The sequence below is a fragment of the Achromobacter marplatensis genome, assembly GCF_049060505.1.
In the GTDB taxonomy this organism is placed as follows: domain Bacteria; phylum Pseudomonadota; class Gammaproteobacteria; order Burkholderiales; family Burkholderiaceae_B; genus Achromobacter; species Achromobacter marplatensis_A.
Window position 1 is genome coordinate 169,374 of record NZ_JBMGRB010000005.1, and the last position, 55,814, is coordinate 225,187.

Sequence of the window (55,814 nt, forward strand, 5' to 3'; positions counted from 1 at the left end):
TCTACTGCTATGAAAAATCGGCCCAAAGCGCTATCTCTGTTCTCTGGCTGTGGGGGGTTTTGCGAAGGCATCCACGTGGCTGGCTTTGAAGTCTCTGCTGCGGTTGAGTGGGATAAGTTCGCCTGCGAGACTTACCGCTATAACTTTCCTAGCGTCCCGCTCTTCGAGGGCGATGTGCATGACTTCCTTGGGAAGAAGGAAGAAGCTACCCGCTTTGAGGGCTTAGACCTGCTCTTTGGTGGCCCTCCATGTCAAGGATTCAGTCAGATTGGCACACGCCGGCTCGATGACGAACGGAATGAGCTGTATAAGCAATACACTCGAATCCTCAAACAGACTAAGCCCCGTGTCTTTTTGATGGAAAATGTCCCAAATTTGGCCATGATGAATAAAGGCCATTTTAAAGAGCTGATTCTTCAAGAATTCGCCTCTTTGGGTTATAGCAATACAGTCATGCTTCGTGTTTCGGCAGATGATTACGGCGTACCGCAGACGAGGCAGCGCATCATTTTCATTGGAACGAGAGACAAAGACCGGTTTCCTTTTGACTTGGCGGCGTTTTGCGAAAAGGTCTTAAGTGGTTTGCGGGTGAAGAAGCCCGTGACAGTTTCGGAAGCCATTGGCGATCTGCCCGAAAAGGTGGTGGATAGTGGCGAGGTTATGGCTTACGAGAAGGCGGCTAAACCGTCTCATTTCATGCGGGAAATGCGGCTTGATTACGATGGAGGTATTTATTCCAAAGTAATGAAGCGGGAGCGAGGGCTCGGCAAATCCAAACCAGTCCTTCATAACCAGCATACGAAAGAGATACAGGAGCGCAGAGCGCACCTAATATCCCTACTCCAACCGGGTATGAAAGCGGATAGCTTGCCGAAAGAGATTTGGAATGGGAAGCGCCCGGAAAAGTGGAGAAGGCTGCATCCCGATTTGCCCTCCTACACAATCCTGGCCCATATGCATCGTGACCTGAGTGAATGGGTTCATCCCAAGTTGAACCGGTGGATTACTGTGCGGGAAGCTGCCCGATTGCAGTCATTCCACGATGGGTTCATATTCAGGGGGAGTGAGTGGCAGCAGTTAAAACAGATTGGTAATGCTGTCCCTCCGCTGCTAGGGCGTGCTCTTGGTGTATTGGCTTCAGAAGTGTTAAATGTGCTGGATATGCCGCTTGCATCGCAGCCTGCACTAGCAGTGCCGAAAAGCCGCAAAGCTGAGCCCTTGCAGCGGCGCTTGACCCTTGTTGCTTAGGCAGCTAATTTGCTTTAGGCGGTTCTTATGGCAATTGGCCGCAGCGAAAACATGCGGCGTATCCGGAGCAAGAACACCCAACCGGAATTGCGTGTTCGAGCCGTGCTCCGGGAACTAGGCTTCACCGGATATCGACTCCATCGCAGGGAACTGCCCGGTAAGCCTGACATTGTGTTCATTCGCAGAAAGCGGGCTATTTTCGTGCATGGCTGTTTTTGGCACGGCCATGACTGCCTGGAAGGCCGCAGAATACCTAAGTCTAATGCAGACTATTGGGTTGGAAAAATCAGCCGTAATAAGGCTAGAGATATTGAGCATATCAAGAGCCTCCAATGTGCAGGCTGGAAAGTAATTGCCGTGTGGGACTGCGAACTTAAAGACGATTCAGCGTTGCGCGACAGACTCGTGCAATTTTTCCTAGAGATTGGAGATAAACTTTCTGATCCACGTTGACGCTCCGATATTTTCCGTCCGGTTGTTTTCAAAGTTGTATGGTTTGTATAAATGAGAATCGAATATGAAACCGATCGGGGCAGAATGGTTTTCTATCAGGACCTTCGCTCGAACAACTAGATCCATGGCATTGTGCTAGACGGCGTATCGGTCCTAGAGATGATGGATCGTGCTTTGCTGCCTTTAGAGGCAATTGGCGGAGCGACCGCATGCCCATATGTACTCGCCCTCTAACGGGCCATAAATCGTTGAGTGTTCATATCCAGTGCGCCAAGTCCACTAATGCCTGCGGGGTTGTTGCGTGATCCAGATTGCCATTCTGCCGAGTGGTGGTGACGAAGCCAATGCGGGATGCGTCGTTTTTTCCTATTCCGAGATGAGCTTCGATTGCTCCATTCGGCCAGATCCAGATATCCTGTGCTCGTAACGCGGCTACGATGCGGCCCAGTTCGAGTGCCATCGCTTGCGCCATCTGCGCGAACGCCTCGGCAGGTTTTAAGGCAGACGGGACTCCCTCAGGGCCCTGCTTAGTCGGCAGCCCGTCTTCGGCCAGAAATACGCCGAGACGCGCGGCATTAGCGGCAAACCATGCTTTGCAAGCCAAAATGTCCGGATCGGTTATGTTGATTAGCGCAGCGTAGGGTGCCACTTTAAAGGCGAAGTCTAGATCTGCTAGCGCTTTGGGTGTGTACCCTACGGCGCGTAGGATAGTCATCATTGGTAACAGCGCAGAACTGCTAGAGCCGGAGACAAGGCAACCTTTGTCATGCGCGTAGGAGTGACCGCGGATCACCTGATAAATTTCCGGCACCAACATAATCTCGGTTTTTCCCTCTACGAGCAGGACCTTCTCGGAGAACAGCAGGTGAGTTGCTGTTTGTAGAGCAAAAACTACCTCAGCCTGGGCCGGATGGGCAGCCAGTGCGGAAGCTGCTGACTGCAGCTTCTGACGCGCGGCTGTGCGATTATCAGCATCCTTGTAGATCATAAGCGTCTGCAAGGCGTGGGTACTTCCAATGAGCAGCGGCGAATGTGTAGAAAAGATGATCTGAAAGTTCTGTGCAGACAGCAGCAGCAGAGATTCTCGCAGCAGCTCCACCGCCTGCGGATGCAGACACAGCTCCGGCTCGTCAATCAGAAGCACGATAGTCCCGCCTGGGTTGCCACCGGCCGCACTACTCATATCAGCAAGTAGCTTGATTAGTGCCATGTGTGCGCTGCGCTGCGCGCCGTGACCGAACGACGAAATGGGGCGAGGGCTCCCTTGAACGTCTGATAAGGTCACTGTAGATGTTTTGAAAATTTCCTCGATTCCCGGCGTTGCAAAGTTCAGGTGCAAAGACATCCCCGGGAAGAAGGCCGCTATCGCATCACTGGCTTCGGTCTCGAACGTGGTGAGCTCGGCCATACGGTTCTGCCCTGTAAGAAGGGCAGATACTTGGGAAAAGGCGGACTGCATGGCAGTGACCGCCGGTACATTCCGTGTTTGAATCCTCCCCAACACTTGCTTGAGCAGAAGGCCGATGGTGTTTTTAGCGGAAAATTTGCCGATATCTTCGCTGGTGTCATCCATTGCCTCAATGTAGATTGGCTCCGGAAACAGTACTGCCAGCGCGTTGTCGAGCCCAGCGGGATTGTCGGACCACGTGTTGTTCGTATAGTCAAAAACTTCCACTTTGACTTGAGTTGCAGGGCAGCCGGGAGAGGGCTGGATCCGCCTTACCTTCAGTGCGCCTTCATGCAAAAACGGTGTAACTGCGCGCTGTTGATTCTGTGGCAGTAGTGCGAGGTTTACATTTTCGATGACGCCGGCCACCCAAATCGATTCGCCTTCATGATGAAACATGTGTACTGGCTGAACCGCCTTTTTGAGTAGCCAGTTTATTGCCCGAAGAATGTTGGACTTGCCCGAATTGTTATACCCAACGATCGGATTGAATCCAGCCAACGGAACCGTCAAGTCATGGCAGGAACAGAAATTCTTAATCGTAACTTCCGAAAGCCTCATTTTTTCCCCTGATAGTTATGCGAAGTGTTCGCCAATGTCTACCCAGTCTGTAGTTATGCCAAGGCGTGCAATACGAAAACCGGCGATAGCCTATCCTGCACTAGTCCCCAAATCCTAAATTTCTTCGTCATGACGAAGACTTTGGGAGTGCTAATGCGTCAGCGCGCGGCTGCACAAACTCTTGCAGGCTTATCTGGCCGTCGACGAAACGCTGAGCGTGGGCCTCATCTGCTTCACTGAGCGAGAAATCTTCTAGACCGACGGAGGCCCGCGCATAGTTAACTGCCGATTGCCGGCGGCTGCGTTCGGTATCCGATATGGTTTTGTGGGGCTGTTGCCTGCATCTACCCGTGCCTGCCATGGTGCCTCCTTGCCGTAGGTAACTCGATCTTACAAGAAGTATGGGTAATTTGGTTTAGGTACACGTAGCCACAGAGGTGGTGCGCTGAAATTGTCTTGTTTTACCTGCTATGGACGCCAATATCGGCTGCGTACTAGCCGTAGTTTCCAAAGAGGCTTTGCCTCTCTGGACTCTCCACCCTCGCCGGCGGGAGCCTCGGGAGCAGGGGTTGCGGGCCCTTGGCCCGGAACTCCTGCCCCCGGGCATAGCGTGGGGCGCTTCCGCCGCGTCAAGGGGCCGTGTCCTCGCCCTGTGGGCTGCGGGCCGCGCCAACCCCTTGACCCGTCATCCGCTTGATAGCACCGCTACTGACGCCGTTTGGCCGGAAGAGGTGTCAAGGGCGGGACCGGAAGCCGCAGCCCGAAGCGCAGCGCAGGGAACGGGTGAGGATCCCGGGCGAAGCCTTCACCCTTGATGCCTCTGGAAGCTATGCAGCCTATCGGCCGGGGGAGGAACAAGGCGAAGCCGCTGGGCCTGCCCCCGCGGCCAGTCCGGCAAGAACGGACGCGGGATGCAACCGAAGGGGTTGCCCAAGCGTAGCGCGGAGATATGTGCGCCCATGAATCAAAAGGCCTCGCTGATGACGAGGCCTATGCGGACGCAACATGCACATCACTTACCGTTGACGGAGCCGCCCGTTGCCGGTCCCCAGTTCTTGCCCATGTTCTGCAAGACGTGTTGCCGATAGGCTGGATTCCACATGGTGTTGCCTGCGATCATGTGGTTGGTTCGGCCAGCAGTAACCATCATGCCCGACTGCATATCGCGGCGAGTCGTCTTAGGATTCACCACGTTGCCAATACCCTGCGCCATGCTCCTGAATGTCACAGCGTCAAAGGCGATGCCGCCAGCCAGTCTCGCCCCAAGGCCACTCGTTTTTCTTTGCGCGAAGAAGATGATCAAGGCAAGAACGATGATCTGCACAAACGAATTGATGGGATTGTCCGTGGTCGTCCTTATTACCCTGTCGAACAGCGCCTTGAATAGCGCCACACCGATAGACACGACAACCATTGTGATGGCAATTTCAAGGATGTAGGCCAGCGCCTGCTCAAACCATTTGTCGAACCATTTCGCGGTGACTGGAAACATTAGCGCCGCGATAAATAGTGGTCCGAGACCAAGCATTATTCCGAGACCGAGCTTTGCCATGATGATGGTCGCGGCCGCAGGCAAATGAATAAGAAACACGGCAATGGCCATCATGAGTGCATTCAGGGCATCCCAGAACATATGACCTAGTTCGTAGAACTCGCGCTTTGCGACTTTGCCTAGCATGTCGTAAGCCACGTTAAGCCCTTTGTCCGCCGAGTTATCCAGCACCTGATAGATGCTTGTCGCTTGAGCGTTAGACGTGGACATGATGTCGGCGAGACCTGTCTCCAGGCCTTGAATGGCCGACACAACAGTGGCGGTGTAAGAATCAGCTGTCATGCAGAATGCCGTGATGATGAGGATCTTCATGCACTGCTTGATGAAGGTCTGAAACGGAGCTTCAACCGCGCCCGCGCTGATGGCGTAGCCAGTCAAGGTGATGTAAAGCGTGACGCCGGTCAGCATCAGCATTTGAAAGCCGAGGATGACGTTCGAAGCGGTTTCCGATACGAAGGTGTTCAGCATCGCATCGACGCTGCTGCCTATCCACTGGAATAAGGCGAATCCCATGTTATTGACCTCCCTTGAGCGGATTGATCGGTGTCAGGTCGACATAGCCTCGCTTGTCGACGGCCAGATGGTTTGCCGCTGTCTTGGCGTTGATGCAGTTGGCGGACGCGGCGAGCTCGCCAGGACTGGCTTCGCATTTCGCGATCATCGCGTTGCGTTCGTGGGCATGCGCCTTGTACCAATCGACGGTTTGAACGGCGGTGTTGTCGCCGCAAGCTGCGAGCGTGAGTGTGATGAAGAAAGGGAAGAGGATGCTTTTCATTTGTGTGCCTCGCGTGCGTTGATGATGTCGAGTGCGTGGGCCACTTCGGTGGCCTCAATGATCCGTAACGCTGCGAGGGTTCGCACGACACTTTCGCGCATGCCGCCCCATGTCGGCTGTGTGAAGCGATTCGGCGCATTTGTCCAAACGATGCCGATGCACGCAATGGATGTGACGGCAGACAGGATGATGTTCATCCAAGGCGGCAACGGTTCTTCATCAATGAACGGCAGTGTGAATCCAAACCAGCCCATGGCCGCGTAGTAGGCCGTGAAAGCAGCCATACCGATAGCCACGACATCCAGGCTTCTCATCAGCGGCGCACGCCGCAAAAGCTCTCGGTAATACTCAGGACTCAGGCGGCGAGCGCAAGCCCAGAAGCGATAGATGGCAAGGCATAGCGTTACCACTGGAACCAGTGTGATTGCGTAGAACGGAGCCATGATGTTCTCCTTAGCGTGCAAGCGGGTTGAAGACTTGAAGAGTGGGGTAGCCCCGTTGATCAACAATCTTTGCGTTGATCTCCTTCCGCCGTTGCTGCTGTAGGCGGTCTTCGGCTGCCGCGACCATCTGGTACATCTGTAGCTTGGTCTGCTCGTTCTGAATCATGGCCTGCTCGGCTGCGATGCGGCCTTGAAGTTCAGCAATGGCTTTCGGGTCCTGCGTCTGGTTGATCTGCTGCATCAACTGGTCGATTTGACTGAGGCGGTTTTTCGCCGCGTCGTAGGCATCGAGCGCAAAGGCTTTGTCTTGCGCGCCTTTGACGGCTTGCGCTTCGCAGTTGGTGCGCTGCTCTGTCGAGGCAAAGCCGGTGCATGCGTCATAAACCTTGTTGTTGTCGTAGATGGCTTCAGCGCGCCCGCTCAGGCCGGCATAGCCGCCTGATTTCACGCTGTCATAGACGTCTTGCCAGTCTTGCGGCAGGTAGTCACGCAGCTGCGGGTTGTTGAACAGTTCGCCCATGCCGCGCGCGCCAGTGACCGCAGCGTATTGCTGTTTCATCTGGTCGATCTGGCTGACCATCTGGTCGTACTGCATCTTCCACTTCGCCATCGTTTCGATCTGGTTTTCCACGCTCTTGGCGATGGAAGCGCCATCTGTCACGGGGATTTGTGCGAAGGCGGCCGAGGACGCGGCAATGCCGACGGCCAGAATGCAAGAGGCTGATAGTTTCTTCATGTTCGCCACTCCTGAGAGATTGAGGGCGAACGTAGGACCGTGCTGTCCGGTCTGTCGGTCTGTTCAGGGACCGCGCCCAGTACGACAAAGCGTTCTTGGGGCGACTAAGCGGCCGATCTGCTCTCGGCGGTCGGAACCCTTCTTTTCGGGTCGGCACCCGGTACGCTAGGCGTCCTTGGGGCGGTGCAACGTTCGTTGTGGTTAAAGGTACAACCGAAGTTGATTGTACTTACGGTTAATGCAAAGTAGTTTCCGACTACGGCGACCACGCGCGACGGTCAATGATGATGCAGTCCGATAGATACGAGATGTTCGCCAGTTCCGCCAAGGCCATTTCTACGGTTCGGAACCGGTACGGTCGACCCTTGTCGTCCATGACGCGGTGCTCTGTAGTGCCGTCCTGCACGGCCAAGGCAAAGCCCTTCCAGTAGTGCGCATACAGAATGACCTGTACATCACCGGTGCGCGCTGGATCATCACAGTAGTCTTGCAGCGCGGCGTAGCGTAAAGCCATCTTATGGTCCTTCTTGCGCAATCGATCAACGGCTCAGGTCGCCTTTGCCTGGATGGTTGGTCTTGTCCTGTTGCTGGGCATCCTTGATCACTTCTGTGCTGCTCTGGCTACGCTGTGGGACCTGTAGCGTCCTGTCCTGCGAGGGATCAAGGAACCGGACAATTTCCAGGGCAAGCGATTTGTCCTCCATGCCACCCGCGGCCAAGGCTTTCGCAATGTGCCCGTAGCCATTCCTGATGGCACGTGAAACGCCGGAAAGCCCGCGTTGTTCCCGCTCGGCCGCTTTGGCGCTCTTGCCCCGCTTGGCGGCATGTCGCGTTGCCTGCTTGACCGTAGCATGGGTGTTAGACCGTGCCCTACGCGGTGTGGCATTGGCCTCGATGCCTTGTTCACGCAGCGCCTCGGCGAAGCGTTCCCTCCATCGTTGCAGGTCCGCCTTTCGTGGGTTGAGCCGGCTACCGTCGAGACCGAGCGCCTTAACGCAAAGGTGGCCGTGGGGATGGGCTTCGTCGTCATGGATGGCGAAGACATACGCGTGGTTGGCGCCGAACTCCGTTTTCGCGAATGCACGGATAGCGTCATTCACTGCGCGTCGATCGGTGCCGGGTGGCATGGACAGCACGATATTGAACGTTTCACGGCGCGAGCCGTTATCAGGCAACCCGTACTGGCCGCTTTTCCATTCGTCGCGCACGTCCTGCACGGCCTCACGGCCAAGGATGACTTCACCGTCTTCATTCTCCAACGCTACCAGGCCGTTGCGCGATATGTAGTCGAGGTGCGCTTTCACCTGCGCGATGCCTTTGCCGCCGCCGGAGATCTTCACCATGACTTCGGGCGCTTTGCGAGTGGTCAGCATCAACTTGTCACGGACCCGAGCACTGCCGGTCAGCAGCAGAGGCTTGGAGGGCGGCGAAGTACGTGACCGCGTCACCGTGCGCTTAATGCCTTGGCTGGTCACGGGCTTGGTATAGATGCGTTCGCCCCAGTCCTTCAAAATTCCATCGATGACCAGACTCATTCCAGCCTCCAGCGGTCAATGTTGGCGCGCATGATGTCTGCCACCCGCGCGGTGTGGGTTTTGATATGACGGGTCAGTGTGTCGATACGCTCAGCGGTTACCACCGTCTCCAGCGCGCGTCCTGCGTTCATATGCCGGGCGATCTGGTTCAGGTTGCGACCGATGGCCAGCAGCCGTGAATTCGATTCGCCCAGCGTCCGTAGCTCTGTCATGCCGAACTGTGGTTCGCCGCTGAGATTGGCCCGTATCAGGTGGATGACCCAGCGATTGGCTGACATGCCCTGCTGCAAGGCTAGTGCTTCGATACGGGCATATTCCGTCTCGGTCAGGCGGAGTTCCAAGCGGCGACGCGAAGTATCGGGCTGCTCGTGTTTTGATGGAGTGGGCGAAGCGTCCGTTGCCGAACCGTTGAGAAGGCGGACAATGATCTGCCGCAGGCCGTCGCTGGGCGTGCTGCCTTGTCGAAGACAAAGTGCCTGCCAACGCTGCTTCAGATCACCATCCAGGCGGATGCTGAGTGTGGTCTTGCGCGTCATTTCGGCATCCTCGTATGCAGCTCCAGTTGGGCTTTGATTTCTTGAAGCCGGGCTTGGGATTCAGCTTTGCTGAGTGGTGCTGATTCCGAAGCGCGCGACATATCTTGGGTCGCTGCCAGGCGTTCTCTTCTGGTCGCTATCGGGATGCCAGCAGACGGCACGAATCCCCCTGTACGGTGGCGTTCAAGGATTCCTTTGAAATAGGCGACCTTCGTCTTTCTGATGGTTCCGGGTGTCTTGATGGCCCCGTCCAGTTCGTCAAGCAATGCTTGCGCATCAGCTGATTGGACGTCGGTAAGCAAGTTTTGGATCGACAGTTTCTCAGCGGGGACCAGCGCGGTAGGGTACTGAAGATCGTCGTCGGTTCTCGTTGTAGTAGTAGGGTTATAGATAGGGTTAGTGTTAGTAGTAGTGTTACCCGGCCCCCTGCCCATACCCTGGTGATAGGCTGTCGCTGGGGTATGCCCGTTGCTAATCGATTGATTTCTATGGATGTCTTTTGCTTCGGCTGGAATGGACGTCCGGCCGTCGTCTGGGCCCGCATAGGGTGTCGATAGCCTATATGGACCGTATCCAAGGGCTTTGGCTACCGTATTGCGCAGCGGATCCTCGATAGGCAGTCGATCGATAAAGTCATTCACGTAAGCGTCACGCCAGCCTTGGGGCAGTGCCGCTATTTGCTCGAGTGTCTTTTTCCTAAGGGTTGTTGCCACTGCCATCTTGGCGGAATTGTGGTCCCACCAATCTTTGATCCAAATGTAATTCGCCTGCGGGTCAAAATCCAAGATGCCAGCATCGATGAGACGACGCATCACTGGCATTAGTTGTGAATCGGGGTCCCAGCCCATTTCTGAGGCTGCAACGCGAATGACGATTTCATAGGCGCCGATGACATTGCTGAATGGCGATGTCAGGAAATAGAACAGCGCATAGCGGTCTTCGACCGTGCAGCCTGACAGGCGATTTGAGCGCCATATCTGGTCGTTGATGGTTCTTTGCCGACTCATGCGCGCGGCCCTCGCGTAGCGACCTCTGCGGGCGTGATTTCATCGTCTGCCGGCTGTTCCAGATTCAGGGCTTCTGTGACCTGCATCGTCCGAAAATAAACGCGGCGGCCGACCCGCAGCATGGCTGGTTTCAGCTTGCGTGAAAAGTCGGTATCGGTATAAAGCGCCATGCGGACGCCATCCGGAGATCGGCCTAGCAAGGTGGCAACGTCAACGATGCTCATCAACGGCCCAAACCGTCCCAACAAATATTCTCCAGTAGTCATTCCTATGCCTCACAAGTTCACCGTAGGTAATGCCAGTCTTTACCGTGAAGGCATGGTTGTCAAACTTAAGTCATTGATTTTAAAGACCAAAATAGGGTGTCTATGAAAACCCAGATTAGGCATCGCCAAATGCCAAGATATGGCACATTGGTTTTTTTGCGATGAAGCGATCAAGCAAAATAAATCTAGAAATCATGGGCTTAGGCGCGGTCAGAGATGTGCTCTGATTTCGGCGTCTGAAGCGTCGGTGGACAGGGAAAAATTTTGTGGAAAATTACCAACGATGTGAGCATGCTCACGCTGTTGGCTCGCATTCGAAGTGATGGCACTAGGATCAGCGGATTACGTGTCACGCGGTCGTGAAGAGCCAAGTATCATGGGACATGCATGACAAGTCGTTAGGGAGCTATATGGAACCTAGGAATGACGTCCGGTAATGTCCGAGTCCGGCGCTTTCAATTGAATGCCAGCGGCCGTGATTTTGCGGTGGGTGACATCCACGGTCATTTTGGTCGCCTTGAGGTCGCGCTGGCTGCCGTAAGGTTCTCGCCAGAAAAGGACCGATTGTTTTCCGTGGGGGACCTTGTGGACCGAGGTCCTGAGTCAGCCGATGTTCTGAAATGGTTGGAGCGCCCGTGGTTTCACGCGATCTGTGGGAATCACGACCTGATGACGTGGCGACGGGCGATGGGCAATCCGATTCCGGACGTCGATCATCGCGTGCACGGCGGCGGATGGTTGGATGCCTGGGCCGGCGATGTTCGTGAACGCATTGCGGCCTGCTTGAGTGCCTTGCCGCTGGCTATCGAGGTGGAAACGCCGAGTGGTGTAGTGGGTATGGTTCACGCCGACTTCCCCTATGACGATTGGCAGGCCATTCATGGCGCTACTTTCAGCCCGGAGGATGAGGATGCCTGCCTATGGTCCGTAGACCGCTATCGAATTCAGTATTCCCAGCCTGTCCGCAATGTACGTGCGGTGGTCCATGGACATATGACGCTGCGCAAGCCTGCACAGCTTGGCAACGTTTACTACATCGATACAGGTGGATGGCAGGATTCGGGGATGTTTACGTTGCTGGACTTGCATACGCTTAAGTCGTGGCCGCGCTGATTCCATTCTCCTACCTCTGAATATATGGCGCAGCCCTTAAAGGCCCGCCAAACGGGCAGATGAGAGAAGTGATTAGATAGGCAAAAAAGAAGAGGTTCATCGCCGATTTCCGGGGAAGGTTTCTCGCGTGACGTTTTCGAGCTTGCGCAGTAGCAGCCAGCCCAGGACCTAATGATCTTGCGCACCACTCGGTCGCCGTTTAGGCGGGCATGATTCGCTCAGGAAGACATACGGCCGAGTTCGGCCAGCAGCAGACGTTCCCAGGCGGTTCACCAAAGCTGCCCTTCGCGCAGCTCAGACTGAATTGCATCATCGACGCCTAGGGTTCTACAATCATCGAGCCCGTGAAGCAGCAATTCCAATCTGCGTGTGGAAACCAGATCACGACTGGGCAGCGACAGGAACTCGAAATGGCGCTCCCAACCGATTGAACGCGTTCATTGCGGCGATCGTGATCGTGAGGTCAACGAGATCCTTGGGCGCGAATTGTGCCGAGGCGGCGGCATACGCCTCATCAGACGCGTGCGTCTCGCTGACACGGGTCACCTCCTCAGCCCAGGCCAGCGCGGCGCGCTCCTGCTCAGAAAACAAATGGTGCACCTCGTCCCATACCGGTACCAAACTGATCTTGTCGATCGACATGGTTTTTCTTAGATCGCGACTGTGCATATCGATGCAGTGTGCGCAGCCATTGATTTGCGAAACGCGGAGGAACACGAGGTGCACGAGTTCCTCCGGAAGGTTCGTCCTCCTCGTGACATAGTGGTGGATACCGAAAAGTGCCTTTGCGCCTTCAGGTGCGATTTCTTGCCAGTTCAAACGGGTCATCACAGTCCTTTGCGGTTGTTGATGATTGTCGGATCGCGGCCGGCGCGCCCCGAAGGCCGCCTATCGACTTCGACCGCGATCCATGTCATAAGCAGACCTTAATCCACCGGGTGTTGGAGAAACAGGCCCAAAAACTGCCGAAACGACTGACCCAAGATGACTGACTTAAGTACGTTCGATGCGCTGTCGATTCAAGTGGACCGAGCCGCCGTCGCGCCAATCGGCGACCAGATCCATGCGAGCCTGCGACAGGCGATCCTCGGCGGCCGGCTTGCGCCAGGACAGCGTTTGCCTTCCGGTCGGGACCTCGCCGCGCAGCTTGGTGTCGCGCGCGGCACCATCCGCGTGGCATACGATCGGCTAATCGCCGAGAACCTGGTATTCGGTGCCGGACCCGCAGGAACGCGCGTATGCGCTCGGCCGCCTACCATCGAAGCGGTCGACGACTTGCCGATCGACGGACCTTTGGCGGCTTTCAACCGTCCATTTTCGAGCGCCCCACGGCCGTTCCAAATGGGCGTACCCGCTCATGACGCTTTTCCAGCCAAGCTGTGGGCCCGCATGCGAGCGCGTGCCCTACGCGACGACGCGAGCACTGACACGGCCTACGCTGACCCGCGAGGCGAACCCGTGCTGCGGGCCCAGATCGCGAGCCACCTTGCCATCAGCCGACAAATGCAATGTCATCCCGATCAAATCATCGTCACCGGTGGATACCGGCAGGGCCTGCTGCTTGCCCTCACGGCGCTACGCGCTCAAGGGCGCAAGGCGTGGATCGAAGACCCAGGTTATCCGCTGGGAAGGCGCGGGCTCGAGCTGATCGGCGCCACGCTCGAACCTGTGGCTGTTGACGCCGAGGGGCTGCGCGTGGACGATGGCATCGCCCGGGCCCCAGACGCCATGCTGGCACTGGTCACCCCAGGCCAACACGCACCGCTAGGCGTGACCCTATCGCGCGCACGAAGACACGCCTTGCTCGACTGGGCGGCGTCAAGTGGCGCCTGGATCATCGAAGATGACTATCTTGGGGAACTTCAGCTCGACGGTAGGGCTGCACCGGCCCTTGCCTCAGGCGCAGGCGCCGAGCGTGTGATCCACATCGGGTCGTTCAGCAAAACGCTCAGTCCGGCGCTCGGCCTTGGTTTCGTCGTCGCCCCACGTTCGCTGGCGGAACGTCTGGTCGAGGTTGCCGCCGTGTTGGCCCCGGCTCCGAACCGGATCACCCAGTTGGCTGTTATGGAGTTTCTATCCAATGGGCACTTCCTGCGGCACCTGCGGCAGATGAAGGCTCTCTATGCCGAGCGCCGCAACCTCGCGCTAACGCATGTAAACAGGCTTCTGCCGGGCACGCTGGCGGCTGGCCTGAGCGTGATCGCACCGCTGCCACAGATTGCCGACGACATCGCCGTGGTGCGTATCGCCCGCGCACATGGCCTCGCGCCCTCGGCGCTCTCGGCTTGGCATCTTAGCCGCGGGCACGCGCAACGTGGCTTGCTACTCAGCGTGACGAACCTGCACCCCGACAACATAGAAACCGCATGCGTGACGCTTGCAAGAATCGTTGCATCTAATTGAATCGTGGACCGCATATGCCCGTGGATCTTGCACGCGGCGTCGGAGCGTCCGGTTCTCGTGGAAACTGACGTCCGCGGTCGGCGGCGAAGTTCCGCCGACGGCCATCAAGCGACAGTCGTCTAGGCACGCCGCATGGCCGTAATACTGCCAGCACCCGCCATTCCTGAAAACATCGTAGGAAAATCCGCAAAGTGCTTTAATGTCCCTGCTGACAGACTGTCAGCTTTCGTCAAAGGCCACAAATGAACCGATCCTTTTGCCTGTTGATCGCAGTTGTTTGCATCATGGCCTCGCTGCCCGAAGCCGCGCGAGCGCAAGACAGTCCACTACCTTCCGCCCAGCAGGTTGCATCACAGGCCCTGCACCGTCGCGCAGTCGAAGCAGTCATCTGGGGCATGCCCATAGTCAGTGTCGACGCAATGCGTGAAGCGTTTTTCCGTGATGCCGGCGCAAAATACGGCGACATTGTTTATTGGTCGAAGGGCTCCGACTGGAAGAACCAGACGACCACGCCGAATTCGACCTCCCTCTACATTTATTTCAACTTCAACACGAAGGACGGACCGGTTGTCCTGGACTTCCCTGCGGCTGCGGGCGCGGGCCTTTTTGGCACGATGCTTGATGCTTGGGAAACGCCGCTTACGGACGTCGGACCGAAAGGAGCCGACAAGGGGAAAGGCGGTAAATATATTATTCTGCCACCGGACTACAAAGGTGCCATCCCGGCTGGACACATCGCGGTGCGGTCCTCCACCTTCAACGGCTATGCGCTGTTCCGCGCCATTCCTGCGTCATCGGCAGATAGCGATATCGCTGCCGCGATTGCGCTGGTCAAGAAGCTACGGCTCTATCCGCATGCCGCACAGTCACATCCGCCTGAGCAGCATTTCATCGATATGGCCGGCAAGCTGTTCGATGCCATTGTTCCCTTCGATGAGACCTTTTACGTTCGCCTTGCGCGGATGATCAATGAGGAACCGGTGCAGACTCGCGATCTGGTCGCAATGGGGCAGCTACTTACGCTGGGCATCGAGAAGGGCAAAGCCTACAAGCCCGATCCGGCGTCAGCTCCCGCGCTGAAGTTAGCGGCTAAGGATGCGCATGCCGGATTCATCGCGGCCTTGAACAAAGGCGAACCATGGTGGGCCGGGTCGATGTGGGTCTTGCCCGAGAATCTCGGTCCCAAGACGGCATTCTCATTCCAGACGCCCGATTATCTTGGCGTCGACGGACGCGGCATGATCTTCTTTCTTGCCTATGCGCCGCCTGCGGAACTTGGCTCGGCCACCTTCTATCTGACGGGTGTACACGATGCGCAAGGGCACTCGCTAGAAGGTAGCAAAACCTACCGGCTACGCATCGCACCTGATGTGCCGGCAAGTCAATTCTGGGCAGTGACTGTCTACGACCTTGACTCGGCAGGCTTCATCAGAGAATCACCTCGCGTCGGGCTCGATGCCTATCAGAACTTGCGCAAAAACCAAGACGGTTCGATCGATGTGTACTTCGGACCGACGCCGCCGGCGGGTGAAGAGAGCAACTGGATTTATACCGCGCCTCATCAACGCTGGTTTTCGATGTTCCGATTTTACGGTCCGATGAAACCCATCTTCGACAAGACATGGAGGCTGGGCGACATCGAGCCCGTCAATCAGTAGTAACTCGATGAACCGTAATCCGGCGTTACTTCTCGCTCACGCTCCCCCTGCTGGATCTTTGCACGAAACTGCCTGGAGAAATATGATGCGCGCTTTCCATGTCCCTGTTGTGATTGCAGCAGCGCTGGGCTCTCTTTATACGTCACAGACGGTAGCTGCCGAGACTGAAAAAACCAAAAGTACCGTACCGGTCACCGTGGATAACTTCATTCGCGCCGAGTCTGACACTTACTTTGGCGCGGTGGCAATAAAAGAAGGCGGGTTCGGAAAGTTCGAGCATCATCGCGATCTATCGCCGGTCGACGCGCAGACGATCATCCGTCAGAACCGCGATACGCTTTATTCGGCTGCGGTCTTTGACCTGGATGCCGGCCCCGTGACCATCACGCTTCCTGACGCTGGCCGCCGCTTCATGTCGATGCAGGTGGTCAGCGAAGACCAGTATTCTCTCCCGGCGATCTACACGCCGGGAAGGCATACGCTCACGAGAAAACAGGTCGGTACGCGTTATGTCCTGGTGGGAATCCGGACGCTTGTCGACCCCAACGACCCGGCAGACATGCAGAAGGTGCACGCCTTGCAAGACGCCTTGAAAGTCGAGCAAAAGTCGTCAGGCACTTTCGAGGTGCCTAGGTGGGACCCTGCCAGCCAGAAGAAGGTGCGTGACGCCCTTATCGTGCTTGGGACAACGATGACCGACACCAGCCACGCATTTGGACTCAAGGGAGAGGTCGACCCAGTGCAACGATTGATTGCCGCAGCCACGACCTGGGGCGGAAATCCACGGAAAGATGCCATCTATCTTAATTTCACCCCCCCGAACAACGACGGCGCCACCATCTACAAGCTCCGCCTCAAAGACGTGCCAGTCGATGGGTTCTGGTCCATCAGCCTGTACAACGCGGATGGCTACTTTCAGAAGAACGACTACAACGCTTATTCGCTGAATAACATCACGTCTAAAAAAGAAGTCGATGGCTCAGTTCTGGTCCAGTTCGGGGGATGCGATGGCAAGATCCCGAACTGCTTGCCGACGATGCGAGGCTGGAACTACACGCTTCGACTGTATCGCCCACGCGGCGAAATTCTCAACGGCAAATGGGTCGCCCCGCAGCCCCAGCGCGTAAATTGACGCTGGACTGGCGGCGCCCTGTCGGCCAACCGTCCACAGTAACTACAGTGGCACGATTGAATGTCCGAAGACGACGGAAGAGCGGTCGTTCCACCGAATTCGACGCGCGTCGCCATTGGGTCGGGATCGGTCTGTCGTCATAGACGGCACCCGGCCAATAGCGGTCATAATGCAAGGTCAATATTCACAGCTGGCAGCTGCTTAGTGGCGCGCCCGGCTCCCGCGAGCGATGCTAATCTGCCGGGACTCATCTGCGTATGGGAGATGGCATGGATCGAATTGCTGATCGCTATTTGAGATTTGCAAAAGTCGAGGCGGCGGGGCGCTCGCCGTTGTATGAACAATGGGCGTTGCATGTCGCGAATTCGCTTGACGCACTGGCGTTTTTACAGGGTCTACCTGTAGATAAACAGCAACCCAATCTGCTGTTTGCAGCGTTCCGGCATATCGTAGGCGTGCCCACGTCGCCTGCGGAATTCGATGCAGGCCTGGCGCAACATGACGCCGCCATTCGGGCTCTTATGCTGACTCGTTCCACGCAGACTAACGAACCGGGGCGCTGTGCAGTATTGTTGCCTGCTCTTGCTTCGGTCAGGGGCAAGATAGCGCTCATCGAAGTGGGGGCCTCTGCAGGGCTGTGCCTGCTGATGGACAAATACGGCTACGACTGGGGGGGACAACGCCTGGCTCCGTGTGGAGACGATTTGGGTTATCCGGTATTCCCCTGTACGGTCTCCGGCGCGGGCTCTCTCCCCCACACCTATCCTGAAATTGTGTGGAGGGCTGGACTAGACCTGAGCCCAATCGACGTTCACTGCGACGAGGATAGGAAGTGGCTTGAGGACTTGGTGTGGCCCGAGGATGGCGATCGACTCGCACGCCTTCAGTCTGCGCTCCGGATTTGCAGACGCGCGCCGCCTCAGATCGTCCGGGGCGATTTGCTGCGGGATCTTGCTTCCTTAATCGAACAGGCTCCGGCGGAAGCGACCGTGGTTGTGTATCACTCCGCCGTCCTGAACTACGTTATGGACCAGGCACTGCGCAATGAATTTGCACGCAACATGTTGGCCTCGCGTTGCGTCTGGATTAGCAACGAAAGTCCATTGGTATTTCCACAATTCTTGCCCGCGGCCACCCCGCAACCGTCCGGCATGTTCCTGTTATGTGCCGATGGCCATGCGTTGGCCTGGACGGATCCGCATGGTGCCGTGTTGCAATGGCTGTGATTCAGCGCTTTCGTCGCTACCCGCCGTCGGAGTCTTCGCCATCAAGAGATAGAAGAGACCGCTCTGTGTCGTTCGGCGACCCGAATCACCCCGCAGAGCGGTGTAGAGCCAAAGAAAAGGCCCTTCACTCATAGGTGAAAGGCCTTTTCGATTTGGAACTGCGTCAGGGGTGTTATCCGCGCTTGAATAGGCGCTCGTGCATCCATCCATCGTTGGTCAGGATGACAGCCGCTTTACCCTGTATATCTCCCTGGGTCTGTTCCGCAAAATTCTTGTAATTGGCACGCATGCCTTCCGATTTGGCCCAGTCATCTGCACCTTCTACCTTGTAGCGGTAGTTCACCTGCGACAGCTTTACGCCCATCATGTCGCTGGGTTCAGTGAAGTTGCTCACTTCCACAACGGTGTACTTTCCGGTGCAGAAGGCATCTTGTCCAGCCATCGTGTTGGCACCATTGGCGACGAGGAACTTCTTGCCGGTGTCGGTGACTTGGTATTCGGTGGCCGGCTCCATCTTGTTGCCGAACATGGCTTTGACTTCGGTGTCTCGCTTCGTCAGCAGCCCGGCATCGACCAGCGCGTCGGCGCGCTTCTTGCTCTGACCGCCCAGCATGTCTTGATTCGCCAGGGTGAACGGCAAGCCCTTTGCGGGAATCGCAGCGCACAGGCCCTTCTGAGTATCCAGGTATGCCTGGATGGCCTTGCTGAAGTTGCTCTTGTTGGCGTCCTTGGCGCTGCCGCACGCGGCAAGGGTAAGGGCAAGGCTGCTGATAGCGACGATCTTGATAGCGGTATGCAAAACTAGCTTCCTCCGTAGGTTAAGACAATCGGTTATTCATTATGGCAACGCGATGGAGCGATTATGCGTTGTTCTCTGTTTGGGAGTCGGCCTCACTCCGTTGTTTAGAAGTGGACGGCGCGCGACGCGCGAGGCGGTCCAGCTTCTGCACCAGGTCTTCGGCCCGCAGGTGCGTATAGCGCTTGAGCATCTGCATCGACTTGTGGCCGCTGATGGCCGACACCTCCTGATCGCTCAAGCCGGCTTCCACGAACCGGCTGACAGCCTCGTGCCGCAGGTCGTGAAAGCGGAAGTCTTCAAGGCCCGCTGCTCGCTTGGCATCGGTCCATGCTTTGTCGAACAGGTAGGGGCGTCGTATGCCATCCCGGCCGGGTTCGCCGAAGAACACCAGTTCGGTTTCGGCTGGGCGCAAGGGGTTGGCCAGTGCCTCGGTGAACACTCGCGTTGCCTCGGCAGTCAGAGGAACGGTGCGGGGAGAAGAGTTCTTGGTGTGGTCCAGCCGCACGACGCGCCGCTCGATGTCCACTTGCCGAATACGCAGCGTCGCAATCTCGGACAGCCGCATGCCGGTCTGAACGGCAATGCGGACGATCCAGCCGAACATCGGGTTGGAGTGCCTGTCCACGGCTTGCAGCAGGCGGGTCTGTTCTTCGGGAGTCAATCGCCGGTTGCGGCCCGAGCCGGGGGCAGGGCGGCGAATGTTGGACACGGGATTGAAGGGCAGGCCGATGCCCCATTCTTTGATCGCGACGGTGAACAAGTGGCCCAGCAGCGCCAGTTCCAAGCGTACCGTGTTGTTACTGCGAGGCCGTAGCTTGCCATGCTTGTCCGGGTCGCCGGCCAGTCGCATGTCACGGAACTGCGCCACGATCTCGGCGTTCAGGGCGGCCAGCGAGTACTTGCCAAGATGGCGGATGATGACCTGTGCCTTCTTGTGTTCGCCGGCTTGGGTCGATTCCCGCTTGGTGGGCGTGACTTCCTTGAGGTAGCGGGTCAACGCCGCTCCGACGGTCATGCGCTCGGCCGGTGCTCGCTGGATGTACACGCCGCGTACCATTTCGTCTTCGGTACGGCGCGCCCAGTCTTCGGCGTCCCGCTTGGTGCGGAACGTCTTGGCCGTGGCCGGCCAGCCGGTCTTGCGAATGAGGGCTTTCCAAGTGCCCGAGGAAGTCTTAACGATCGTAGCCATGAGTACTCCGTATGGGGCTAGCGCCGCATCACTGTACCGAAACTGTACCTGACCACAATTTTAGGAAAATCCCCCGGTGCGGGGCTTGTACTGCGAAATCTTCTAATGGCTTGAATCATCAGAAGATTTTTAGATGGTGCCCGGGGCCGGAATCGAACCGGCACGCCTTGCGGCGGGGGATTTTGAGTCCCCTGCGTCTACCAATTTCACCACCCGGGCAAGGGGGTCGCGAACACGTCCAGATGACGGCTGCGGGAGAACGAAGACAGCGATTATATGCGGACTTTCGTAAATTGTCAGGTGGCCCGGAATCGGGCCCGTCCGACGAGGCCGGTTCGGGCGCTGCCGGCACGCGGCAACCCCGATCGGCCCCTTCCGGGACTTACTTCTTTTCAGGCAGGAACCAGTTCATCACCAGCGCACAAATGCCCCCGGTGGCGACGCCCGATTCCAGTACGCTTTTGACCGCATGCGGCAGGTGCGACAGGATTTCCGGCACTTGCGACACGCCCAGGCCCAGGGCCAGGGACACGGCGATGATCAATAGCGCACGGCGGTCCAGGTGGATGCCGGCCAGGATGTTGATGCCGGACGCGGCGACGGCGCCGAACATGACCATGGCGGCGCCGCCCAGGACGGGTTCCGGCACGGCTTGCAGCACGCCCGCCACGCCCGGGAACAGGCCCAGCAGGATCAGCATGCCGGCGATCCACACGCCGACGTGGCGGCTGGCGATGCCGGTCAACTGGATCACGCCGTTGTTCTGCGCGAAGACCGAGCTGGGGAAGGTGTTGAAGACGCCGGCCAGGAGCGAGTTGGCGCCGTTGACCAGGACGCCGCCCTTGATGCGCTGCATCCACAGCGGGCCTTCGACGGGCTGCTTGGACACTTTGCTGGTGGCGGTGACGTCGCCGATGGCTTCCAGGGACGTGACCAGGTAGATGATCAGCATCGGCACGAACAGCGCCCACGAGAAGCCCAGGCCGAAGTGCAGCGGCACGGGGATCTGGAACAGGGCGGCTTCGCGGGCGCCGGTGAAGTCCAGGCGGCCCATGGCGGCGGCGGCGATGTAGCCGACGGCCAGCGCCAGCACCAGGGCGGTGCTGCGGATCCAGACGACCGGCACGCGGTTCAGCAGGATGATGGTGCCCAGCACCAGGCCGGACAGGGTCAGGTTTTCCGCGCTGGCGAAGGTGCCGTTGGCCATGGCGCCGAAGCCGCCGCCCATGCTGATCAGGCCGACCTTGATCAGCGTCAGGCCGATCAGCAGCACGACGATGCCGGTGACCAGCGGGGTAATCAGGCGTTTGACGAAGGGCAGGATGCGGCTGATGCCCATTTCGACGAACGAGCCGGCGATGACGACGCCGAAGATCGCGGCCATGACGGCTTCGACCGGCGTGCCTTGCTTGACCATGACCGAACCGCCTGCGATCAGCGGTCCGACGAAGTTGAAGCTGGTGCCCTGCACGATGAGCAGCCCCGCGCCCAGGGGGCCGAAGCGCTTGCACTGCACGTAGGTGGCGATGCCCGAGATGACCAGCGACATGGACACGATCAGCGTGGTGTCGCGGGAGCTGACGCCAAGCGCCTGGCAGATCAAGAGGCCGGGGGTGACGATGGGAACCAGGATGGCCAGCAGGTGCTGCAGCGCGGCGACGAAGGCGACGGGGGGCGCGGGGCGATCGTCGGGGCCGTAGACCAGGTCATGGCTGGGCGCGTCGTCGGCGGCGCGATGGGGGGCGGGTTGCGAGAGGGAGGCGGGTTGCATGGCGGGGGGCCGGCCAGGTGGGGGTAGGAGGGGGAAAGTGCGGGATTTTAGCGGGGAAGGCGCTAGCCCGCCCGGGGAAAACGCGCGCGCACGCCTGGGGCCAAGCCTGCTTGATAGAATTTGTGCCGCCAACCTCGAGCCATAGGCGCCCGCCGGGCCAAATTGCGATGCAGAAACCGTGATGCACAAGCGCACTAGATGGATCGGGATTGTCTTGGCGCTGTTCATCGCCGGTTTGCCGATGTCGCTGCTGATATTCGTGCTGGACGACGATCCCTACGCGGCCGCCGATAAAGGCGAGTCCTATCGGGCCAGTATTTATAAGCGCTATCAGGGCGTTATTTACGCCGCCGTGCCCAGCAACGGCTATTACCCGGTGGATGAGGCGGACCCGGCAAGCTTTCAGCCGTTCGACACGCCGGCCTATGACGGCCGCCAGGCGGCCAAAGACGCCCGTCACGTGTATTGCGGCAACCGGATACTGCCAGGCATGTCGCCGGCCCCCACGCAATACCTGGGCAACAGTTATTTCGGCGACGGGTCGACGACCTATTACTGCGCGTTGTTCTCGGTGGTGAACCCCGACTTAAGCCCGGTCCAAGAGGTTTGGCAGACAGTTCTCTTCGGGATGGGGCGTGGCGCCAAGCCGCAGAATTACCTGTACCCCTTCCGCGCGCTGCCCGGCAGCGCGCAGCCGTACCGGGCACTGTTGGACCGTGACCTGGCGACCGATGGCGCAAAGGTGTTCTACCGTGGCAGCGAATTGCCGCAGGCGAACCCGGATACGTTGCGGCGTCTGCCCGCGCCGCGGGACGGCAGAGAGGCGCCAAGCGATGATTTTTTTGGCGATGGGCGGCATGTCTATTTCCATGAAGCGTTGCTGCCCTTGTCGGATGATCCGGGGCTTCGCGCGTTCAAGGTGGGCGATCTGGATCGCGAGCCGTATCTCTACGATCCACGTGACGGCATGGTGTATGTGGGCACGCAGGCGTTTGACGCGGCGCATGCGCCATACCGGCTGCTTAGCAAGGACGGGCAGCATGTGAACCAGGCGCTGTTTGCGGGTAGGGACGGCATTTATTTCTATAACGGTCAAAAGCAACGGATGGAGCGGGCCGGTGACGACCCGTTCGCCTCCGGCGGCTTTACCGCGTTGTCGCCTTTTGTGTTCTGGGACGGCAAGCAAGTGCTGTTTTTGAAGGGGGCGGAATCCTGGAGTTCGTCCCGAGGCGGCGGCGGGCTGGTTTCTCGCTCGACGCTGATCAAGCGCTTGAAGGACGCGCCGGGCGGCGATTGGAAAAAACTGGGCGACGTATATCACCAGTTCGGTTCGGTCTGGCAAAACGGCGACCAGCGCTATTACCTGGATCAGACGGGCAGCAGCCAGCTGGTCTTCAGCCCTATTTATCGGATCATGGACGGCGACACGGCGGATTTCCTGCTGCGCTCGCAGCAGACCCTGGATATCCGGATGGACGATATCCGCCAGCTGATCCGGGGCGGAAAGCTGGTGGCGCCGGCCAGCGACGAGGTGCTGGAGGCGAAGGTCCGGTACCGGAGTTTTCTGTCCTGGTTCTGACCCGTCTTGAAAAGTGCCTCATAGCCCCCACATCAGTAGGGTCTCCGGGATGCCAGGCGCGGTTGCCGCCCCGGGATGCCCCGTTATTTGTCCCTAATTTTTTCGACCTTCACGTAAAACTATGAGCCAAACCGCCACGTCTTCCACGTCCGAAACCCTGGGGTTCCAGGCCGAGGTGAAGCAGCTGCTGCACCTGATGATCCATTCGCTGTACAGCAACAAGGAAATTTTCCTGCGCGAGCTGGTGTCGAACGCATCGGACGCTTGCGACAAGCTGCGCTTTGAAGCCATCGACCAGCCCGAGCTGCTGGAAGGCAATGGCGAACTGGCTATCACGGTCAGCTACGACAAGGCCGCTCGCACGATCACGATTTCCGACAACGGCATTGGCCTGTCGCGAGACGAGGCCGTGGCCAATCTGGGCACGATCGCGCGTTCCGGCACGCGGGAGTTCTTTTCCCAACTGACGGGCGACAAGCAGAAGGACGCGCAGCTGATCGGCCAGTTTGGCGTCGGCTTCTATTCTTCGTTCATCGTGGCGGACAAGGTCACGGTGGTCAGCCGCCGCGCCGGCGCCACGGACGCAATCCAGTGGGAATCGGACGGCCAGGGCGAATTCACGATTGCCGCCACCCAGAAATCCACGCGCGGCACCGACGTGACGCTGCACCTGCGCGCCGATGAAGACGAATTGCTGAACGGTTGGAAGCTGCGTGAGATCTTGCGCCGCTATTCCGACCACATCTCCTTGCCGATCCGCATGGCCAAGGAAGAGTGGGATCAAGAGAAGGGCGAACAGGTCAAGACCGACGAGCTGGAAACGGTGAACCAGGCGAACGCGCTGTGGGCCCGCAGCAAGTCGGACGTGACGGAAGAGCAGTACCGCGAGTTCTACAAGACGGTGTCGCACGACTATGACGATCCGTTGGCCTGGACGCACAACCGTGTGGAAGGCCGTAGCGAATACACGCAGCTGCTGTATGTGCCGAAGCATGCCCCGATGGACATGTGGGACCGCGACGGCCGCCATGGCGTGAAGCTGTACGTGAAGCGCGTGTTCATCATGGACGACGCCGACCAGCTGTTGCCGTCGTACCTGCGCTTTGTGCGCGGCGTGATCGATTCCGCCGACCTGCCGCTGAATGTGTCGCGTGAAATCCTGCAGGAAAGCCGTGACGTGCGCGCGATCCGCGAAGGGTCGGCCAAGCGCATCCTGTCGTTGCTGGAAGACCTGGCCGAGAACAAGGCGGAAGACTACGCCACCTTCTGGTCGGAATTCGGCCAGGTGCTGAAGGAAGGCGCGGGCGAAGATTCGGCCAACCTGGAACGTATCGCCAAGCTGATGCGTTTTGCGTCCACGCATTCGGGTGATCAAGCGCAGACGGTGTCGTTCGCCGACTACGTGTCGCGCATGAAGGAAGGCCAGGACAAGATCTACTACGTGACGGCGGATACGTTCGCCGCGGCCAGCAACAGCCCGCATCTGGAAATCTTCCGCAAGAAGGGCATCGAAGTGCTGCTGCTGTCGGACCGCGTGGACGAATGGATGCTGTCCTACCTGCGCGAATTCGATGGCAAGTCGCTGGTGTCGGTCGCCAAGGGCGGCCTGGACCTGGCCGAGCTGGCCGACGAAGAAGAAAAGAAGCACCAGGCCGAAGTGGCCGAGGACTTCAAGCCCTTGGTCGAGCGTCTGCAGAAGACGCTGGAAGATCAGGTCAAGGAAGTGCGCGTGACCTTGCGTCTGGTGGATTCACCGGCGTGCGTGGTGGTGGGCCAGAATGAACTCAGCCCGCACCTGCTGCGCATGCTGAAGGCCGCCGGCCAGGAAGCGCCGAACGTGAAGCCGGTGCTGGAAATCAACCCGGAACACCCGCTGCTGGCGCGCATTCGCGCGGCGGAAGACGGCGAGTTCGACCAATGGGCGCGTCTGCTGCTGGACCAGGCCTTGCTGGCCGAAGGCGCGCAGATCGCGGATCCGGCGGCTTTTGTGAAGCGGTTGAACGCGCTGCTGCTGAAGTAAGCGGTACGCGTGGTGAAGAAAAGGGCACCTTGGAGGGTGCCCTTTTTTTATTGCCGCGATGTCAATATCGCCGGCTGGAACAAGTCGCCGCCGGCACAGAACGCACGCTGATCGAACGCCTGGGCCGGTGGATCACATCGAACACCCGCAAACACGCTAAACGGTGGGAATAAGCACCGCGTCCAGGGCCAGCGCGCCTTGGCCCACGGGCAAGGCCAGCAATGGGTTGATCTCGGCCGAGCTGATGTCGTGGCGCCGCGAATAGGCGAAGCGCGACAGCGCGACCAGCGCGTCGGCCAGCGCATCGATATCGCAAGGGGGCGTGCCGCGCGCGCCTTGCAGCAGCGCATAGCCCTTGATTTCGCGGATCATCGATAGCGCCTGCTGGCGGCCGAAGGGCGCCAGGCGGAAGCTGACGTCTTTCAGTACTTCCACGAAGACACCGCCCAATCCGAACATGACGACGGGTCCGAACACGGGGTCGCCATGCACGCCCGCGATGCACTCCACGCCTTGTTGTGCCATGGGCGCGACCAGCACGCCGTCGATGCGCGCGTCGGGGCGATGGGTGCGGACGCTGTCCAGGATGGCGGCGTAGGCGCCGCGTACCGCGTCGTCGCCAACCAGGGCCAACTTCACGCCGCCGACATCGCTCTTGTGCAGAATGTCGGGCGACACCACTTTCATCACCACCGGGCCGCCAAGCCGGGCGGCCGCGCGCACGGCGTTGTCGGCGTCATTGGCCAGCGTGCAGTCGGGCACGGGCAGGCCGGCCTGGCGCAGCACGTCCATGGCCTGCACTTCGTTGTAGGACGCCTGTCGGGACGCGGTGGCGTCCGTAGCGGGGATGGCTTGATCCGGTTCGGCCTCTGCCTGCGCGGCCAGGTTCGCTACCGCGCCGATGGTCCGGATCGCGGCGCTGGGGTCGGTGAATACCAGCGTGCCCAGCTTTTCCAGTTCGCGGCGGCGGTCGGGTGGGAACAGCGCGCAGATGGCCAGCGGCACGTCAGGCTGCCGCGCGCGCATTTCCCGGGCGAAGGTTTCGAAGGTGGGCCACAGGGTGTCGGACGAGCCCGCCGCGGCCAGGAACACCGCCAGGGCGTCGTAGCGGCCGTCGGCCAGCATGTCTTCGGCGGTGGCCAACAGCAACCCGGGTTCGGAGACGACCTGGCCGGTGACATCGACCGGGTTGCGGCCGCTGGCGAAGGGCACCTTTTCCAGCAGTCTGGCTTGGGCATCCGCGGCGGGCTCGGGCAGCAACAGGCCGGCGTCTTCGGCATCGTCCGCCATCAACGCGCCGACCCCGCCCGAGATCGTGAAGATGCCCAGGCGCTTGCCTTGGGGCCGTTGCTTCCAGGTATCCAGCGCGTAGCCCAGGTTGAAGAATTCTTCGACGGTGCGGGCGCGTACCGCGCCGTATTGGCGGAACAGGGCGTCATAGACGGCGTCATCGCCTGCCAGGGCGGCGGTGTGCGAGGCGGCGGCCTGCGCGCCGGCCTGGGTGCGGCCGATCTTGGTGACGACGACGGGCTTGCCGGCGTCGCGTGCGGCGGACAGGGCGCGTCGCAGTTTGTCGCCGTCGCGGCAGCCTTCCATATAGGTCATGATGACTCGCGTGTCGTCATCGCGGGCCAGCCATTCGATGCAGTCCGCCACGTCGATATCAGCCTCGTTGCCGGTGCTGATCCAGTGCGACAGGCCCAGGCTGCGGTCGCGCGCCATGCAGTACGCATAGGCGCCGAACGCGCCGCTTTGCGACACCATGCCGATGCCGCCCGGGGCCACCGTGCCGTTGGCGGGGGCAGGCGAGAACGTGGCGTAGATGTTGCGCCGGATGTTCATGAATCCCAGGCAGTTGGGCCCCAGCAGCCGGATGCCGCGTTCGCGGGCGATGGCGCACAGCTGTTCCTGCATGGCGGCGCCCGAGGCGCCGATTTCCGAGAAGCCCGACGTGAACACCACCGCGCCGCCGACCTGGCCCGGACGCGCCTGTTCCAGCGCCTGCGCGGCGTGTGCGGCCGGTACGGCCAGGATGACCAGATCGGCCTCGGTGTCTAGCGCCGCCAGGTCAGGCGCGGCGGGCAGGCCCTGGATGGATTCCGCGCGGGGGTTGATGGGCAGGATGCGGCCGTCGTAGCCATGCTGGCGCAGCAGGGTGACCGGCATGGCGCCGATCTTGCCGGGCGTGGCGGACGCGCCCACGATGGCGATGCTGCCGGGGTTGAACAGGCGGGTCAACAAGGAATCGGAGGGCTGAGTCATGGTCTGTGCGAAGAGGGGTCGGAAAACGCGATCGGAAGGCGCGTGGGAAAAGCGCTTAGGAAAAGCGCACGACGCTGCGGCCGATGCTGCCGCGTTCAAGCAGGGCGGCCAAGGCCTGCGGCAAGTCGCGGGGTTCGATCACGCGCGAGGCCAGCGCCAGGCGCGTCGGGCGATAGTCGGCGGCCAGCTTTTGCCATAGTGCGCGGCGTAGTGGCATCGGACTGTTCGCGTTGATGCCCAACAGCTTGACGCCGCGCAGGATGAACGGGATGACCGAGGCGGGCAGGTCCGCGCCGCCCGCGTTGCCGAAGGCGGCGACGACGCCGTCGGGCCGCACGCAGGCCAGGGCGTGGGCCAGCAGCTTGCCGCCGACGGAATCGATGACGCCGGCCCAGCGCGCGCTCATCAGCGGTTTGAGCGCGCCTGACAGGTCGGGGGGCGCGATGACGTCCGCGGCGCCCAGCGACCGCAAGTAATCAGCGGCTTCCGGCTTGCCGGACATGGCACAGACCGTGTAGCCGCGCTGGCTGAGGATGTCGATGGCAATGCCCGCCACGCCGCCGGTGGCGCCGGTCACCAGCACCTCGCCGTGTTCGGGCGTCAACCCGCAGTGCTCCATCCAGTGCAGCGACAAGGCGGCGGTGTAGCCGGCCGCGCCCAGCACGGCGGCGTCGCGCAAGCTGATGCCGTTCGGCAAGGGCAATACCCATTCGTGCGGCACGCGTGCATATTCCGCGTAGCCGCCGTCGCAATCCACGCCGATGCCGAAGCCGTGCACCACCACTTCCTGGCCGGGCGCAAGCGCCGGGTCGGCGGAATGGACCACGGTGCCGGAGAGGTCGATGCCGCCGATACGCGGATAGTCGCGGATGACGTTGCCGCGTCCGGCCTGTGCCAGCGCGTCCTTGTAGTTCAGGCCGGCGTAGGCGACTTTGATCAACGTGTCGCCAGCGGACAGCGCATCGGCCGTCAGCGTGTCGAAACGGCCTTGCGGGGCGGCGCCGGCCTGGCCGGCATGCAGGCGGTAAGCCTGGAATTCAAGGGAAGCCATCAGGGTCTCCAAAAGGCGGTCAGGCCCGCGCCAGCAGGCGGCGCGCCAGCGTGGCGCGGTGTAGCTCGTTGGCGCCGTCGTAGATGCGGAAAGGGCGCATTTCCTGCCAGACCATGGCGACGGGGGTGTCGTCCGACAAACCCGTGGCGCCCATCATTTGCACGGCGCGGTCGGCCACGCGGTTCACTGCTTCGGACACGAACACCTTGGTCATGGCGCTGTGCTGTTTCACGGACAGGCCTTGATCCATGCGTTGCGCGCAGTCCAGCGTCATCAACCGGCTGGCGTGCAGGTCGATGTGCGAGTCGGCGACCATGGCCTGGATCTGCTGCAGATCGGCCAGCCGCGAGCCGAACGATTCGCGTTGTGTGACATAGGCCTCTGCGGTCTCCAGTGCGCGGCGGGCGCGGCCGATGTAGCGCATGCAGTGGGACAGGCGTGCGGGCTCCAGACGCAACTGGGCATATTCCAAGCCCCGGCCAGGTTCGCCCAGAACCGCGTCGTCGCCCACGTCGCAGCCGTCCAGTTCGATCTCGGCGTGGCCGCCGATTTGATAGCCCGTGACCATGCCGATATCGCGCACGACCCGATAGCCGGGTGTGTCGGCAGGGACGACGAACAGCGTGGCCCCGGCATCCGTCTGCGCCAGCACCAGCGCGAAGTCCGCGCCCACGCCGCCGCTGATGAACTGCTTGTGGCCGTTCAGCACCCATCGCTGGCCGCGCCGTTCGGCGCGGGTGCGCAGCATGGACGGGTCGGAGCCGGCGCCTGGGGCGGGCTCGGTCATGGCGAAGCAGGCGCGTTGTTCGGCACGGATCAGGGGCCGCAGATAACGCGCTTGTTGGGCCGGCGTGCCGAGGCGCAGCAACGTCAGCATGTTGGGCTGGTCGGGCGCCGCGCAGTTCAGGGCGGCGGGGCCGAGGAACCCGCGTCCGGCCTCTTCAAGCACGTGGGCCAGGGCGTGCCACCCCAGGCCCAGCCCGCCCCATTCCAAGGGCAGTTGCGGGGCATACAGGCCGGCCTGGCGGGCTTGGTCGCGCAGGCTTGCCACGACGCGGTCCAAGGCAGCTACATCGCGGGCAATGGCGGGGGACTCCGCGGGGATGGCGATGTCGTCTACGAACTGGCGAACGCGAATGCACAGGTCTTGCAGCGCGGCGTGGCCGCCAGGTTGCTGATTGGGATGCATGGTGTTCTCCGTCCAGCGCTATTGGATCTTGGTGCCGGTGGACTGCACCAGCTTGCCCCACCACACGGTTTCGTCGGCGATTTGCTTGGCGAATTCCGCCGGGGAACTTCCCAATGGCTCGGCGCCCAGTTCCTGGAAGCGCTTGCGCAACTGCGGGTCCTGCAAGGCCTTGACCACGGCGGCGTGCAGGCGGTCGACGACGGCCGGTGGCGTGCCCGCCGGGGCCATCAGGCCTTTCCAGGCCATCACCACGAACTCGGCTTGGCCCGCTTCGTCAAAGGTCGGGAGGTCGGGCGCCGCGGAGGCGCGCTGGTCGCTGGGCACGGCCAGCGCGCGGATGGTGCCCGCCTTCACCTGCGGCAGCAGCGCCGGCATGTTGTCGATCATGAAGTCGATGTGACCCGCCACCAGATCGGTGATGGCGGGACCGGTGCCTTTGTAGGGCACATGCACCGCTTGCAGGCCGGCCTTCTGCTTAAGCAGTTCGCCAGCCAGTTGCGCGGGCGATCCGTTGCCCGGTGATCCGAAAGAAAGCTTGCCGGGATTGGCGCGGGCGTATTGCAGGAATTCCTGCAAGGTCTTGGCGGGCAGGGACTTCGTGACCACCATCAGGTTGTGCTCTTTTTCGATGCAGGTGATGGCGGCGAGGTCCTTGGCCGGGTTGAACGGCATGTTGGCGTACAGGCTGGGGTTGATGACCGTGGGGCCGGCCGCAGCCAGCAGCAGCGTGTAGCCATCGGGGGCGGACCGGGCGACATAGTCGCCGCCGATGTTGCCGCCGGCGCCGGGCTTGTTCTCGACGATGACGGGCTGGCCCAGGATCGGGTGCAGCGCTTCGGCCAGCAGACGCCCAAGGATGTCGGTGGAACCGCCGGGGGCGAACGGGATGATCAGCCGGACGGGTTTTTCCGGGTAGGCGGCAGCGGCGTGGGGCGCGACGGCGGCGAACGCCAACGCGGCCGCCGTGGCGGCGATCCATCTGGGCAAGTGCTTATGCAGCATGTCAGTCTCTCCTTTGGTTCAAGGCCCGCTTTGTTGAACGGGCCAGCTGGGCCGCCGGCTTCTAATGGCTGCGGTCCCGAGGTTCGCCCAGGCCTAGCGGCCGGGCGCGTAGCCCGCCTGGGTCAGCGTGTGGCGGGCGATGGTCAGTTGGTGGATCTGGCTGGTGCCTTCGTACAGCCGGAACAGCCGCACGTCACGGTAGAAGCGTTCAATGCCCTGGTCGGCGATGTAGCCGTAGCCGCCATGCATCTGCACGCAACGGTCCGACACGCGGCCGCACATTTCCGACGCGAAGTACTTGCAGATCGAGGCGTTCAGCGTCACGTCCTGGCCGGCGTCGCGTTCGCGCGCTGTTTGCAACACCAGCGCCAGCGCGGCCTGGATGTCCGTCTGGCAGTCCGCCAGCATCGCCTGGATCAATTGAAAGTCCATCAGCGGCTTGCCGAACTGCTGGCGCTGGGCGACGAACCGCATGGTGTCGTCCAGCATGCGGATGGCGGGCCCGATGCACAACGCGGCCAGATGGATGCGTTGCTTGTTCAGGACCTTCATGGCCGTCTTGAAGCCCATGCCTTCGTGGCCGCCGATGATGTTGGCGGCGGGCACGCGGCAGTCGTCGAAATGCACGGACGAGACGGGCGATCCGGCCTGGCCCATTTTTTCGTAGGGCTGGCCCGTGGACAGTCCGGGCGTGCCGCGCTCCACGATGAAGGCCGAGATGCCGCGGGCGCCCGGCGCGTCCGGATCGGTGCGCGCCATGACGGTGAACAGGCCGGCCAGCGGCGCGTTGGTGATGAAGCACTTCTCGCCATTCAGCACAAAGCTGTCGCCGTCGCGCACGGCAGTCGTGCGCAGCGCGGTGGCGTCGGACCCGGCCTGCGGCTCGGTCAGCGCAAAGCAGCCCGTGAGCTCGCCGGACGCCATGCGAGGCAGGTAGTGCGCCTTCTGCTGCTCGGTGCCGTCGGCCACCAGGGCTTCAGAGCCAATACCGGTATTGGTGCCGACCCGGGCGCGGAACGCCACGGAGCATTGGGACAGTTCAATCGCGGCGCGGATCAGTTCTTCGGTGGTCATGCCCGCGCCGCCGTAGGTTTCGGGGATCGAGTAGCCGAACATGCCCTGGGCGGCCATGGCGCGCACCAGATCGTCCGGCACTTCGTCTGACCGCGCCACGTCGGCCTCGCGCGGCGTCAGCTGTTCGCGGACAAAGCGGCGCAGCGCATCGAGAAAGGCGGAAAAGCCGTCGGGGTCCCTGATCATGAAGTGTCTCCGTTTTTCTTAGTGCCAGGCCTGGCGGGCGGGGTGAGGAAAGCCCGGGTGGCAGGGAATCCAGGCTAGCAAAGCGCCGTCAAATGCGAGACAAGTGTTTTGCTATCTTGAACGCATGACGAGCCGGAATAGGGTGGTGTTGCTCTATCATCGACGGCAAGGGCCCGCGCATTCGCCGCAGCGCCAACTACCGGATAGCGACCATGACCACGCCCTTGGGCGGCCGCCACCCCGATCCTGCTTTCGCCACCACGCTGGCGCACGGCCTGTCGCTGCTGCAGACATTCCGGCATGGCGAACCGGCGCTAAGCAACCGCGAACTGGCGGATCGCACGGGGCTGTCGAAAGCGACGATTTCGCGGCTGACCTATACGCTGGTGCAGCGAGGACTGTTGCGGTACGACAGCAGCCTGCGCCGCTACCGGCTGGGCACGGCCCTGCTGTCGCTCAGCTACCCCCTGTTGGCCAGCATCAAGCTGCGGCAGCTGGCGCGCCCGCTGATGACGCGCCTGGCGAATGCGGCCGGCGGATCGGCGTCGCTGGGCATGCACCATGGCATGCACATGGTCTACCTGGAGACCTGCCGCGGCCACGACGCCGTGGCGTTCCGGCCCGATATCGGGGCGATGCTGCCCATGTTGCAGTCGGCCATGGGCCGCGCCTGGCTGGCGCAGGCCGATCCCGCCGAAGCCGGCGCGCTGCTGGATGCGCTGCGCGCCCAGGATCCCGCTGCGTGGCAGCGCAATCAGGCCGGGTGGGAGCAGGCGCGCCGGGATTACGCGCAGCACGGTTATTGCCTGGCCGAAGGCGATTGGCACACCGATGTGCACGCCGTGGCGGTGCCGATGCGCCGGCGCGTGGACGGGCAGGTCTTCGTGTTCAATTGCGGCGTGCCGATACGGCGGTTGCGCGGGCGCGACCTGCGCCAGCGCATCGCGCCGCGTTTGCTTAGCCTGGTGGCGCGGGTGGAAAAAATGCTGGAGCGTCGGGATGGCGCCTGACCGGGACCGCGATTTCGCCACCACCCTGGCCCATGGCATCGACATCCTGGCGTGTTTCCGGGCGGATCGGCCCGAGCTGGCCAACAAGGATTTCGCGCAACAGACCGGCCTGTCCAAGAGCGCGGTGGCGCGATTGACGCACACGCTGGTCGAACTGGGCTTCCTGCAGCGGTCTGGGCCGCCTGCCCGGTATCGGCTGGGCGCGTCGGTGCTGGCGCTGAGCTACCCGTTGTTGGCCAGCATGCAGATCCGCCAACTGGCGCGGCCGCTGATGAAGCAGTTGGCCGACCACGCCCGAGGCGCGGTGTCGCTGGTGGTGCGCGACCGGCTGCAAATGGTGTTCGTGGAAACCGCCCGGTCCAACGACGCTTTGCAAACCCGTCCGGACATTGGCGGGTCGTTGCCGCTGCTGGCCAGCGCGGCTGGCAAGGCCTGGCTATGCCGGGCGTCGGACAGTGAGCGGGCGGCCGTGCTTAACCAGCTGCGCGTGGCCGATGCCCGCTACTACGCGGAACATTTCCCCAGTCTGGAGACCGCCGGCCGCGATCTGGAACGCAAAGGCTATTGCGGCAACAACATGCAGTGGCGCCCGGACGCCTTCGGCTTTGCGGCGCCGCTGTGCCGTCCCTATCAGTCGCTGCTGTACGTGTTCAATTGCGGCGTGCCGTCCGGAGACGGCCCCTACCGGGAGCGCGCGGCCGATATCGGCCCCCGCCTGGTAGCCCTGGCGCGCGAGACGGAACAGTTGCTGGGGCTGGCTTAGCCGGATTCGTGACCCCAAGTCAAAAGTGTTTGCCCGGCAGACGGCTTTTTCCGCAAGGATGGGGCCGTCATACTGCACGCCTGTCTAGCCGATATGCCCGCCAATTCAGGCCGGCCACGCCCCGGGGACACCCTGCCGGCGCGATCGAACTCGAGGAATCCGCAATGAATCCGCAAGAAACCCAACCGGTGAAAGCCGGCCTGCCATTGTTGGCGCTCGCCGTCGGTGCGTTCGGCATCGGCGTGACCGAGTTCTCCCCCATGGGGCTGCTGCCCGTCATCGCCGAGGGCGTGGACGTGTCCATTCCCAGCGCCGGCATGCTGATCAGCGCCTATGCAATCGGCGTGATGGTCGGCGCGCCGCTCATGACGCTGGCGTTTTCGCGTTGGTCGCGGCGCAAAGCGCTGATCCTGCTGATGGCCATCTTCACGATCGGCAACATCCTGTCTGCCCTGTCCCCGAACTACACGACGCTGCTGCTGGCGCGTCTGGTCACCAGCTTGAACCACGGCGCGTTCTTCGGCCTGGGCTCGCTGGTGGCGGCCAGCGTGGTGCCGCGCCACAAGCAGGCGAGCGCGGTGGCAACCATGTTCATGGGGCTGACGATCGCCAACGTGGGCGGGGTGCCCGCCGCAACGTGGCTGGGCCAGGTGATCGGTTGGCGCATGTCGTTTGCCGCGACGGCCGTGCTGGGCTTGGTCGCCATGCTGTCCCTGTGGTTCGCGCTGCCCGCCGGTGAAGCCGGCCGCCGTCCCAACGTGCGCCATGAACTGGCCGTGCTGAAGAGCCCCGTCGTGCTGCTGGCGCTGTTGACCACCGTGTTGGGCGCGGGCGCCATGTTTACGCTGTACACCTATATCGCGCCGACCCTGGCGGACATTACCGGCGCGTCGCCCGGCTTCATTACCGGCATGCTGGTGCTGATCGGGCTGGGCTTCACGTTGGGCAATGGCCTGGGCGGCCGCATGGCCGATCGTTCGCTGGACGGCACGTTGATCACGTTCCTGGTGATTGTCATCGTCGACCTGCTGGCGTTCCCGTGGATCGGCTCCACGCCGGTCGGCGCGGCCGTTTCGCTGCTGATCTTCGGCGTGGCGACCTTCGCGGTGGTGCCGCCGTTGCAGATGGGCGTGATGCGCGCCGCGACGGCAGCGCCGGGCTTGGCGTCGTCGGTGAACGTGGGCGCCTTCAACCTGGGCAACGCGGTGGGCGCCGCGGCGGGCGGCGCGGTGATTTCCGCCGGCATGGGCTACGCCGCCGTGCCGATCGCCGGCGCGGTCATCGCCACGGCCGGCCTGGCGCTGGTGCTGGTGCAGCGCGCCGCCAACCAGCGCCGCAGGCTGGCGATGCAGGGCTGCTGATTCCTGCGTGGTGAAAGCCGGTCCCCGGGTAGACGGGGCCGGCTTTTTGCCGTCTAGAAATCGAACGACGCGGCAAGCTCGTAGGTACGCCCGGGCGCCACCAGGACCTGGCTGGTGTCGCGTCCGCCGTAGTAGGCATACAGCTTATCGGTCAGGTTGCGCACGCGGAAGGTCAGCAGCGCGGGGCGGATGCGGTAGCTGATGGCCGCATCCACCGTGGTGTAGCTGTTGATGCGGATCTGGTTGGCGCGGTCGGTGTAGGTCTTGCCGGTGTGGTTCATGCCGACGAAGAGATTCATCGGCACGTCCTTGAAGCGGTAGTTGGCGTACAGGTTGACGATGCGTTCGGGTACGTTCGGCGGGGTGTTGCCGATGCGCGACGTGCCATCGCCTTCAATCAGGGAGTCGTAGCGGGCATTCAACATGGCGACATTGCCCGACAGCGTGAGCTGGGGCGTCACGCGCCAGTCGGCCGAGAGTTCCACGCCGCGCGAGGACTGCTTGCCATTGTTCACGGTCAGGGCGGCGTTGTCGGGATCGCGCGACAGCACGTTGTCCAGTTTGATGTGATAAACGGCCGCGGTCCATTCCACATTGTCCAGGCTTTGCTTGAAGCCCAGTTCCCATTGCTCGCCCTTGGACAGCGGGAAGTCCGCGTTGGACTGCGACAGCAGGAACAGCGAGCCCACGGGTAGCGTGGCATTGGTGTATTGCGCATAGACAGACGACGACGGCGTCAGGTCCACGACTGTTCCCAGGCGCGCGGAGCTGGCGGAATACCGCGTGCCGAATTCGCTGCGCGTGCCGGCGTTCAAGTCGGTCACGCTGCGGTCCACGCGGATGCGGTCGTACCGATAACCCGCCACGACGGTCCACGGGTCGGCCAGCTTGAGCGAGTCTTCCAGGAACAGCGCCGCGCCGCGCACGTCGGTCGAGAAGTCGGTGCGGTTGCCGGGGCCGCTCATCAAGGCGGGGTCATCGTTGTAGTAACCGACGTCCGGCTGGCGCAGCGAGACGCGTAGCGCGTCGCCCGTGGCCGGGGCACGGTTCGAGAAGCGCCGCTCGCTGTCCAGACGGGTCTTGCTGAGTTCCCCGCCAATCACGATTTTGTTCTGCAGGCCGGCCACCTGGCCGGTGTGCGTGGCGTCGAAGCGGTCGATCATGTAGCGCTGATCGTGGGTGATCGTCGTCTGGTCGCGGTCCACCCATGATGGCGCGTGGAACACGGCGGATTCCGAGTTCTTCCACAGGCGGTCCACCTTGTTCACGGCGAATTCGTTGCGCAAGCTCCAGGCGGAAGTCAGCTCGTGGGTGACGCGGGCCCGCAGCCAGTACGCTTCCGCTTCGTTGCGGTCATCCAGCACGTTGTAGTTGTTGCGAACAAGGTCCCGGTCGAGCACGCGGCCGTCGGGCGTGCTGACCACGCCAGTGGGCGACGTGGCGACGCTGCGCGGGACCAGCGGCGTGCCCCAGTAGGCATGGCCCGTGTCGCGGGAATAGTCGAACGACAGGTCCAGGCGGGTGGCGGGCGCCACGTCGAAGGCGACCCCCGTGGTCAGGTGGTCCATCTTGTTGGTGTTGCGCTCGATGGTGCCAACCTGGGTCTCGTTATGGCTGTAGTCGATGCGATAGGCGCCGGTCTGGCCGAAATTGTCGCCCAGGCCGATGCCGGTGCGCGTGGTGCCGTAGCTGCCGTAAGACACCATCGCTTCACGGCTGGGGTTGTCGCGGTCGGGGCGCTTGGTCTGGAAATTGACGATGCCGCCGATGGCGCTGTCGCCCTGCAGCACGGACGCCGGGCCTTTCAGCACTTCGATGCGTTCGTAGTTCCAGGTGTCCTGGACGCGATTGGTCGAGCCCGCGCCAGACATGCGCAGGCCGTCGTACAGGTACAGGATATCGGTGAACCCGCGCGAAGACAGCGTGGTGGGCGACGAAGGTGGGCCGCCGCCGGCCAAGCCGGTGACCCCGCGCAACGCTTCGCTGAGCGTGCTGGCCCCGCGCTGGCGCATCGCTTCCTGCGAGACGATCTCCACCGACGCCGGCGTTTCGCGCAGCGTCAGGCCCAGACGCGATGCCGTGCCGCTTTTGGCGTTCAGCGCCAGCCCCTCTGTTTCGCGTGCGGCTTCTACACGGATGGCCGGCAGTTCCTTTTCGTCTTCTTGTGCTTGAACGGCAGGCACGGCCGCGCAAGCCGCGATCGCGGCGGCGGATACGACTTTCTTCATGATCTTTCCCGATGGACTTGATAAGTGATGCGTGAGCGCAGGGCGTCAGACGACGCGGTAACGGCGCAACCGCCACGCCGCAAGGCCTAGCAAGAGCATGGCGGGCGCCAGCAGTTGCAGAAGCGCCCGTCGCGCTTGCGTGCGGACGGCGGCCGGGTCTTCCTCTTGCCAATGAAATGCCGGGATGGCCGAAAAGTCCGCCGCGGTGATGGCGCGGCCCTGTTCGATGCGCGGCAGGAAGAACGCCTTCCAGGCCTGGTGATAGGTGTCGATCTGTGCCATGAAATGCGCGTGCCGGCGCTGCCCGGTGCCCGCCAGCGCGGTGATGCCTTCATAGGCCACCGCAGCGGGCGACAACACGCTGTAGCGCGCCACCAGCGCTTGCTGGCGCTGAAGCTGTGCCTCGAAGCGCGCCAGTTCCGGCGCCATGGCGTCGTCTACCTGGCGTTCGACCCGGGCCTGGCCCAATGGCCGGCCGCTGATGTGGATGCGGCCGTCGCGGGGCATCAGCGCATCGGGCTTGTCCATGTGTTCGTAGTCGGATGACAGCAGCGCCGCGTTGTCGTGCATGGCCTGGGCAGTCGCTACCCGGGTGCGGGTGGCCAATTCCGCGCGCGACGGCGCGGGGCTGGCGAACGCGGCGGCGATGTTCAGCAGCACGGGCGTTACCAGCACCAGGGCAACCCACCCCACCATCAGCATCATGGCGTTGGCCGCCGACGATTTGCCGAAGGCGTTGACCGCCACCACCGCCGCGAACCAGAAAAGGGCATACGCGCCGACCAGCAGCACCCACCAGAGCGTGGCGTCCGACGCCTGCAAGACCTGGGGGCGTGCGATCAGCAGCACCGCAAGCGGCATTAACACGGCCGCGCCCAGCAGCACGCCCGCGCGCACCGCGATCTTGCCCGCGATCAGGGTGGCCAGGGTGAGCGGTTGCGACAGCAGCAGGCGCAGCGTGCCGTCTTCCTTTTCGCCGGACAGCAGGTTGTAGCCCAGCGCGAAAATCAGCAGCGGCAGCAGGTAGACCACCACGAACGCCAGGTCGAAGTGCCCGCTAAGCAGATGCCACGGGTTTTCGATGTCGTTGTTGTGGATGAAGTTGACCTTGCTTTGATAGGTCACTCGGAACTGCGACGGGAACAAGTCGGTCTGCCCCAGCGCCACCGGCGCCATGGCCACGCTGGGCATGATGGCGTAGTGCGCGCCCAGGCCGCCGCCCAGGTTGGCGGGGCTGGCGGGATTGCCGAACGGCGTCGGCGTTTCGGCGCCGGCCATGATGCGATTCAGCTGCGCGAGCTGTTCGCCACGCGCCTGGGCATCGGCGTTTGCCAGCGCCGCCTGCGCGTTGTCGCGCAGGGACGTTTGCAGCAGACCGTTGAAGACCGCATAGCCGACCAGCAGCAGAAACAGAACGCCGGCGATCCATAGCAGGCGTTCTTTCGCCATCAGGCGCAGCTCGTGCCGGACGATCAGCCGGAATCGGGGAAACTGGAAAGCGTGCACCGGAAAAAGCTCCTACAGGGGTTGCTGCCGGGCTACGGCGCGCCACGCGAAAGCGATGCTCAGCAGCAGGCCGGCGCACAGCATCAGCAGACCCATGGCGCCGCGCCGCAGCGCCCAGCCAGCGGTTGGCGTTTGGTACTGGAATTCAGGCACGCGCGCCCAGAGCTCGGGGTCGGCCTGATATGAAAAGTGCGCGTGATCTTGCGTATCGGCGTGCTGCACCAGGTCTTGGCTGACGATGTCCTGGATCACGCGGCGCTGCTGTTCCGCCGCCACGGTGAAGTCCCGGTGGTGCGCGAAATCCGTCCCCGCCATGGCGGCCGAGAACGCGCGAATGGCCAGCATGGGCATCAGCCATCCCGCGCCTTCCTGCACCGTCTGTTGCCGTTCCCACGTATCCCACAAGCCGCCGAAATGGCGGTCGTAGACGACGTAGCTGGACTGGTCGTCCAGCTTCAAAGCCAGGCCCCATTGGTTCAGCGGCACGTCGCGGCTCCAGCGTTCCGTGGTGCCAAACGCCTGCATCCACACGCGGTCCGACGTGGCCTTCAGGTCGGCATTCAACGCCTGGTTGAATTCCAGCCGTGTGGGGCTGGGGTACAGCGCACGCGATAGCTCGGCCATTACGCGGGGCGCCACGACGGTATTGGCGATCCACACCGCAAGCAACAGCGTGATGGCGATGCGGGACGAACGCGCGGCCGCCGACACGCCCAGGGTGATGAAAACGAAGGCCGCCAGATACAGGGCATAACCGGATGCCAGCGCGGCGAACCGGAACAGCGCGTCGGCGCGGCCGCCGGCGATCCAGACAGCGCCTGCCGCGACCAGCGCGGCGGGCGCCAGCAACAGCCCCAGGCTCATGCCCAGCGCCGCGGCCTTGCCCCACAACAGGCGCCACGGGGCGACGCCCAGGCTAAGGGTCTGGCGCAGGATGCCTTGTTCACGCTCGCCCGAAAAGGCGTTGAATCCCAACACGATCACCAGCAATGGCCCTAGCGCCTGCAGGATCCATGCGGCCGACAGGTCGCCAAAGCGCTGTAGCCCCGTGGCGTCCTGCGCGGGCCGGAACTTCACTTCGCTTTGGCGGTGGGCCTGCAGCCACACGGCGCTGCCGATGTACGGGTTGATGCCGGGGTCCAGCAACGACAGCGCGGCTTCGGGCTTGAACACGTGCATGCCCTGGTGCGCCGCGTCGTGCGGGTGGCGCGCGCCTTGGCGCAGCCAGTCGCGGTAGTCGGCATTCTGCGCGGCGGCCTGCTCGGCGCGCGCCGCTTGCTGGTGCGAATAGCCCACGGCCAGGGCTGTCAGCAGCAGCAAGGCGACAATGCCGCCCGCCCAGAACAACCTGCCGTCGCGCAGGCGTTCGCGCAGATCCTTGATCGCGATCAGCAGGATCATGCGTCGGCCCTCATGTGGTCCAGGTACAAGGCCTGCAGGTCCGTGGCGGCGATCTGCCGGCTGTCCAGGCTGTCGACCAGGCGGCCGCGCTTCATGATGCCGATGCGTGTTGCCGTCTGCCGGGCGTGGAACAGATCGTGGGTAGTGGCCAGGATCGCCACGCCGGATTCGCTAGCCCGCTGCAGCAGCCGGGTGAACTCGGCTGCTGCCGACGGGTCCAGGCCCGACGTGGGTTCATCCAGCAGCAGGGCGCGGGCGTTCTTGGCCATCGCCACTGCGATCCAGACTTTCTGGCGCATGCCTTTGGAATACGCCGCGACACGCTTGTCCGCCGCGGCGGCGTCCAGCCCCACGTCTTCCAGCAGCGCCATCAGGCGGTCGCGCGGCGGGGCGTGCCCCAAGGCCAGCGCGGCGAAGTAGCGCAGGTTCTCCAACCCCGTCAGCGTGCCGTAGAGGTTCACCTGTTCCGGGATATACGCCACATGCTGTTTGGTGGCGAGGGGCTCGCGCACCACGTCCAGGCCGTGGATCAGCGCCTGCCCGCCGTCGGGCTGGATGAAGTTCAGGAACAGGTTGATGGTGGTGGTCTTGCCGGCGCCGTTGGCGCCCAGCAGGCAATAGATCTCGCCCGGCTCGATGCGCAGATCCAGCGGATGCAGCGCGATCTGGTCGCCGTAGCGTTTGGTCAGGCCGATGGCTTCAAGCACTACGGGTCCTTCCTGGGTTCAAGTGAAGGTATTAGTACGTTATATCATAACAATAAATCCAAAAAGAACGACAGCGTTCGCGGCAGCGCAGCGCGTACCGCCGGCCGACAGCCCAAAAAAGTGGGCGTCCTTGCGGACGCCCACTTCAAGCCGAAACGCTGGCAGCGCAGGGATCAGGCCTCGATGCGCTCTACCTTGCCCACCAGCAGGATGTACGACAGCGCGCCCAGCAAGGCCAGCGACGATACATACACGATCGCCGGCGCGAAGCTGTCTTTCGACACCAGGAAGCCGATGACGATGGGTGTGCAGATCGACGACAGGTTGCCGACGAAGTTGAAGACGCCGCCCGTCAAGCCCAGCAGCCGCACAGGCGCCAGCGTGGACACCAGCGACCACGTGATCGACGCCAGCCCGTTGCCGAAGAACGCCACGGCCAGGAAGAAGATGACCCACGGCGTGGAATCAGTGAAGTTGGCGCCGATCATCGACGTCGAGATCAACAGGCCCAGGATGATCGGCAGCTTGCGCGCCAAGCCCACGGTGGCGCCGCGCCGGATCAGGAAGTCGGACAGCACGCCCGAGCACAGCACGCCGACGAACGCCGCCAGGAACGGCACCGACGCCAGGAAGCCGGACTTGATGAAATCCATGCCGCGGTACTTCACCAGGTACGTCGGGAACCACGTCAGGAAAAACCACAGCGTGGACGTCAGGCAGAACTGGCCCAGGTACACGCCCCACAGCTTGCGCTTGGTCATGACCAGCGCCAGGTCGTTCCAGTCGAAGGGCGCCTTCTTGGCGCGCGCGTTGCGGTCCAGGTCGACCACGCCGCCGCCTTGCTGGATCAGTTCGATCTCGGCGGCGTTCGTGCCCTTGAACTGGCGCGGTTCGCGGTAGATCAGGTACCACAGCACGCCCCAGACAATGCCCAGCAAGCCCGTGCTGACAAACACCATGTGCCAGCCGTAGTGGTGCTGCAGCCAGGCCAGCACGGGCGTCAGGAACGCCAGGCCGACAAACTGGCCGGACGTGTAGAAGCCGATGGCGGTGGCGCGTTCCTTTTCGGGGAACCAGGTCGTGACCACGCGGTTGTTGATGGGGTAGGCGGGCGCTTCCAACGCGCCGACGGCCAGGCGCAGCACGAACAGGATGACGAAGCTGCCGGCGAATCCCATGAAGAAGGTGGCCGCCGACCACAGGATCAGCGCGGCGGCATACAGCACGCGGGGCGACACGCGGTCGACCAGCCAGCCGCCGGGGATCTGCATGGCGGCGTAGGTCCAGCCGAAGGCCGACAGGATCAGGCCTTCATGCACCGTGTCCAGGCCGAACTCGTCCTTGAGGGCGGGCGCGGCGATGGACAGGTTGCTGCGGTCCAGGTAGTTGATGACGACGGTGATGAACAGCATCACCATGATGAGGTAGCGGCTGCGGGTGGGCCGCTGGGCGCTTTGCAGGCCCGCGTGGGTGGCGGTGGACAAGGGTGTCTCCTCTCTTTTTTATCCGGTTACCACTCGGCGAAACTGCCGTCGGCGTGGCGCCAGATCGGGTTGCGCCAGCGGTGGCCCACGGCGGCGCGTTCCTTCACGTATTCCTCGTTGACCTCGATGCCCAGGCCTGGCCCCTGCGGGATCGCGACCATGCCGTCTTCGTAGGCGAAGACTTCGCGGTTGCTGACGTAGTCCAGCAGGTCGTTGGCGGCGTTGTAGTGGATGCCCAGGCTCTGTTCCTGGATGAAGGCGTTGTAGCAACCGGCATCGATCTGCAGGCACGTGGCCAGCGCGATCGGGCCCAGCGGGCAGTGCAGCGCCAGCGCCACGTCATAGGCCTCGGCCATCGCGGCGATCTTGCGGGTTTCGGTGATGCCGCCGGCGTGCGAGGGATCGGGCTGGATGATGTCCACGTAGCCGTCGGACAGCACGCGCTTGAAGTCCCAGCGGGAAAACAGGCGTTCGCCCAGCGCGATCGGCGTCGACGTCAGTGGCGCCAGTTCCTTCAGCGCTTCGTAGTGTTCGCTAAGCACGGGTTCTTCGATGAACATCAGCTTGAACGGGTCCAGCTCTTTCATCAGCACCTTGGCCATGGGCTTGTGCACGCGGCCGTGGAAGTCCACGCCGATGCCCACATTGGGCCCCACGGCGTCGCGCACGGCGGCCACGTTCTCCAGGCACTTCTCGACCTTGTCGAACGAGTCGATGTATTGCAGCTCTTCGGTGCCGTTCATCTTCACGGCGGTGAACCCGCGGTCCACGGCGCTCTTGGCGGCGGCCGCGGTGTCGGCGGGCCGGTCGCCGCCGATCCACGAATACACCCGGATGCGGTCGCGGACGTTGCCGCCCAGCAATTGCGACACCGGCACGCCCAGGTGCTTGCCCTTGATGTCCCACAGCGCCTGGTCGATGCCGGCCAGCGCGCTCATGTGGATGGCGCCGCCGCGGTAGAAGCCGCCGCGGTACAGCACCGTCCAGTGGTCTTCGATGTTGCGCGGGTCTTTGCCGACCAGGTAATCGGACAGTTCTTCAACGGCGGCCGCCACCGAATGGGCGCGGCCTTCGACGACGGGTTCGCCCCAGCCGACGATGCCTTCGTCCGTTTCGATTTTCAGGAAGCACCACCGGGGCGGCACGATGTAGGTGGTGAGCTTGGTGATCTTCATGCTTGGGTCTCCTGGACGGGATAGGCGCGTTGCCAGGCGGCAATGAATGCGCGCGCGTTCTGGCCGACTTCGGTGGCCGACAGGCCGGGTTTGTACAAGGCGGAGCCCAGGCCGAAGCCACTGGCGCCCGCCTGGGCATAAATGGAAAGGTTGTCGGGCGTGATGCCGCCGACGGGCACCAGCGCGATCGGCGGGCGCATCACCGCGCGCCAGGCTTTCAGCACGGCGGGGCCCAGCTGTTCGGCGGGAAACATCTTCAAGACGTCCGCGCCCGCGGCCAGCGCGGCGAAGGCTTCGGTGGGCGTGGCGACCCCTGGGCAGGACGCCATGCCCAGCGCCTTGGCGGCGCGGATCACTGCGGCGTCGCTGTGCGGCATGACGATCAGTTCGCCGCCTGCGTCTTGGATGCGGGCGCAGTCGTCGGGGTTCAGCACGGTGCCCGCACCGATCAGGCAATCGGTAGGCAGCGCCGCGCGCATTGCGCGGATGCTGTCCAGCGGGTCGGGCGAATTCAGCGGCACTTCGATCAGGCGGAAGCCCGCGCGATAGAGTTCAACGCCGATGGGTTCGGCTTCGGCGGGTTTAATGCCGCGCAAGATGGCGATCAGGCCGCAGTGGGCCATGGCGGTTTGCAGACCGGGATGGTTCATGTCGAGCTCCTAGACGGATGCCGAAGAAGGGGTTGCCGAGGCGACCAGTCCGGCGCAGACCGCCAGATGCCATAAGCCGCGTTCGGTGGCGTTCTGGGCCTGTTCGGGCGTGCCCAGGCCGTAGTGGCGCATGGCCAGGATGTAGCGCTGGCACAGCGCGGGGTCGCCGCACAGCACGATGCGGAGCGGTTCGCCCTGGCGCAGCATCTCGGCAAGCGCGGCGACTTCGTGGCCGATCAAGAGGCCTGACAGGTAGTCGGCTTGCGAGGCGGGCGGCAGTTCGCCGGTCAGGCCCAGCGCGCGCGTGCTGAAGATGGTGGACAGCACGCCCGCGCGCCCGGCGGGTGCGCCCGCCACTTTCACGCCGCGCTCGAACGCGGCCATGTCGGCGGCGGGCGCTTCGCTCATCGTGCGGCCCAGGATGGTGTGGCCGCGCAGCGCGGCGTAGACCTCGCCGGTCATGAAGGTGTCGAAATGCGTCACGCGGCCGCGGCGGGCGTTGACCCATTTGGAGTGCGTGCCCGGCAAGCCGATCAGCACGCTTTCCGTCGCTTGCGAGTTGGACGCGCCGGCTTGGTCGAACATCACGCCAAAGACTTGCGTTTCTTCGCCGCGCATCACATTGGGTAAGCCGTGACGCTGAATCAGGCCGGGCACGATGTGCACGGGCGTTGCGTCGCCGCGGTCGACCTTCGTCAACAGCGTGCCAATGCGTTCCAGATCGACGGGCACATCCAGGTAGGCGGCTTCCTTCCAGCCTTGTGCGCTGCCGACCATGCCGCAGGCGATCACCGGCAACGCGGGTTCGGCCCGCAACCAGTCGCCGCAGGCTTGTTCGAACGCCAGGTCGAAGCCGGACAGGGCGGTGCTGGCGGCGCCGTCCTGCAAGGGCTGTGGCAGGCGCATGATGCCCCAGGGCAAGTGGCGGGTGTCCAGCGTGCGGCCTTCGGCATCCAGGCGGTAGGCGCGCAACGATGAGGTGCCCCAGTCCAGCGCGATAAGCGCCGCGCGGGCGGGCGATCCGGTAGTCATCTGATCTGTCTCGTCTCCGGCCGCAGCGCCGGCTGCGGATCGCGCGTGGCGCGCGGAGCAGCGGGACGTTGCGGACCTTGTTGTCGAACACGCCGGCTGCCATGAGGCGAGGGGCGCGCATTGCGAAAAATTCTAGATCAGCGCTTGAAAAATCTCAAAATATAGAATTAAATCCCACATATAGGGAATTTGTATGGGCATGGACTATGATGTGCGCTCAAATTCCGCCGCCTTCGCTGTCTTTGCCCACGTTCATGACCTCTGCCGCCCTGTCTTCCGCTCGTTCCTCCTCGCTGGACCCCGACGCCGCCGCGCCCGCCGGCACGCAAACCCTGATGCGCGGCCTGGCCGTGGTGCAGGCCGTGGCCGATGGCGCGCGCGACTTGAAAGAGATCTGCGCCCGTATCGGCGTGGCGCGCAGCACCACGCACCGGCTGGCCAGTTGCCTGGTGCAAGAGCGCTATCTGCGCGCCTTGCCCGGCGTGGGTTATGTGCTGGGGCCGAAGCTGATTGAACTGGGCTTCCAGGCGCGTGAAGCGTTTCCCATGGCGACACTGGCGCGCCCGTATCTGGACAGCTTGGCCGAACTGACGGGCGACACCATTCACTTGGCCGTGCGCGACAACGACGAAGTGCTTTACCTGGAAAAGATTCCCGGCAAGAAGGGGCTGGAAATGCGCTCGCGCGTGGGCCATCGCATGCCGTTGGCTGCCACCGGCGTGGGCAAGGCCTTGCTGCTGGACACCGAAGAGCCGCAATGGAAGGCGTTGCACCGCATCGGCGCGCCTGTGTCGTCGCGCACGCCTGGCGGGCCGCAGACGTGGGAGGCGTTTCGCGACCGCATGCGCGAATACGCCGCGCAGGGCTATGCGTTCGACCTCGAAGACAACGAACCCTCGATCCGTTGCGTGGCCGCGCCCGTGCGCGATGCCTCCAGCGGTATCGTGGCGGCGATCAGCGTGTCCAGCACCGTGCCGTACATGTCGCTGGAGCGCATGCGCGAAATGGTCGCGGTGGTGCAGGGCGCCGCGGCCGGCATTTCCGCGGAAATGGGCTGGAAGGTGGACCGCGGCTGAAGGGCGAGGTTGAAGGGCGAGGCTGACGGGCGAGGCTGGCCGGATCGTAGGATGGGTGGAGCGCGCGAGGCCTTGTGCAAAAACTCGGCCATCGAGCGCGCGCAACCCATCAGGCAACGGTTGCGTTATGGCCGAAGCCGTCAAGAACCCGGCCATCAAGCGCGCGCGACCCATCAGGCAACGGTTGCGTTATGGCTGAAGCCGCTAAGAACCCGGCGCTGCTTGATGGGTTTCGCGCGCTGTCCTGCGGGGTTCTTGATTAAGAGCGTGCGCGCTCCACCCATCCTACGAATTGCGAAGGACCTGTCCCGCGGGGTTACTCCAGCGGCAGCGTCAGCACGCCTTGCGGGGCGGGGCGCATCATGACGCGGCGGTACCAGGCCGAAAGCGCCGGCGTGTCGGGGCGCTGGATTGGCAGCGCCAGCCAGCGGTGCGCGGAACTGACCAGCGCGATGTCGCCGATGGTCAGATGGCGGCCCGCGATGAACTCGCGGCCCTGCAATGCCTGGTCCAGGATCAGCGCGCGGGCATTCGACCGCTTGACCGACTGTTCGATCGCGGCGGCGTCGCGCTTGGCTTCCGGCGTGCGGATCAGCCCCAGGAATGCCGGGACCATCGCGCCTTGCCATTCGGTCGTCTGCCAATCCATCCAGCGGTCGGCATCCGCGCGCATGCACGCGTCTTCCGGCCAGAGCGTGCCCACGCCATAGCGCGCGGCCAGGTAGCGGACGATGGCGTTGGATTCCCACAGCACGAAGCCGCCATCATCGATGACCGGCACGGTGCGGTTGGGATTCAGCTTGGCGAACTCCGGCGTGTCCACCACGCCGAACGGCCCGCCGGCCTGGATAAAGGTGTGCGGCAGCGCCAGCTCGCGCACGGCCAGCATCACTTTCTGCACGTTGACGGAAGTCAGGCGTCCCCAGATCTTCAACATATCCAGTCCTTGAGTTGTGTCAGACGGGCGGCAACTGCCGCCGCGCAAAGCCGCTGTCGCGCGAAAAGCGCGTCCAGTTGAAAGCAGGTCCGGGGTCGGTCTTGCGCCCCGGGGCGATGTGTTCGTGGCCCCAGGCCGCGGCCAGGGGGTAGCGCGACCGCAACACCGGCGTCAGCCTGCGCAGCGCCAAGTACTGCTCATCGGTGTAGGGCAGGGTGTCCGTGCCTTCCAGTTCGATGCCGATGGAGAAGTCGTTGCAGCGCTCGCGTCCGCCAAAGCGCGACACGCCGGCGTGCCAGGCGCGTTGCTCGGTGGATACGAACTGGACGATGCGCCCGTCGCGTCGAATGAAAAAGTGGGCCGACACGCGCAAACCCCGCAGGCGTTCCAGCCAGGGGTGCGAAGCATAATCCAGCGTGTTCAGGAACAGTCCGGCCACTTCGGGGCCGCCGAACTGGCCGGGCGGCAGGCTGATGTTGTGCAGCACCAAGAGCGAGACCTGCGCGCCAGCGGGGCGCGCGTCGCGGTTGGGCGATGGCAGCAGGGTGACACCCGGGGCCGGCGCCAGCCAGCCATGTCGATTCAGAAGCAGAGCCATGGAAGAGAACATGCGTGGTGAATCCAACAGGCATTATGCCGTGGCTGCAGCGGGCTCCCAAATTGGCGTTTGCACGGCACGGGATGCGCGCCGCTTCGGCTACTTCTTCGCCGGCCCCAGTCTTGCATGTTCGGCGCTGCACCACGTCAGGCCGTTCTGCAGCATGGCTTCGGAGCGCGGCAGGTGGATGCCGCAGTGGGCGCAACGCACCATGGATTCCGGTGCGGCCGGCTCAGGTGCCGCCCGTTTATGCCCCCCGCGGCGGGTGTCGGCCTGCGCGCCGGCCTGCTTGGCCGCGGCCATGCGCGCGGCGATCCGGGCGACGAACAGCACCGCGATGATCAGAACCACCCAAAACAGCAACTTGCCCACGTCAGCCTCGATGCAAAATCATTTCCAGCACGAAACGGCTGCCGGTATACGCCAGGATCAGGAAACCAAAGCCCGTCAGCGTCCAGCGCAGCGCCACGCGCCCGCGCCAGCCACGGATGTGACGGCCAACCAGCAGCACGCCGAACGTCAGCCAGGACAGCAGGGTGAAGACGGTCTTGTGGTCGAACGGCAGGATCTTGCCGGTCAGCTTCATGGACGCGACCGACCCGGAGCCCACGGCCAGGGTCAGCACGATGAAACCGATCCAGATGATACGGAACAGCAGCTGTTCTTGCACCAGCAGCGGCGGCTGGGAGTCCAGCACGCGGCCGATGATGCTGCGTTCGGTGGGCGCGTCCAGCGGGCGGTGCAGGTGGCGGTCCAGCAGGGCCATCATCATGGCGTGCAGGGCGGCGATGGTGATCAGGCCGTAGGCGGCCAGCGCGATCAGCAGGTGGACGCGCAGCCAGGCGTCGTCGGCGTGGGGCACGAATTGCCCCTGCGGGAACACCGCCGCCAGGGCGCTGGCAATGGCCGCGGCGGGCAAAAGCAGCAATTGCAGGCCGTCGATGCGCACCAGCAGGCTTTCCAGCCAGAACACCACCATGCCCAGCCAGATGGCCGCCGAGAGGGCAAGTGCCCACCCAATGAACAGATGCTGGGCGCCCAGCATGGCCTGTTGCAGGCCGATTCCATGGAGAACCAGGGCCCCCAGCAGGCACAGACGGGCGATTTTGCCCGTCTTTTCGACTTCCCCGGCGCCAGCCAGGCGGATCCAAAGCGACCCCCCTAGCACTGCGTACGCCAAGGCAGCCGCTGTGTGAAATACAATGCCTAGTGACATAGAAACCGTTGTCTGGATGGGGCCTTGGGGTGCATGTCACCCGAAAGCGCAGAATCCGCGCCTGCGGCCACCGTTCAATCAACTAGTTTAAGCGGAAACGCCTCTCATGCTCGATAACCTAACTACACGCCTATCGCGCGTCGTCAAGACGCTGCGCGGTGAAGCCCGCCTGACCGAGGCCAACACCCAGGAGATGCTGCGCGAAGTGCGTATGGCGTTGCTGGAGGCCGACGTGGCGCTGCCCGTCGTCCGCGAATTCGTTGCCCGCGTGAAGGACAAGGCGCTGGGCGAAGAAGTCGCCGGCAGCCTCAGCCCGGGCCAGGCCCTGGTGGGCGTCGTCCACAAGGAACTGACCGCCTTGATGGGCGGCGACCTGGGCGCCGATTCCAACGAATTGTCGCTGGCCGTGCAGCCGCCCGCCGTCATCCTGATGGCCGGCCTGCAAGGCGCCGGTAAAACCACCACCACCGGCAAGCTGGCCCGCTGGCTGTCCGAAGGCCAGCACACGCAGCACGGCCGCAAGACGGGCAAGAAGAAAGTGCTGGTGGTGTCCGCCGACGTCTACCGTCCGGCCGCTATCGACCAGTTGAAGAGCGTCGCGGCGCAGGTCGGCGTGGATTTCCTGCCGTCCGACCCCAGCCAGAAGCCTGAAGACATCGCGCGCGGCGCGGTGGACCATGCCAAGCGCCATCACTACGACGTGCTGATCCTGGACACGGCCGGCCGCTTGGGCATCGACGAGGCCATGATGCGCGAAATCCGCGCCTTGCATGACCTGGTCAAGCCCGTTGAAACGCTGTTCGTCGTGGACGCCATGCAGGGCCAGGACGCGGTCAACACCGCGCGCGCCTTTGGCGATGCGTTGCCGCTGACCGGCGTGGTGCTGACCAAGCTGGATGGCGACGCCCGCGGCGGCGCGGCCCTCTCCGTGCGCCACGTGACCGGCAAGCCGCTGAAGTTCGTCGGCGTCTCGGAAAAGCTGGACGGCCTGGAACCGTTCTACCCCGACCGCATGGCGCAACGCGTGCTGGGCATGGGCGACATTGTTTCCCTGGTCGAACAAGCGCAGAAGAATATCGATATCGCCGAAGCCCAGAAGCTGGCGGCGAAGATCAAATCGGGCAACAAGTTCGACCTGAACGATTTCCGCGATCAGCTTGGCCAGGTGAAAAAGCTGGGCGATATGGGTTCGTTGCTTGAAAAGCTGCCGGCCCAGTTCCAGCAGGCTGCCGGCCAGTTGCAGGGCGGGCAGGCGGAAAAGCAGTTGCGCCGCACCGAAGGCATCCTGAATTCCATGACGGCCGCCGAACGCGCCAAACCCGAACTGATCAAGGCGTCCCGCAAGCGCCGCATCGCGACCGGTTCCGGCGTGCCGGTCCAGGAAGTCAACCGCTTGCTGGCTCAGTTCGAGCAGATGCAGGGGATGATGAAGCAGATGAAGAAGGGTGGCATGGCCAAGATGATGCGCGCCATGGGCGGCATGAAGGGATTGGGCCGCTTCGGCATGAAGTAAGGCCCCCACGGCGCGCGCACTGCGTGCGCTTCCTGCCCCCCAAGGGGGCGCTTTTCCCTTGGGGCGGCCCGGCGGGAAAATGGTGGCCCCCACGGTGCGCGCACTGCGTGCGCTTCCTGCCAAAAAAATGGCCAGACGTTGCGTCTGGCCAAGCAATCGCGGCAGGCAGGGGGCGCCTTGCCGCGACACAATCCGGAAAACGCATGGGTGTTTCCCGGGTTGTTGGATTGCGTTGCGGCTTACGCCAAGGGCGGGATGCGCAGCACCTGGCCCGGATAGATCTTGTCGGGGCTGGTCAGCATCGGCTTGTTGGCCTCGAAGATCAGCGAGTTCTTGGCGCCTTGGCCCTTGCCGTATTGCGCTTCGGCGATCTTCCACAGGTTGTCGCCCTTTTGTACCGTGTACATCTTGGCTTCCGGCGTGGCCTGCTTCACTTTCAGCTGGTTGTCGACCGCTGCGACGCCGACGGTATTGCCCAGCGCCAGGGAGATTTTCTCGGCGTCTTCGGTGCTGAGGGCTTCGCCTGCCACCGTGACCTTGTCGCCATCCACCGTGATTTGCAGGCCGTCTGCGTTCAGGCCGTGCTTATCCAGCTCTTTCTTCAACTCGTCTGCCGTCGCGGCCTTGGCCTCGCTGGCGCCGAAGAGCTTTTCCCCAACGTCCTTGATGAAATTGAGCAGACCCATAGTGTTTCCTTTATCGATGTTGCGGTGAGAAAACCAGAAGTGCCTTCAGGGCGCGCGGCCCACCAGCATCTTGCGCACGACGCCGACGATCAAGGTCAGCACGGCGCCACCGACACCGCCGCCCACCACATCGCCGGCGATCGTTGAAAGATCCAGTCCGGTACTGCCTGCCGTTGCTGCCGCTCCCGCGCCGGCCGTGATCATGGGCGCCAACCACGACCCGCCTGCCAGACCGCCGATGGCCCCCGCGATGGTGTTTCCAAGTGGGCCCAGGTTGAACTGCTGGAGCATTTTCCCCAGTCCATTGCCCCCGGCTGCGCCAGCGACAAGCTGGATGAGAAGATTGATGATGACCGCGGTGTTCATGATGCCTCCTTGCCCCATGGGGCGATGTGCAACGCTAGAACAACAACACGACAACGTAACAACGCCAGCAGCAACGATTATTACTCGCGGACTTGCCCGCAGACGAGGGGTTAACGTGTAACAGGTTGCTAGCCCACTGGCAGACTACGCAAGAATGCTCGTCAGTTTGCAGGCGGTACCGGACGACAGGCGCAAACTGCATCGGGCGCCAGGTGTCATGCGCCGCAGCCCGATCGACAACGCCTAAGCAAAGGGCCGCTGAATCAGCGGCCCTTCGTGTTGTGTCGTGTCGTTTGCGTCGGGGCTTCGCAGCTCCGCCGGAAATGCGGCGCGGAATCAGCCCCCGCCTACCGCCACCACGATCTCGATCTGGTCGCCGTCGGTCAGCGTGGTTTGTTCGTGTTGGCTCTTGGGCACGATCTCGCCATTGCGCTCCACGGCCACGCGCTTGCCGGCATAGCCCAGCGTTTGAAGCAGTTCGATGACGGTCGTGTCCAGCGGGAACTCCCGCGCGTCGCCGTTCAGGGTGATGTGCATATCAGGTCTCCTCACTGTTTCGCATAGGCGTCGGTGGCGCCGATCAGACGCGCCAGCGTGCCGGGCTCATCGAATGCGTGCCCTGCGTCGGGCACCAGATGAAAATCGGCTTCCGGCCAGGCGCGGTGCAAGTCCCACGCGGTGCGCGCGGGCGTGCAGACGTCGTAGCGGCCCTGGACGATGGTGCCGGGAATGCCGCGCAGCTTGTGCGCGTCGCGGATCAGCTGGCCTTCTTCCATGAAGCCGGCGTTCACGAAGTAGTGGTTTTCGATGCGGGCAAAGGCCAGCGCGGCGCGGTCGGCGGCATGGCTTTGCTGATGGCGCGGGCTGGGCAGCAGCGTAATGGTGCTGTCTTCCCACTTGCTCCACGCCTTGGCCGCGCGCAATTGCTCGGCGGCGTCATTGCCCGTCAGGCGCTTGTGGTACGCCGCCACCAGATCGCCGCGCTCGGCTTCAGGGATGGGGGCCAGGTATTCTTCCCAGCGGTCCGGAAACAGCCACGACGCGCCTTCCTGGTAGAACCATTGGATTTCCGCGCGGCGCAGGCCGAAGATCCCGCGCAGCACCATTTCGCTGACGTGCGACGGATGCGTTTCCGCATAAGCCAGCGCCAGGGTCGAGCCCCACGATCCGCCGAACACCAGCCACTTCTCCGCGCCCATGATTTCGGTGCGCAGGCGCTCGATGTCGGACACCAGATGCCAGGTCGTGTTGTTGTCCAGGCTGGCGTGCGGCTTGGACCGGCCGCAACCGCGCTGATCGAACAGCAGCACGTTGTAGCGCTGCGGATCGAACAACTGGCGATGCACGGGCGAGCAACCGCTGCCCGGGCCGCCATGCAGGAAGACGGCGGGCTTGCCATTCGGGTTGCCCGACATTTCCCAATAGATCTGGTGGCCGTCCCCGGTATCCAGAATGCCGTGGCGGTAGGGTTCGATCGGCGGATAGAGCATTAGGCGACTCGCTTGAATATCAGGTCCCAGACGCCGTGGCCCAAACGCAGGCCGCGTGTCTCGAATTTGGTCAAGGGGCGGTAATCGGGGCGGGGCGCGTAGCCGTCCGCCGTGTTGGCCAGCAGCGGTTCGCCGCTAAGCACTTCCAGCATCTGCACCGCGTAGTCTTCCCAGTCGGTGGCGCAATGGATGTAGCCTCCGGGCGCGATGCGGCTGGCCAGCAGCGACACGAAGGCGGGCTGCAGCAGGCGGCGCTTGTGATGGCGCTTTTTGGGCCACGGGTCGGGGAAGTACACATGCACGCCGGCCAGCGAATCCGGGGCGATCATGTCGCGAACGACTTCAACGGCGTCGTGCTGGATGATGCGCAGGTTCGGGATGCTGGAATCTTCAATGCGGCGCAGCAGCGAGCCGACGCCGGCGTTGAACACCTCGACACCCAGGAAGTTGTCGTCCGGGCGGGCCAGCGCGATCTTCTCCGTGGTTTCGCCCATGCCGAAGCCGATCTCAAGCACGGTCGGCGCCTGCCGGCCGAATGCGGCGGCGGGGTCCAGGCGGCGGGGGGCGTAAGGGATGGACCATTGGCCCATCAGGCGTTCCAGCGCGGCCAACTGGCCCTGGGTGATGTGGCCGCGGCGATGCACGAAGCTGCGGATGTGGGTGGCGCCCGGGCTGTTCGGGGCGTGGGCGGTACTGGCCAGCGCGGCCTGGGTTTCCGGGGAAACGGGGGCTTGCGTCGCGGCGGGCGTCGCAGCGGGCGCAGCGGCGTCGGCGGTCGAGTCGGGGGTGTTCACGGGGGGCGTCGCGGGCTTGTCCGCGGGGTTGTTCGTATTCATAGCCCCGAATTGTAGTGGCAGGTGCGGCGGGGCGGAGTCGGCCTGAAGGACTAAATTGGGGACGTATTTATCCCGCAGCCAACGGAACGATCCGCGACGGGGCCGAAAATCCCGCTGGAATCCAAAAAAAGGCGCGCTATAATCATCGGCTCTGCTCCGGCCCCTGCGCCGCGGCACGACACCCGAGCGGGTGTAGTTCAATGGTAGAACGGCAGCTTCCCAAGCTTCATACGAGGGTTCGATTCCCTTCACCCGCTCCAATCAAGACTCTCATTCGCCCGAAGATGCGCATGGTGTTCGACCGCCGCAAGCGGCGTTAGCGCGCACACGGTACGCAGCCGACCGCAGATACGGCATCGGTCTATTCGTATAGCGTCAAATATGAATTTAATTAGCGTATAAGTGTCTATATATGACGCGTTATGCGAAAAATATTGGGCCGCCCATAATTTCGCCAATGTGTTCAAATATGAACTCTTAATTGTCGCTTTAATGCATATCTGAACGGGTGTCAGCATGCCATCTTCCGAGCAAAGACGTTCTGGCGCACAGGTGGCGTTGCCGCGGCCTGTTGAACGCGCGCTGCACCGACTTGGGCAGGACATCTCGACTGCACGTCGTATGCGCCGATTGAGCCAGGAAGACCTGGCGCAGCGTATCGGCACGTCACTGAGTACCGTCAGACGCATGGAAGACGGTTATCCCGGCACAGCCTTGCACACCTTCCTGCGGGCGCTGCAGGTCCTCGGCCGTCTTGACGCTGTGGTCAATGTGATGGCAATGGAGAATGACGTGCTGGGGATGGAGCTGGTGCGGGAACTGTTGCCGCAACGGGTCCGGATGTCTCGCGGCAGCAAACTGCGAACTGATCGTCCCGCGACTACCAAAGAGCGCACCGCTGATGACGGCGATGAACTGGAGGGTTTTTGATGGCTATCAAGTCTTCCAAACGTCAGGATCTAGAAGTGCATCTGGGTTCAAGCGGCCAGGTCGTCGGGCGGCTTCATCTGGATAGCGGTAAGCGCAGCGCGTTCAGTTACGACGAGCGTTGGTTGCGGGATTCAAGATTCTTTACGCTATCGCCCGACCTGCTGCCGGTCTTGGGCGCTCAATATCCTCAGCAGGTATTCTTCCACGCGCTGGAGGACACTGCGCCGGACTCGTGGGGTGAACGCGTGATTCGGCGTGCGCATGCGAAGTTTCGGCAGCAAGATCGTGAGACGCCTGCGCTGGAGCTTGTCGATTTCTTGATGTGGGTGGATGACGAGGCCCGTGTCGGCGCGCTGCGTCTTTTTGATCCTCAAGCCAACGTCTATTTGCGCTCTGGCGGAGCGCATTGGCAGGTGCCGCCGTTGGTAGAGCTGAGCAAGGTTTTGCAAGCGGCCCACGCGTTGGAGAAGGGCACGGAGAGCACCCAGGACCTGCAATATCTGCTTGGGCTAGGTACCTCGCTGGGGGGAGCCCGGCCCAAGTCGACCGTTCGAGACACGGACGGTCGTCTGGCCTTGGGTAAGTTCCCTAGCCAGGCGGATCAGCGCGACGTCATTCGAGGCGAGGTATTGGCCA

At 62.6% G+C, this 55,814-nt stretch carries 53 protein-coding genes and 2 tRNA genes (1 of these 55 only partly in view); 17 read left to right on the forward strand and 38 right to left on the reverse strand.

All coding sequences use genetic code 11. From position 1 onward, the window contains the following. Positions 1–9 precede the first annotated feature (9 nt). Both ACI0FO_RS14505 and ACI0FO_RS14510 read left to right on the forward strand, forming a co-directional pair. Positions 10–1,248, forward strand: coding sequence for a DNA cytosine methyltransferase (locus tag ACI0FO_RS14505; RefSeq protein WP_416027652.1), 1,239 nt, complete (start codon positions 10–12; stop codon positions 1,246–1,248). A 27-nt stretch (positions 1,249–1,275) separates the two neighbouring features. Beyond that, positions 1,276–1,701 carry a very short patch repair endonuclease gene (locus ACI0FO_RS14510; protein WP_416027654.1) on the forward strand — a complete coding sequence of 142 codons (426 nt, stop codon included), beginning with the start codon at positions 1,276–1,278 and terminating at the stop codon, positions 1,699–1,701. Positions 1,702–1,957: 256 nt separating this feature from the next. On the opposite strand, the gene ACI0FO_RS14515 is transcribed toward ACI0FO_RS14510, so the two are convergent. The 11 genes from ACI0FO_RS14515 to ACI0FO_RS14565 form a co-directional block, all read right to left on the reverse strand. After that, on the reverse strand, positions 1,958–3,709 hold the full coding sequence (locus ACI0FO_RS14515; protein ID WP_416027656.1) for an AAA family ATPase: 1,752 nt from the start codon (positions 3,707–3,709) through the stop codon (positions 1,958–1,960). A gap of 127 nt (positions 3,710–3,836) precedes the next feature. Beyond that, entirely contained in the window at positions 3,837–4,070 is a 234-nt protein-coding gene (locus ACI0FO_RS14520) for an antitoxin VbhA family protein (protein WP_416027658.1), read from the reverse strand. Between the two features lie 651 nt (positions 4,071–4,721). After that, positions 4,722–5,774 (reverse strand): type IV secretion system protein, encoded by a 1,053-nt coding sequence (locus ACI0FO_RS14525; RefSeq protein ID WP_416027659.1) that lies wholly within the window; start codon positions 5,772–5,774, stop codon positions 4,722–4,724. Between the two features lies 1 nt (position 5,775). Continuing rightward, positions 5,776–6,036, reverse strand: coding sequence for an EexN family lipoprotein (locus ACI0FO_RS14530; protein ID WP_416027661.1), 261 nt, complete (start codon positions 6,034–6,036; stop codon positions 5,776–5,778). Next, on the reverse strand, positions 6,033–6,479 hold the full coding sequence (locus ACI0FO_RS14535) for a hypothetical protein (RefSeq protein ID WP_006385712.1): 447 nt from the start codon (positions 6,477–6,479) through the stop codon (positions 6,033–6,035). The genes ACI0FO_RS14530 and ACI0FO_RS14535 overlap by 4 nt, the downstream gene beginning before the upstream one ends. A gap of 10 nt (positions 6,480–6,489) precedes the next feature. Further along, positions 6,490–7,215: a P-type DNA transfer protein VirB5 gene (gene virB5, locus ACI0FO_RS14540; RefSeq protein ID WP_155867630.1), complete on the reverse strand. Its 726-nt coding sequence runs from the start codon at positions 7,213–7,215 to the stop codon at positions 6,490–6,492. Between the two features lie 256 nt (positions 7,216–7,471). After that, the gene (locus tag ACI0FO_RS14545) at positions 7,472–7,729 is read right to left on the reverse strand and encodes a hypothetical protein (RefSeq protein WP_416027664.1); all 258 of its coding nucleotides are present in this window, start codon (positions 7,727–7,729) and stop codon (positions 7,472–7,474) included. Positions 7,730–7,754: 25 nt separating this feature from the next. After that, a complete protein-coding gene (locus ACI0FO_RS14550) occupies positions 7,755–8,750 on the reverse strand; it encodes a relaxase/mobilization nuclease domain-containing protein (RefSeq protein WP_416027665.1) in 996 nt (331 codons plus the stop codon). Next, positions 8,747–9,286 carry a plasmid mobilization relaxosome protein MobC gene (locus ACI0FO_RS14555; RefSeq protein ID WP_033457332.1) on the reverse strand — a complete coding sequence of 180 codons (540 nt, stop codon included), beginning with the start codon at positions 9,284–9,286 and terminating at the stop codon, positions 8,747–8,749. Before ACI0FO_RS14555 ends, ACI0FO_RS14550 begins: the two co-directional genes overlap by 4 nt. Next, entirely contained in the window at positions 9,283–10,293 is a 1,011-nt protein-coding gene (locus tag ACI0FO_RS14560; protein ID WP_416027666.1) for a hypothetical protein, read from the reverse strand. Before ACI0FO_RS14560 ends, ACI0FO_RS14555 begins: the two co-directional genes overlap by 4 nt. Further along, positions 10,290–10,517, reverse strand: coding sequence for a hypothetical protein (locus tag ACI0FO_RS14565; RefSeq protein ID WP_006385718.1), 228 nt, complete (start codon positions 10,515–10,517; stop codon positions 10,290–10,292). The genes ACI0FO_RS14560 and ACI0FO_RS14565 overlap by 4 nt, the downstream gene beginning before the upstream one ends. A 465-nt stretch (positions 10,518–10,982) precedes the next feature. Here ACI0FO_RS14565 and ACI0FO_RS14570 point away from each other — a divergent pair, with 465 nt between their 5' ends. Beyond that, positions 10,983–11,672: a metallophosphoesterase gene (locus ACI0FO_RS14570; protein WP_045952965.1), complete on the forward strand. Its 690-nt coding sequence runs from the start codon at positions 10,983–10,985 to the stop codon at positions 11,670–11,672. A 381-nt stretch (positions 11,673–12,053) separates the two neighbouring features. Here the strand turns inward: ACI0FO_RS14570 and ACI0FO_RS14575 are convergent, their stop codons facing one another. After that, positions 12,054–12,500, reverse strand: a complete 447-nt coding sequence (locus tag ACI0FO_RS14575; protein WP_029580638.1) for a carboxymuconolactone decarboxylase family protein — start codon at positions 12,498–12,500, stop codon at positions 12,054–12,056. Between the two features lie 156 nt (positions 12,501–12,656). On the opposite strand from ACI0FO_RS14575, the gene ACI0FO_RS14580 reads away from it, so the two are divergent. The 4 genes from ACI0FO_RS14580 (at position 12,657) to ACI0FO_RS14595 (ending at position 18,091) form a co-directional block, all read left to right on the forward strand. Continuing rightward, on the forward strand, positions 12,657–14,075 hold the full coding sequence (locus tag ACI0FO_RS14580; RefSeq protein ID WP_020926178.1) for a PLP-dependent aminotransferase family protein: 1,419 nt from the start codon (positions 12,657–12,659) through the stop codon (positions 14,073–14,075). 242 nt (positions 14,076–14,317) lie between these two features. Continuing rightward, complete coding sequence (locus tag ACI0FO_RS14585; protein ID WP_416027667.1) at positions 14,318–15,733, forward strand: DUF1214 domain-containing protein; 1,416 nt, start codon at positions 14,318–14,320, stop codon at positions 15,731–15,733. An 82-nt stretch (positions 15,734–15,815) separates the two neighbouring features. After that, positions 15,816–16,865, forward strand: coding sequence for a DUF1254 domain-containing protein (locus ACI0FO_RS14590; protein ID WP_416027668.1), 1,050 nt, complete (start codon positions 15,816–15,818; stop codon positions 16,863–16,865). Positions 16,866–17,134: 269 nt separating this feature from the next. Next, positions 17,135–18,091 (forward strand): DUF2332 domain-containing protein, encoded by a 957-nt coding sequence (locus tag ACI0FO_RS14595; RefSeq protein ID WP_416027669.1) that lies wholly within the window; start codon positions 17,135–17,137, stop codon positions 18,089–18,091. A gap of 172 nt (positions 18,092–18,263) precedes the next feature. On the opposite strand, the gene ACI0FO_RS14600 is transcribed toward ACI0FO_RS14595, so the two are convergent. From ACI0FO_RS14600 to ACI0FO_RS14615, 4 genes are all read right to left on the reverse strand, one after another. After that, entirely contained in the window at positions 18,264–18,890 is a 627-nt protein-coding gene (locus ACI0FO_RS14600) for a hypothetical protein (protein ID WP_020926180.1), read from the reverse strand. 61 nt (positions 18,891–18,951) lie between these two features. Continuing rightward, a complete protein-coding gene (locus ACI0FO_RS14605; RefSeq protein ID WP_253103146.1) occupies positions 18,952–20,079 on the reverse strand; it encodes a site-specific integrase in 1,128 nt (375 codons plus the stop codon). 134 nt (positions 20,080–20,213) lie between these two features. Then, positions 20,214–20,298 (reverse strand) — tRNA-Leu (locus ACI0FO_RS14610). A gap of 163 nt (positions 20,299–20,461) precedes the next feature. Beyond that, positions 20,462–21,850: a uracil-xanthine permease family protein gene (locus ACI0FO_RS14615; RefSeq protein ID WP_310032121.1), complete on the reverse strand. Its 1,389-nt coding sequence runs from the start codon at positions 21,848–21,850 to the stop codon at positions 20,462–20,464. A gap of 181 nt (positions 21,851–22,031) precedes the next feature. Here ACI0FO_RS14615 and ACI0FO_RS14620 point away from each other — a divergent pair, with 181 nt between their 5' ends. Beyond that, positions 22,032–23,429, forward strand: coding sequence for a DKNYY domain-containing protein (locus ACI0FO_RS14620; RefSeq protein ID WP_416027670.1), 1,398 nt, complete (start codon positions 22,032–22,034; stop codon positions 23,427–23,429). Positions 23,430–23,550: 121 nt separating this feature from the next. Further along, the gene (gene htpG / locus ACI0FO_RS14625; RefSeq protein WP_416027672.1) at positions 23,551–25,449 is read left to right on the forward strand and encodes a molecular chaperone HtpG; all 1,899 of its coding nucleotides are present in this window, start codon (positions 23,551–23,553) and stop codon (positions 25,447–25,449) included. Positions 25,450–25,605: 156 nt separating this feature from the next. Here the strand turns inward: htpG and ACI0FO_RS14630 are convergent, their stop codons facing one another. The 5 genes from ACI0FO_RS14630 to ACI0FO_RS14650 form a co-directional block, all read right to left on the reverse strand. Beyond that, positions 25,606–27,711: an acetate--CoA ligase family protein gene (locus ACI0FO_RS14630; protein WP_416027674.1), complete on the reverse strand. Its 2,106-nt coding sequence runs from the start codon at positions 27,709–27,711 to the stop codon at positions 25,606–25,608. A 55-nt stretch (positions 27,712–27,766) separates the two neighbouring features. Next, positions 27,767–28,762 (reverse strand): acryloyl-CoA reductase, encoded by a 996-nt coding sequence (locus tag ACI0FO_RS14635; RefSeq protein WP_416027675.1) that lies wholly within the window; start codon positions 28,760–28,762, stop codon positions 27,767–27,769. 19 nt (positions 28,763–28,781) lie between these two features. Next, a complete protein-coding gene (locus tag ACI0FO_RS14640) occupies positions 28,782–29,951 on the reverse strand; it encodes an acyl-CoA dehydrogenase family protein (protein ID WP_416027677.1) in 1,170 nt (389 codons plus the stop codon). Between the two features lie 18 nt (positions 29,952–29,969). Then, positions 29,970–30,953 carry a Bug family tripartite tricarboxylate transporter substrate binding protein gene (locus ACI0FO_RS14645; RefSeq protein ID WP_416027679.1) on the reverse strand — a complete coding sequence of 328 codons (984 nt, stop codon included), beginning with the start codon at positions 30,951–30,953 and terminating at the stop codon, positions 29,970–29,972. Between the two features lie 93 nt (positions 30,954–31,046). After that, positions 31,047–32,213: an acyl-CoA dehydrogenase family protein gene (locus ACI0FO_RS14650; protein ID WP_416027681.1), complete on the reverse strand. Its 1,167-nt coding sequence runs from the start codon at positions 32,211–32,213 to the stop codon at positions 31,047–31,049. Between the two features lie 212 nt (positions 32,214–32,425). On the opposite strand from ACI0FO_RS14650, the gene ACI0FO_RS14655 reads away from it, so the two are divergent. The 3 genes from ACI0FO_RS14655 (at position 32,426) to ACI0FO_RS14665 (ending at position 35,347) form a co-directional block, all read left to right on the forward strand. After that, entirely contained in the window at positions 32,426–33,223 is a 798-nt protein-coding gene (locus tag ACI0FO_RS14655) for an IclR family transcriptional regulator (RefSeq protein ID WP_416027683.1), read from the forward strand. Continuing rightward, a complete protein-coding gene (locus tag ACI0FO_RS14660) occupies positions 33,213–33,986 on the forward strand; it encodes an IclR family transcriptional regulator (protein ID WP_416027685.1) in 774 nt (257 codons plus the stop codon). The genes ACI0FO_RS14655 and ACI0FO_RS14660 overlap by 11 nt, the downstream gene beginning before the upstream one ends. 164 nt (positions 33,987–34,150) lie before the next feature. Next, positions 34,151–35,347, forward strand: a complete 1,197-nt coding sequence (locus tag ACI0FO_RS14665; protein WP_416027687.1) for an MFS transporter — start codon at positions 34,151–34,153, stop codon at positions 35,345–35,347. 53 nt (positions 35,348–35,400) lie between these two features. On the opposite strand, the gene ACI0FO_RS14670 is transcribed toward ACI0FO_RS14665, so the two are convergent. The 8 genes from ACI0FO_RS14670 to ACI0FO_RS14705 form a co-directional block, all read right to left on the reverse strand. Further along, positions 35,401–37,575 (reverse strand): TonB-dependent receptor, encoded by a 2,175-nt coding sequence (locus ACI0FO_RS14670; RefSeq protein ID WP_416027689.1) that lies wholly within the window; start codon positions 37,573–37,575, stop codon positions 35,401–35,403. A 45-nt stretch (positions 37,576–37,620) separates the two neighbouring features. Next, positions 37,621–39,081 carry an ABC transporter permease subunit gene (locus ACI0FO_RS14675; protein ID WP_416027690.1) on the reverse strand — a complete coding sequence of 487 codons (1,461 nt, stop codon included), beginning with the start codon at positions 39,079–39,081 and terminating at the stop codon, positions 37,621–37,623. A 12-nt stretch (positions 39,082–39,093) separates the two neighbouring features. Continuing rightward, positions 39,094–40,482 (reverse strand): ABC transporter permease subunit, encoded by a 1,389-nt coding sequence (locus ACI0FO_RS14680; RefSeq protein WP_416027692.1) that lies wholly within the window; start codon positions 40,480–40,482, stop codon positions 39,094–39,096. Further along, positions 40,479–41,189: an ABC transporter ATP-binding protein gene (locus ACI0FO_RS14685; protein WP_416027693.1), complete on the reverse strand. Its 711-nt coding sequence runs from the start codon at positions 41,187–41,189 to the stop codon at positions 40,479–40,481. Before ACI0FO_RS14685 ends, ACI0FO_RS14680 begins: the two co-directional genes overlap by 4 nt. Positions 41,190–41,362: 173 nt before the next feature. Beyond that, positions 41,363–42,673, reverse strand: coding sequence for an MFS transporter (locus tag ACI0FO_RS14690; protein ID WP_088590806.1), 1,311 nt, complete (start codon positions 42,671–42,673; stop codon positions 41,363–41,365). Positions 42,674–42,699: 26 nt separating this feature from the next. Next, positions 42,700–43,848, reverse strand: a complete 1,149-nt coding sequence (gene dgoD / locus ACI0FO_RS14695) for a galactonate dehydratase (protein ID WP_416027695.1) — start codon at positions 43,846–43,848, stop codon at positions 42,700–42,702. Further along, positions 43,845–44,498, reverse strand: coding sequence for a 2-dehydro-3-deoxy-6-phosphogalactonate aldolase (locus ACI0FO_RS14700; RefSeq protein WP_416027697.1), 654 nt, complete (start codon positions 44,496–44,498; stop codon positions 43,845–43,847). Before ACI0FO_RS14700 ends, dgoD begins: the two co-directional genes overlap by 4 nt. Positions 44,499–44,507: 9 nt before the next feature. Then, positions 44,508–45,530 (reverse strand): 2-dehydro-3-deoxygalactonokinase, encoded by a 1,023-nt coding sequence (locus ACI0FO_RS14705; protein WP_416027698.1) that lies wholly within the window; start codon positions 45,528–45,530, stop codon positions 44,508–44,510. Positions 45,531–45,784: 254 nt separating this feature from the next. Here ACI0FO_RS14705 and ACI0FO_RS14710 point away from each other — a divergent pair, with 254 nt between their 5' ends. Further along, on the forward strand, positions 45,785–46,606 hold the full coding sequence (locus ACI0FO_RS14710) for an IclR family transcriptional regulator (RefSeq protein WP_416027700.1): 822 nt from the start codon (positions 45,785–45,787) through the stop codon (positions 46,604–46,606). A 316-nt stretch (positions 46,607–46,922) separates the two neighbouring features. Here ACI0FO_RS14710 and ACI0FO_RS14715 read toward each other — a convergent pair whose 3' ends face one another. The 4 genes from ACI0FO_RS14715 to ACI0FO_RS14730 all read right to left on the reverse strand — a co-directional run bounded on the left by ACI0FO_RS14715 (position 46,923) and on the right by ACI0FO_RS14730 (position 49,357). Then, positions 46,923–47,543 carry a glutathione S-transferase family protein gene (locus ACI0FO_RS14715; RefSeq protein ID WP_416027702.1) on the reverse strand — a complete coding sequence of 207 codons (621 nt, stop codon included), beginning with the start codon at positions 47,541–47,543 and terminating at the stop codon, positions 46,923–46,925. A gap of 19 nt (positions 47,544–47,562) precedes the next feature. After that, on the reverse strand, positions 47,563–48,141 hold the full coding sequence (gene ampD, locus ACI0FO_RS14720) for a 1,6-anhydro-N-acetylmuramyl-L-alanine amidase AmpD (protein WP_416027704.1): 579 nt from the start codon (positions 48,139–48,141) through the stop codon (positions 47,563–47,565). Positions 48,142–48,240: 99 nt separating this feature from the next. Continuing rightward, the gene (locus ACI0FO_RS14725) at positions 48,241–48,513 is read right to left on the reverse strand and encodes a PP0621 family protein (RefSeq protein ID WP_416027705.1); all 273 of its coding nucleotides are present in this window, start codon (positions 48,511–48,513) and stop codon (positions 48,241–48,243) included. A gap of 1 nt (position 48,514) precedes the next feature. Then, the gene (locus ACI0FO_RS14730; RefSeq protein ID WP_416027707.1) at positions 48,515–49,357 is read right to left on the reverse strand and encodes a cytochrome C assembly family protein; all 843 of its coding nucleotides are present in this window, start codon (positions 49,355–49,357) and stop codon (positions 48,515–48,517) included. Positions 49,358–49,463: 106 nt separating this feature from the next. Here ACI0FO_RS14730 and ffh point away from each other — a divergent pair, with 106 nt between their 5' ends. Then, positions 49,464–50,870: a signal recognition particle protein gene (gene ffh / locus ACI0FO_RS14735; protein WP_105557084.1), complete on the forward strand. Its 1,407-nt coding sequence runs from the start codon at positions 49,464–49,466 to the stop codon at positions 50,868–50,870. Positions 50,871–51,109: 239 nt separating this feature from the next. Here the strand turns inward: ffh and lysM are convergent, their stop codons facing one another. The 5 genes from lysM to trmB form a co-directional block, all read right to left on the reverse strand. After that, the gene (gene lysM / locus ACI0FO_RS14740) at positions 51,110–51,556 is read right to left on the reverse strand and encodes a peptidoglycan-binding protein LysM (RefSeq protein WP_105557083.1); all 447 of its coding nucleotides are present in this window, start codon (positions 51,554–51,556) and stop codon (positions 51,110–51,112) included. Positions 51,557–51,601: 45 nt separating this feature from the next. Then, positions 51,602–51,922 carry a hypothetical protein gene (locus ACI0FO_RS14745; RefSeq protein ID WP_105557082.1) on the reverse strand — a complete coding sequence of 107 codons (321 nt, stop codon included), beginning with the start codon at positions 51,920–51,922 and terminating at the stop codon, positions 51,602–51,604. 336 nt (positions 51,923–52,258) lie between these two features. After that, positions 52,259–52,459, reverse strand: a complete 201-nt coding sequence (thiS, locus tag ACI0FO_RS14750; RefSeq protein ID WP_006222389.1) for a sulfur carrier protein ThiS — start codon at positions 52,457–52,459, stop codon at positions 52,259–52,261. 11 nt (positions 52,460–52,470) lie between these two features. After that, positions 52,471–53,412, reverse strand: coding sequence for a prolyl aminopeptidase (gene pip, locus ACI0FO_RS14755; protein WP_416027710.1), 942 nt, complete (start codon positions 53,410–53,412; stop codon positions 52,471–52,473). Then, complete coding sequence (gene trmB, locus ACI0FO_RS14760) at positions 53,412–54,248, reverse strand: tRNA (guanosine(46)-N7)-methyltransferase TrmB (protein WP_416027712.1); 837 nt, start codon at positions 54,246–54,248, stop codon at positions 53,412–53,414. Before trmB ends, pip begins: the two co-directional genes overlap by 1 nt. 186 nt (positions 54,249–54,434) lie before the next feature. Between trmB and ACI0FO_RS14765 the strand changes: the two genes are divergently transcribed. The 3 genes from ACI0FO_RS14765 to ACI0FO_RS14775 form a co-directional block, all read left to right on the forward strand. Continuing rightward, positions 54,435–54,508 (forward strand) — tRNA-Gly (locus ACI0FO_RS14765). 256 nt (positions 54,509–54,764) lie between these two features. Next, on the forward strand, positions 54,765–55,178 hold the full coding sequence (locus ACI0FO_RS14770) for a helix-turn-helix domain-containing protein (RefSeq protein ID WP_416027714.1): 414 nt from the start codon (positions 54,765–54,767) through the stop codon (positions 55,176–55,178). Continuing rightward, on the forward strand, positions 55,178–55,814 hold the 5' portion of the coding sequence (locus ACI0FO_RS14775; RefSeq protein ID WP_416027716.1) for a type II toxin-antitoxin system HipA family toxin. Its footprint extends 590 nt past the window's final position; 637 of the gene's 1,227 nt are visible here — the first part of the coding sequence; the start codon lies at positions 55,178–55,180; the stop codon falls past the right edge of the window. Before ACI0FO_RS14770 ends, ACI0FO_RS14775 begins: the two co-directional genes overlap by 1 nt.

Bases quoted from the DNA above. Each gene is read 5' to 3' on its own strand.
- ACI0FO_RS14595 (WP_416027669.1), top strand. From the start codon at position 17,135: ATGGATCGAATTGCTGATCGCTATTTGAGATTTGCAAAAGTCGAGGCG.
- dgoD (WP_416027695.1), bottom strand. From the start codon at position 43,848: ATGAAGATCACCAAGCTCACCACCTACATCGTGCCGCCCCGGTGGTGC.
- ACI0FO_RS14615 (WP_310032121.1), bottom strand. From the start codon at position 21,850: ATGCAACCCGCCTCCCTCTCGCAACCCGCCCCCCATCGCGCCGCCGAC.
- ACI0FO_RS14565 (WP_006385718.1), bottom strand. From the start codon at position 10,517: ATGAGCATCGTTGACGTTGCCACCTTGCTAGGCCGATCTCCGGATGGC.
- ACI0FO_RS14575 (WP_029580638.1), bottom strand. From the start codon at position 12,500: ATGACCCGTTTGAACTGGCAAGAAATCGCACCTGAAGGCGCAAAGGCA.
- ACI0FO_RS14640 (WP_416027677.1), bottom strand. From the start codon at position 29,951: ATGCATCCCAATCAGCAACCTGGCGGCCACGCCGCGCTGCAAGACCTG.
- htpG (WP_416027672.1), top strand. From the start codon at position 23,551: ATGAGCCAAACCGCCACGTCTTCCACGTCCGAAACCCTGGGGTTCCAG.
- ACI0FO_RS14550 (WP_416027665.1), bottom strand. From the start codon at position 8,750: ATGAGTCTGGTCATCGATGGAATTTTGAAGGACTGGGGCGAACGCATC.
- trmB (WP_416027712.1), bottom strand. From the start codon at position 54,248: ATGAATACGAACAACCCCGCGGACAAGCCCGCGACGCCCCCCGTGAAC.
- pip (WP_416027710.1), bottom strand. From the start codon at position 53,412: ATGCTCTATCCGCCGATCGAACCCTACCGCCACGGCATTCTGGATACC.
- lysM (WP_105557083.1), bottom strand. From the start codon at position 51,556: ATGGGTCTGCTCAATTTCATCAAGGACGTTGGGGAAAAGCTCTTCGGC.
- ACI0FO_RS14560 (WP_416027666.1), bottom strand. From the start codon at position 10,293: ATGAGTCGGCAAAGAACCATCAACGACCAGATATGGCGCTCAAATCGC.
- ACI0FO_RS14580 (WP_020926178.1), top strand. From the start codon at position 12,657: ATGACTGACTTAAGTACGTTCGATGCGCTGTCGATTCAAGTGGACCGA.
- ACI0FO_RS14715 (WP_416027702.1), bottom strand. From the start codon at position 47,543: ATGTTGAAGATCTGGGGACGCCTGACTTCCGTCAACGTGCAGAAAGTG.
- ACI0FO_RS14645 (WP_416027679.1), bottom strand. From the start codon at position 30,953: ATGCTGCATAAGCACTTGCCCAGATGGATCGCCGCCACGGCGGCCGCG.
- ACI0FO_RS14620 (WP_416027670.1), top strand. From the start codon at position 22,032: ATGCACAAGCGCACTAGATGGATCGGGATTGTCTTGGCGCTGTTCATC.
- ffh (WP_105557084.1), top strand. From the start codon at position 49,464: ATGCTCGATAACCTAACTACACGCCTATCGCGCGTCGTCAAGACGCTG.
- ACI0FO_RS14660 (WP_416027685.1), top strand. From the start codon at position 33,213: ATGGCGCCTGACCGGGACCGCGATTTCGCCACCACCCTGGCCCATGGC.
- ACI0FO_RS14545 (WP_416027664.1), bottom strand. From the start codon at position 7,729: ATGGCTTTACGCTACGCCGCGCTGCAAGACTACTGTGATGATCCAGCG.
- ACI0FO_RS14680 (WP_416027692.1), bottom strand. From the start codon at position 40,482: ATGATCCTGCTGATCGCGATCAAGGATCTGCGCGAACGCCTGCGCGAC.
- ACI0FO_RS14635 (WP_416027675.1), bottom strand. From the start codon at position 28,762: ATGGCTTCCCTTGAATTCCAGGCTTACCGCCTGCATGCCGGCCAGGCC.
- ACI0FO_RS14525 (WP_416027659.1), bottom strand. From the start codon at position 5,774: ATGGGATTCGCCTTATTCCAGTGGATAGGCAGCAGCGTCGATGCGATG.
- ACI0FO_RS14730 (WP_416027707.1), bottom strand. From the start codon at position 49,357: ATGTCACTAGGCATTGTATTTCACACAGCGGCTGCCTTGGCGTACGCA.
- ACI0FO_RS14650 (WP_416027681.1), bottom strand. From the start codon at position 32,213: ATGATCAGGGACCCCGACGGCTTTTCCGCCTTTCTCGATGCGCTGCGC.
- ACI0FO_RS14515 (WP_416027656.1), bottom strand. From the start codon at position 3,709: ATGAGGCTTTCGGAAGTTACGATTAAGAATTTCTGTTCCTGCCATGAC.
- ACI0FO_RS14665 (WP_416027687.1), top strand. From the start codon at position 34,151: ATGAATCCGCAAGAAACCCAACCGGTGAAAGCCGGCCTGCCATTGTTG.
- ACI0FO_RS14555 (WP_033457332.1), bottom strand. From the start codon at position 9,286: ATGACGCGCAAGACCACACTCAGCATCCGCCTGGATGGTGATCTGAAG.
- ACI0FO_RS14670 (WP_416027689.1), bottom strand. From the start codon at position 37,575: ATGAAGAAAGTCGTATCCGCCGCCGCGATCGCGGCTTGCGCGGCCGTG.
- ACI0FO_RS14605 (WP_253103146.1), bottom strand. From the start codon at position 20,079: ATGGCTACGATCGTTAAGACTTCCTCGGGCACTTGGAAAGCCCTCATT.
- ACI0FO_RS14505 (WP_416027652.1), top strand. From the start codon at position 10: ATGAAAAATCGGCCCAAAGCGCTATCTCTGTTCTCTGGCTGTGGGGGG.
- ACI0FO_RS14570 (WP_045952965.1), top strand. From the start codon at position 10,983: ATGACGTCCGGTAATGTCCGAGTCCGGCGCTTTCAATTGAATGCCAGC.
- virB5 (WP_155867630.1), bottom strand. From the start codon at position 7,215: ATGAAGAAACTATCAGCCTCTTGCATTCTGGCCGTCGGCATTGCCGCG.
- ACI0FO_RS14520 (WP_416027658.1), bottom strand. From the start codon at position 4,070: ATGGCAGGCACGGGTAGATGCAGGCAACAGCCCCACAAAACCATATCG.
- thiS (WP_006222389.1), bottom strand. From the start codon at position 52,459: ATGCACATCACCCTGAACGGCGACGCGCGGGAGTTCCCGCTGGACACG.
- ACI0FO_RS14745 (WP_105557082.1), bottom strand. From the start codon at position 51,922: ATGAACACCGCGGTCATCATCAATCTTCTCATCCAGCTTGTCGCTGGC.
- ACI0FO_RS14585 (WP_416027667.1), top strand. From the start codon at position 14,318: ATGAACCGATCCTTTTGCCTGTTGATCGCAGTTGTTTGCATCATGGCC.
- ACI0FO_RS14770 (WP_416027714.1), top strand. From the start codon at position 54,765: ATGCCATCTTCCGAGCAAAGACGTTCTGGCGCACAGGTGGCGTTGCCG.
- ACI0FO_RS14530 (WP_416027661.1), bottom strand. From the start codon at position 6,036: ATGAAAAGCATCCTCTTCCCTTTCTTCATCACACTCACGCTCGCAGCT.
- ACI0FO_RS14535 (WP_006385712.1), bottom strand. From the start codon at position 6,479: ATGGCTCCGTTCTACGCAATCACACTGGTTCCAGTGGTAACGCTATGC.
- ACI0FO_RS14710 (WP_416027700.1), top strand. From the start codon at position 45,785: ATGACCTCTGCCGCCCTGTCTTCCGCTCGTTCCTCCTCGCTGGACCCC.
- ACI0FO_RS14700 (WP_416027697.1), bottom strand. From the start codon at position 44,498: ATGAACCATCCCGGTCTGCAAACCGCCATGGCCCACTGCGGCCTGATC.
- ACI0FO_RS14630 (WP_416027674.1), bottom strand. From the start codon at position 27,711: ATGACTCAGCCCTCCGATTCCTTGTTGACCCGCCTGTTCAACCCCGGC.
- ACI0FO_RS14510 (WP_416027654.1), top strand. From the start codon at position 1,276: ATGGCAATTGGCCGCAGCGAAAACATGCGGCGTATCCGGAGCAAGAAC.
- ACI0FO_RS14590 (WP_416027668.1), top strand. From the start codon at position 15,816: ATGATGCGCGCTTTCCATGTCCCTGTTGTGATTGCAGCAGCGCTGGGC.
- ampD (WP_416027704.1), bottom strand. From the start codon at position 48,141: ATGGCTCTGCTTCTGAATCGACATGGCTGGCTGGCGCCGGCCCCGGGT.
- ACI0FO_RS14705 (WP_416027698.1), bottom strand. From the start codon at position 45,530: ATGACTACCGGATCGCCCGCCCGCGCGGCGCTTATCGCGCTGGACTGG.
- ACI0FO_RS14655 (WP_416027683.1), top strand. From the start codon at position 32,426: ATGACCACGCCCTTGGGCGGCCGCCACCCCGATCCTGCTTTCGCCACC.